The sequence below is a fragment of the Psychrobacter sp. HII-4 genome (assembly GCF_904846595.1).
GTDB classification, from domain to species: Bacteria; Pseudomonadota; Gammaproteobacteria; order Pseudomonadales; family Moraxellaceae; genus Psychrobacter; species Psychrobacter celer.
In genome coordinates, this window is record NZ_CAJHBJ010000005.1 from 1 (window position 1) to 57671 (window position 57671).

A 57671-nucleotide genomic window follows, 5' to 3' on the forward strand; every position below is an offset into this window, starting at 1 on the left:
CTATGTCTGCTTCTGCCAATTTGCTGTGACGACCTCGACGATGACGATCGTAGAGACTTTCAAGTCCTCGTTCATAATATCGCTTCAATGTCCGTCTGGCAGTTTCAGGATGTATGCAGAGGTCTTTAGCAATATCGTTAGTGGCTTTGCCCATACTATATTGGTATAAGATGAGCAGGCGTAGTCGGGCTCTGGGATTGCGCTCAGTCTTTGAGTGTTTGCCAAAGTCATGGTCTTCTAGGTTATGTATTGGTATAGTCATAAGTGGATTATACTATATATTTTGGGTTTGGTATAATATAAAGATAAAAAGTAAAATTTCCTTCATACGGTTTTTTAGCCTTTAAGACTGTCAAATTTATATTATGTGATCAAACTACTCTAAATAATTGGAAAGAGGATAATAGCTATGAATAACCAACATGAATGGGGCGCTAAAGAAAAAAGTATCGCTCAAATTATTGAGGAATTAAATACTTTTGAAGATCAAGAATTGATGGTTATGGTCTCAAGCGACGGCGGAAAGACATTGAAACCTGTTAAGCTACTTGGCAAAGAATTTGATAAAGACAATAAAGCGTATTGCACCCTGTTTATTTAAGTGTGTTAACCCTCATTAAGCCAGTCCGTTATTAGATGCTCAATAAGCGGTAGAGACTCATGTTGATGCCTATAGTAAATATTCAGTACCTCAACACTGCCTGACTCTTCATCACCAAAACTGTTAAGCCAGTAATCTATGAGATCGTTCTTATTTGGATCATAAGACAATTTGATGGCTTTATCATTAGTTGGATTAATGAAGCTGACATTGTCATCAGTATCTAGCAATGTACCGTCCGCCCCATGTCTATTGAAATAGCTCTCCCAACTGTCGGTTCCGACTGTCTTTTTTATGGATTCCCACATTGCTAATGAATTAAACGCTTTCATGACCTGCTCCGATTTGAAGTGTTAATGATAATTTGCTGATTATAAAAAGATGAACGCGTTTAAAACAAATATTCTAGTAAGAAAGCATTGCGGAAACTACTGTTGAATATGCCGTACAGAAATACACAGGTTGAGAACAGCCACATAATCGACAGGTAGAGTTTGTTTTGATCTGAAGTCCAGCCCCAAGAGCCAAATCTCTTTGTAATGTCAGAGAAGATAAGCCATCTGAAGAGTAAGCAAAGAAAAATATAAAGCACAATCCATTTAAGCATTCTACTGTCACCAGAGTTAATATTAAAATATAGAGTGAGTTAATTAAGTACGTTTACACCGTCACAAATAAACACTACTTCCCAAAGCCTTACTTGTCTTCAGAGGTCTTATCTTCTACTGCTTCTACATTTTCGTCTAATTCATGATTAACGTTTCCCAGCTTATCAAGTTTTTCATAGAATATTTCCTTTTCATTCCCTTGGTTACTAAAGATCGTGAGAAAGCTGGAAATTTTATCGGCCGCATGGCTATTGAAAATATCACCGTCACTGCTACTAAATGACTTGGTCTCTTTCACGCTTACGATATCTAAAAATATCCAAACTGCGGAAACCATTACCGCTAGTATAACCAGCCATTTCAACACAATTTTTTTCATCAACGCCTCATACGCTTATTGCTGATTCATCTATTATCTCAAAATTTGTTAGCATATGTTTACTAAATAAGTTTACCTCCCTGTATATAATCAAAGCATCATTCAAATATCAAAAGTGTAAAAAACCATGAATAACAAAAACCCAATCAAAATTATGACGAACAAGCATATCGCCCGTAGTCTTGCTCTTAGTGGCTTATTGTTGGTCATTACTGGCTGTAATAATAGCTTGGTAAACACCAAAGCCGCCCAACCAGTCATCAATATACCTGCCTTGCCAGACAAGACTACAGGGCAAGCGGACTCTAAAGCCGATAGTAAAGATGACCATACTGCTGCAGACGACTCTGCTTCAACGTCTGAAGGTATAAGCGCAGTAGTTAACGCTAACAACCAATTCGCAGTGACCATGTATCAACAGCTAAATGGTCAATCAAAGCAAGTGGATGCTAACGTATTTTTCTCACCTTATAGTTTAACCAGTGCTATAGCCATGCTCTATGCCGCAGCGGAGGGGAACACCAAAGCGCAAATTCAAAAAACCTTTTACTATCCGTCTTTACCCATCCTGAATCCAAACAGTGCCGCCCTCTATAATCAATTTAACAAACCCAGCCCAAACTATAAATTGAACACCATTAATGACTTATGGCTGCAACAGGGCCGTACTCCCAACCAAGCCTATATCGATACGGTAAAACGCTACTATGGTGGGCAGGTCAATACGCTTGATTTTAAAAACAACACCGAAACGTCTCGTCAAATGATTAATGAGAAGATAGCCAAACATACCAATCAGATGATTCCTGAACTGCTATCAAAAGAGAGTACCCAGCCAAGTACCTCGGCGATATTGACCAATGCGGTTTATTTTAAAGCGGATTGGAGCAGTCGTTTCTGGGTAAGTGGTGATATGCCTTTTCATTATTTCAATGGCACAAGCAGTGATGTAGATATGATGTTCCAGAATACTGAATTTAGGTATAGCGAAGATGAGCAAGTACAAGTCGTTGAGCTGCCTTATAAGGGAATTGAATTATCGATGCTAGTGGTTTTACCAAAGTCAAAGGAGCCGTTAGCCATGCAGACGCTCATCAAGAATTTATCGACGACACAAATCACCGATTGGACTAAACGTCTAAAGCAGCAAGATATTCTTCTGAATCTACCAAAGTTTAAGATAGATGAAGGCTACCCGATGAAGGCAGTGCTGACGGATATGGGCATGCCAAGCGCGTTTGGGAATCAAGCTAAGTTTAACGTGTTTGCAGATAGCTCACCCATCGCCATTGACGATATTCATCATCAAGCAGTGATCGATGTTAATGAAATAGGAACAGAGGCGGCAGCAGCGACAGGCGTCGTTGCCGTAGACATATCTGGTTCTATGCATCCACCAGTCGCGTTTAAAGCCGATCACCCGTTTATGTTTATGATTAAAGACAATAAAACCGATGCGATATTGTTTTTGGGTCAGGTGAATAAGCCTTAAGAGAGCGAATAATGAAACCAAAATTTAAATGGTATATGGTGCCGATATTGTTGATATCCGTTATAGCCTGCGATCCTGTCATTGAAATGACGAATACTAATCATAATGCCCAAACTATTAAAGTGGAAGATGAGAGTGCTGCCAACAAACCTACTGAAAACGAAGCACCCACGCGCAAGCAGCAAACGGTGTATGTGACTGCCCTTGATGTTGATTCGGATATGGGTGATGCCGCTGCGGCTCATGGGGTATTGAACACAAAGAATGGCTGTTTATATATGGATGACCTCTTACTCGTTGTAAGTAGCCCACATATTACCTGGACTCAAGACCCTTTTACGATATCCGATATCAATGAATTTATTTTTGAAATTGGTGATACTGTTTTAGTAGGTGGCTCACAAGCTGACTATAAAAATATGGCTTCATTTGCCAGTGATTGGAAAAACCCACCTTTAGCGACTTGTAAAGCTGAAAAAATCTGGTTAATGAATGGTATTAACATACCTCGGGAAGATCTACTATGACAAAGCATAAAATGAATAAAACACTAGCTACGCTACTTATTACTAGTAGCTTGCTTAGTGGTTGTACATCGACAGAAGACAGCAGTATTGATATTGTCTCTAAAATTCCCAAGGAGGATAAAACGATAGAAGTTATTCCTATTTCTACCGTTGCTCAGGACAGCAAAGAGACCCAAGTTGCCCCTATGAGTAAAGCTCAAGCATTAGCCATAGATGCAAAGCATTATGCACGAGCATATGAGGTTAGCCATGTTGAAGCAATGCGCCGTATGCTTGTCATGAATGATGCCCAAGAGCAGATTGATGCTATCAAAAAAGAATTTTCTGATAGGTTGGACGATGCTGGATTCACTAATGAGCCAGAGTTTGTGCTCATCGTAAGCCTATTTGGTGATGGTGCGCCACCTGATCGCATCATATATCGTGACGCTGATAAATTAGAAGGTAAACCCATTATATTGTCAGAAGCGGATAAAAAAATAAGTGCAGAAGGCTTTATGATTACGCAGACGGATATCGACAATGCCGTATCTCTTATCGAAAAGCCAACTGCCATTAAAGTTAAATTTATCGATAATTCTAAATCCAAGCCACTCACTCAAGAACAAAAAGACAACTATGCAGCGCGATATGAAGAATTACGTAAACGTATTCCAATGCTAGTAGGTATGGGTTATAAGGAAGATGAAGGGCTATTTGTTATAGACGTGCATGAGGATGATTCAAAAAAAGCAGGGTTCACACCAGAACAACTTAAAAAAATCGGTCAAGAAGTTATGAAATCACCAGTACGTATAAAATTTTACGATGGTTATGCTACTGAGGATGTAGCCCCTATAGAATAAAAAGGTAATGCTGTTATCATTTTTAAGGTATACCTAATAAGACTATCCAATAATGTATTTGAGATCATCACGATAGGCATGTAAATGATAAATTGTAGTGTTATCTGGATTAACGAACAGGACGAACAGCTATGAAAAAAAGGCTAGCAACATTTTTACTGACTGGCATTCTGCTGACAGGGTGTCATAAAGCCATTGTTACTCAAATAAGTAGTTCTCAAAACGTAGTTTCAGCCGTAAAATCAGCTATTGAAAAAGAATTTGAAGACATTGCAGTACAAGCTAATCAAGGCGATGCTGAGGCTCAATATAGCCTTGCAGTAATGTATGACGAGGGCGAAGGTACACGCGAGGATAACGCTAAAGCCATTGAGTGGTATACAAAATCTGCCAACCAAGGATATGATCTTGCTCAATATAACCTTGCAATCATGTACGACGATGGCGAAGGGGTAGATGAGGATCACTCTAAAGCTATTGAATGGTTCACGAAATCTGCTAACCAAGGCTATGCTAAGGCCCAATACGAACTTGCTTGGGCTTACTACAATTACGATGGCACAGGTACAAGTGAAGACTACGATAAACATAAAGAGTGGAGCATAAAAGCTGTTAACCAAGGAATTGGACCAAGGAAATTCATTAATGGCGTACCGCATCGAAAGAGCGAACGTGTGCGTCAAAATGATGCCAAAGTCGTTGAGGCGTGGCAGAAATTAGCTAACCAAGGCGATGTTGAGGCTCAATTCAACATTGGTAACGCTTACTACGAGGGTAAAGGGGTACGTCAGGATTATCCTAAAGCTATCGAGTGGTATACAAAAGCCGCTGACCAAGGATATGTTTCTGCCCAATACCAACTTGGAACAATCTATAGCTATGGCGAAGGTGCTCCTCAGGATTATGCTAAAGCCGGTAAGTGGTATCTAAAAGCCGCCAATCAAGGAGATGCTAGATCTCAATATAACCTTGGTATGATGTACCTCAATGGCATAGGCGTACGTCAAAATACAGTTATAGCGAAAAAGTACTTTTCTAAGGCTTGTGACAATGGGTATCAATTGGGCTGTAAAAACTTGGGTATAAGGACAGAGGATGAGTAGAGACTAGGTTATTGAGACTTTCCCAAACTTTGTGTAACTGCTTATACCCTGTTAGCAAATAGCAGTTACACAAAGTTTGGGAAAAGCTCAATTTGGTATAAAAACTTCTAGACCAAAACATTCATCAAGATTATGTTCTTTCTTAAATGTAGAAATATCATTGACAACGCCTCCTCCACTTACTTGGATGTAATCCCCTTCAGTGTATTTTTTGCCTTTGTACATTAAGCTATTTTTAGTAACGTCAGATATAACTTTATTTCCCAGTATTGCTAACTGAATACCTTTTTCTCCTTTAGGTCTTACTATTATGCAATTTTCATTAAAGTTAAGGTTTCCGCTATATAAAGCTGTCTCAAAAATTTTGCCATTCATAGGCTCTTCGTCTAATATCTGCTCCTGTTTTGAATCAGAATTAAACTGAGAGCAAGAAGACATTATCAGGAATGATAAGATCATAGGTGCTTTAAAATTAAGGAACAATGATACTTACTCCAAGTTTATTAAAATAATCTACACTAGTGTACGTAGCGTATATCCTTCTAGTTAGGTTCGCTAACGATAAGATCAGAGAGCTTTTTGACACGAGAGTAATATAAGTATTAATTCCTCTACTTATAGAAGATTATGCGCCGCCCATAGAATTCATGACATACCCATTTTGCCACTCAATCCTAACTGGCATTCTCATCACTTCTTCACCAATTTTCTTGAGTTTTTCTTCATTGAGCCCAGCAGACTTAGCATCATTCTCATGAACATAAATCACGTATACACCCTCATCACTACGATAACTTGTACCTGTAATCATAGTGATACGTTTATTCAGCTCTTTTGAGCGTTCATACATAAGCTGGTTTTCAGCTTCGGTTAGGTTTTTGGCTGCTGGATTAACCTCAAACCTAACGATAAAACGTGTTGGTGATTCGATGAGCTCCATTGCCTTATCAACTTCAGCTTGAGTCAGTGTAATACCCTCTGGTGTCATCGTTTTATAGGCTTGAGCGACAGTCTCACGCTCACTAAGGGTATCGGCTGGACGATATACGATACGATCAGGCGGTGGCTTACCAGTCCCTGTTAACGTCACCAAAATACCATACTCAGGCTCAGTAATAAAGCCCATGCTTGCTATCCTATCGCCAAATTCTTTTCGTAGTGCCTCATTCTGCTCTTCATTATCATGCTGGATTAACATCTGACGCATGGCTTCGGTATGATTGACACCGTATGCCATTGCATAATGCTTGGAATCAATAGCTAAAGCCTGAGCAGAACCAATTAATACCGCCTCTGGAATATCTTTAGGGTCTCGGTTGTCCTTCACTAATTCCACGCCATTGAGGTCGCCATAAGCAGACGTTGCTTTAGAGTCCTTAATTTGACTGTCAATCGCTTGTGCAGGTTCAATTGGCGTGATAGTGGCACTAGTATTTTGTGATGAGCAGCCACCTAACCATAAAGCGCTGGGTAGATAAAGTATCAATGAGATTTTTGCAGTTATCGTAGCCATGAGACATTTACCTTTGCTAAGTTTGTTAATGATTTCTTATATTTTTAACGCTCGATAATTAGTTTCCTATACAGGTATCTACTATTAAGCTGTCTGCTATTAAAGCTACTAATTCGCCTTGGAAATATAGTGCGCTTACCAAACTAGTCTAAACGATTGTATAGAGATGATACTAGAATAGCATCATCTTAATTTTGAATAAGTAGTGAGTAAGCTATGCAAAATAGCCAGTTAGTGAGTGTATTGGCAATCAGCAGCCTGTTATTGATTGTTAGTGGCTGCAACAATACTATGAAAAATAATAAAGCCAGTGCGGTTACAGATATGGTGACTCCTAATCAGCCAGCCATTAGTAACCAAGTGCCTCCGGTTGAGGTAAAGACTTTGACCTCAACCGCAGAGGGTATTGCTGAAGTCGTCAAAGCCAACAACCAATTTGCCATTGATATGTATCAGCAGATAAATGGGCAGAGTAAGCAAGCAGAAAAAAACGTATTTTTCTCACCGTATAGCTTATCTACTGCGATGGCAATGCTCTATGTCGCAGCGGAAGGGGAAACAAAAGCGCAAATACAGAGGGCTTTTTACTATCCCTCACTGAACGTTCTAAATCCGAACAGTGCGGCATTACATGAGCAGTTCAACAAACCCAATCCTAATTATCAACTGGCTACAGCCAACGATTTGTGGATACAGCAAGGGTTGCGTCCCAACCAAAACTACTTGGACACCGTACAACGTTATTACGGTGGTAAAGTCACCCCTCTTGATTTTAAGAACAGTCCTGAACCTTCTCGTCAGACCATTAATAAAACTATTGCTAATTATACTCAGCAGATGATTCCTGAAGTGCTGCCAGCAAGTAGTATCGATACCAATACCGTCACGGTATTGACCAATGCCGTTTACTTTAAAGGGGATTGGAAAACGTCTTTTGCCCCTAGTAAAAAACGCCCTTTCAATACATTTGATGGTTCTAGCATCGATGTCGATATGATGCATGAGCAAGCCCCTTATGCCTACACAGAAGATGCGCAGGTGCAAGTGGTGCAACTGCCTTACAAAGGTGACGAGCTGTCTATGATGGTCGTATTACCAAAAGCAAAAGATAAGATTGCTATGCAAAGAGTGGTAAACACGCTAAATGCCAAGCAGATTAGCCAGTGGAATAATAATTTAGTCAAGCATGAGGTCATACTTGATCTGCCAAAATTTAAGTTAGAAGAAAGCTATACAATGGATAGTCTATTAGCAACGATGGGTATGGCAAAGGCTTTTAGTAGTGAGGCGAACTTTAGCTTATTCAGTCAAAATATCCCGTTGTCTGTCGATGCTATTGTTCATAAAGCCGTGGTGGAAGTCGATGAAAAAGGCACTAAAGCGGCAGCAAGTACAGGTATTACAATTTCGCCTATATCACGGGGATACTATGTGAATACCAGCACATTTACAGCCGATCATCCGTTTATTTTTATGATTATAGACAATAAAACCGATGCGATATTATTCTTAGGGCAAGTGAATGAGCCTTAATTTCAGGTAGTCCAATTGTGATACGGGTAGATTCATACACCAGTTAAGCGTTCACTCCGACATCTTGCTTACACGTGCATGTGCGTATAGCCAGAGAAAAGTAATGTCGATACATAGCGCACTGCTGATGTTAATTTTTCGTAGCCTCTGTCTGCGCAGGCTCAGCAAGCGAGAAAAATTGATATCAGCAGTACCGTGGTGCTTTTAAGATACTTTAACTATACAGTCTTAAGAGTTTAGGAGTACCATTTCCAGATCATCCCCTTTTACTCACCGCACTCTTAGCCCTCCTATTACTTTCAGGGCGCGCTACTCAGAGCTTAGAGAATCTTCAAGTTGTTCATACAAATACCAGTCGTTATAGAAGTTAAGCAGCCGTTGCAAATTGCCACTTAGTTTCCCACAAAATATGATGGCCGATTCACGGCTATGGGTTCTAGATATTTGGCAGTTATTAATAACTCTCTTGCTATATCTAGAGATAATGAGGTGACGACCAAAAATAATACTTGTTTACTGGTGCTAGCGGTCACTTCTTTTTCTTAGGATGCGGATACTGATACTCTTACCTTTGAAGAAAAATCTTATAAATTGGAAATGAGCTTTATCTTGGCAATACTGTATTTTTTTATCCTAACGCGAATATTACCGATCAGATAATTAGATAAAAGGTGGCTTGGTAGCTGAACTGGATAGACCATTACTTAAACTTTAAAAGCTGATTTTCCAGATAGCTTTAATAAATAAATAATTTAAAAACGGTAATATAAATAATACACGTAAAAACGTAAGTATAATTATTCGACATTTAACGAATATAAATATTGAATAATTACACATTTTTAGTGACCAAAATAAGGTATGTGACTCATATAAAATATCTTAAATTGTGCTAAACGTCATAGCTATCTATTGATTATATTCCTTGATATATATAGTACTACAGGTTAATATACTTTAAGATTCTTTTAAATAGTTTAGTGGTTCTAGCCTGTCACGCCGGGGGTCGCGGGTTCGAGTCCCGTCCGCTGCGCCATATTTAAAACAAATTCAGATATTAAGTCTGAGCAAGTTTCGCCTCAAACATTAGCTTGTTTGAGGTTTTTTTGTGTCTGCGTTTTTTGTCTATGTTCCTTCTAATATAATTACCTCTCGATAAGCATCTATTTTGTATTTGCAATAGTTATAATCATCCAACGGGCGTGCAGGTATTTTAGTACTATGGACGCTGGCTCATGCGACTCACACTAGCAATCAACGCCACCATCACTACTCCCATGATAATCAAAATACCAGACATCATGTGCGCCGCCTCATAGTTGAGCGCTTCTACTTGCTCGTATATCGCAATCGACACTACCTTAGTCTCACCTGAGATACTCCCCCCTATCATGAGCACCACGCCAAACTCACCAATGGTATGAGCAAAACTGATCAAACTACCCAAAATAATACCCACGCGCGCTTGCGGTAAGGCTACCTTGACGAAGCGGCGCAGACGACTAGGTTCTAACAGATGCGCGACTTCCGTGACACTTTGGGGAATACGCAAAAACTGTGCATACACTGGCTGTATATAAAAAGGCAGTGAGTAAATAATAGACCCAACCACTAGACCTTCAAAGGTAAAAATAAGCGGACTAATATTGTGCTCAATCAGCCATTTACCGATACCCATATTTGGACTTAGCAGTAATAATAAATAAAAGCCAATAACCGTAGGCGGGAGCACCAGAGGCATGGCAATGATGCCCATGAGCAGAATTTTAAGACGCCCAACTGCCTTCTTTCGACTTGGTTTGGCAAGCCAATAAGCAACAGGGGTCGCAAACAACAGTAAGCACAAGGTCGTGACAAAAGCGAGCTTAATACTCACCCAAAATGGACTGAGCATATCTGACATAAGAGACTGATCGATCATATAATGTCACGGCTCGTTTTATAGATAGAGAGTTTAGTCTAACGGATTACTGAATAGGCAGGTAGCCTGCTTGCGCGAAGTGCTGTTGTCCTGCATCCGAGCGCAAGTAATCAGTAAACGCCGCTGCTGGGACTGTATTATTAATAATAATACCATCTTGCAAAATAGCCGGATAAGACTCAGGCGCTAAGGTAATAAATTGCTCAGGTTTCGCATTGATAGCGCTAATTTGTGATTGCGCGACAAAGCCATAATCCACGCTGCCTGTATGCGCGTATTGAAAGGCTTGCCCGATGTTTTCTGCTTGTATTATGCGTTTTTGCTGCACTAAAGGGTCATATAACTTTTGCGCCTGCAAGTAAGACTGTGCCGACGCGCCATAAGGTGCAAGCTCAGGACTGGCGATAGCAATCTTGCTACTGCTGTCGCTTATCAACATATCACTCAGCGCTTTTGGACTAAATTCATCCAAAGGTTTGTTGACGCTATATAGCGCCAGCTGACCTTGCGTATAGGTAAAAGGTTGATGCGTCGTACTATCTTTGGGAATCTTATCAGCAAGCTTTTGAGGGAATGCTTGATTGGCAGACAAATACAAATCATAGGGCGCGCCTGCCTTTATCTGAGCATAGAGCTTACCAGATGACGCGTAAGTAACGTCAATATCTAAGTCGCTTTTGTCAGAGGTACTATCAGAAACCCTATGATCCACCTGATAACTGTCAATAATGCTGGGTAAGACATCAGATAAGTTGGCTGCCGCAGCGATACGTAAGGTTTGGTGCTCAGCACTTGTCGCAGTCGCCGATTCTGCATTCGTACTGTTATCTGCTGTACAAGCACTTAAGGCCAATAGCGCCCCACATAAAACGGCTACTTTAACCATTGTTGCTCAGCCATTTAGAGGGCGCATCCTCGTAATACTCTTGCTTCCACACAGGAATATCGGCCTTAATGGCATCGAGTATCCAGCGGCAGGCATCAAACGCTGGATAGCGATGGGCAGAGACCACCCCTACCCATACCGCCACATCGCCAATCTCTAATGCGCCGATGCGGTGTATCGCTATGGCATGAGTGATCTCAAAACGCTTTTTGGCTTCTTCTATAATGGCGCGGCCTTGGTTTAGCGCCAAATCCTCATAGCCGTAGTAGCTCAAGCGCTCAACGCTGGTGGCATTATTATGATTACGCACTCGCCCTTCAAAGCAAACAAACGCACCGCAGCTGTCATCGTCCAACGTGCGTTTCAATCTATCCTCGTCTATGGCGATATCTAACAATGCAAAGCCATCACGCTGTGCAATGGCATAGACCTCATCAACGCTGCGTTTGATGGTCATAGAATGGCTGTGGACGTTGTCTATCATATGTTATCTCTACTCATGGTTTCTACTTACTATCTCTACCCCCTTACCTAGCCGCCTGCGACTGGGGTGATAAATACCACGCTATAGAGTGCTTAGCGAGTGGCAGGCGCGCTCAAAGTCAGTGGGCGTATTAAAGTTGGTCAAATACTGCCAATTGTTTGGAAAGGATACCGCTTGTAAATAAGGTGTGATAAAGGGCATAACTCGCCGCGCACCATTATCGATATAGGCCTTTAAATCAGGCTCAAGGCTTAATGGATAAAGCCCTAACAGCGGATATAAATGACTGTCATCAGCTAAGCAAATCACCTTTTTATCAGCTGCTTGGTTTTTGGTTATTTGAGTCGCTATCGGCTGCAACTTTTGCCATAAGTCGGTGGCTGGTATCAAGCTGTCACAGCTAATCACCAATAACCATAATGACTGGTTTTCTGTTAACGCATTTAATGATTGAGACTTTATTACCGTTTGCAAAGCCGACTCGATAGCGACCAATGCCCCGCCCGTCTTGATCTTATCATCAATCTTTTTATTAATCTTCTCATTTTGGTTTTTATCTTGACTATCAGCACTAGTATAATCAGCAATGTGCATGATAGCGGCTTGCGGGTTGCTATTCTTTAAAGCTGAATCAATGTCAAACCCGCGACCATTATCAGCAATCATAATAGGGATGCTTTTATTGTTACCAGTATCAAACGTAGCCAAATTCAGCGTGTGTCTGACGTGATAATCCAGCAGACGCTCACCTGTCGGCAATCTAAGCTGGGCTTTTGCCGCGCCCATCCGTGTGGACGCGCCGCCTGCCAAAATGACCACGCCTGCCAAATGAGCTGAGTCTTTTATAAAGTCAGTCATGTGAATTATGAGTCGGGTTTTGTGCCATAAAATGCGGTACAAAGTTGCACGGACGCGTACGGCTATCGAGCTGCTCTTTTAAGATACTCTTCCACCCTGTACGGCACGCGCCCGATGAGCCTGGCAAACAAAAAATACCGGTATGATTTGCCATGCCTGCAACGGCGCGCGACTGCACGGTTGACATGCCAATCTCCTCTTTTGAGATCAGGCGGAACATCTCACCAAAACCATCGATCGATTTATCAAATAAGACCTTCACCGCCTCTGGCATGCTATCTCTGATAAAAAACCCCGTACCGCCTGTGGTAATCACCGCATGCACGTTTGGATCGGCAATCCAGCCGCTAATCACTGCTCGTATCTGATAAATATCATCGCTAATGAGCTTGCGATCAGCCAAGTTATGACCTGCCTCGGTCAGGCTGTCTGCTAAGTACTGACCCGAAGTATCTTCTGCCAGCGTACGACTGTCAGAAGCCGTTAAAATAGCAATATTAAGCGGTATAAAGTGGGCGGCAGGCTTACTCATAAAAACTTCTTCACATACAGATTTAAATAATCAAAAAAGTGACAACTGACCTACCCACCGATAATCGATAATACTATCCGAATGCGCATGCTGGGCAAAAAACAGATCGCTGTTGTCGCTTGTCTGCATAAATTCTATAAAGCGATAAGTAACGGGTCGGTCCTTGATATAGTCGGTTGAGCACGGCCGATGCTAAGCTTGTCATCATTCATAATTTACTGCCAATTGCGATTTATACGTCTCATCTATCCACCTGATGGAGCCAAGGAAAAGGTTGCACCGTAACTCTACTACCTGCTACGACATCACCACTGTCTTTATCCAACACGACAAAGCAGTTGGAGAGGCTAAGCTGTTTGATTCTATGCGACTGCTGCCTGGCAAAACACTCCACTTCATACTCGCCTGCAGCGTTTTGCGTCAATACGCCGCGCTGAAAATCTTTGCGACCGACTGATTTTTTGATGTCGTTTGTTAGTTTAGCCTTGATATGCATTTGCATCGGCTGCTCAGATACGCGCGCGCCTGATAGTTGCCATAGTGCCGGTAGCACAAACTGTAGCGTACCAACGACTGTCGATAAGGGGTTACCAGGTAAGCCAAAGTACAGTACTGGTTTATCCAAATCTTTAGCAAGCTCCCCAAACACAAAAGGCTTACCAGGCTTCATTGCCACTTTGTAATGGTTAATTTGCCCGAGCTGCTCGATGACGGTAGTCAAAAAATCATAATCACCCACCGACACGCCAGCGGTCGAGATTAGCACATCACAGTCTTGCATAGCCTCATTAATAGCAGTCGTGGTCTTATCCAAATCATCAGGGATAATGCCGTAGTCGCAAATGATAATCGGCAAACCAGCCAGCAAAGTCTTTAACGTTGGGGTGTTGGAGTTGTATATTTGCGCTAGACTTGTCAGCTCATCACCGACAGCCACCAGCTCATCGCCCGTTGCCAGTAGCCCGACGATAAGCGGTGCAAAAACGCTGACTTGGCTGATACCTAAGCTTGCAAGTAGGCTAATATCAGCAGGGTTTATGCGCTTACCGACTGTCAATACCGCTTCACCTGCCTCTATCTCTTCGCCTTGCCGGCGAATATTGCTATCCACTTTGGCCGCTTGGGTCAGTGTTACCCGATAAGGCTTTGCTTTGTCGATTGTGCCTTTTATTTTTGCAAAGTTGGTGTTTTCTTGCATGATGACAGTATCGCAGCTATCAGGCACCACCGCCCCTGTAAAAATCCGTACGCCTTGCCCTGCTACAAGCCGATCTGTATAAGCGCTGCCCGCTTGTGACTCACCGATGATCTCGATAGTGCTATCTGCCGATAGTTCGCTGCCTTGCGCGATAGCATAACCATCCATCGACGATAGGTTTTGTCTGGGTATATCAAAAGCCGAGGCGATATCTTGCGCCAGTATTTGATTGCCGCTGTCTTGCAAAGCGCACGTCCTAACATCTCTTTGCCTTAGAGAAAAATCATTATTATTGTAATCTTCTACGCGCGCTTTTATCGCTAATTGCAAGGCTTCCATGTTAATCATAAAAGGGTACTCTTTTTTTTGACGGCTATTAAATCGCTCAATGAGCAGCTATTTTTCTCGCGTATCAGATTGACTATAGCTGATATAGCAATCCTAGATTAGCGCAAAAAAAGCACCTAATAAGGTGCTTTTTGTTGTAGTTGTTAACGGCTTACTGTAGAGCCTAGCAAGAACGTGAGCAAAATGCCTTCTTTAACAGCTTAATATTAATAGCCAACCAGATGACACAGCCAGTTTAACAGCCTAGCTCACCATGAGGCTAGGCTTGCAGCACTGCGCTGAGTAATAAAGCCATCTGGCATCTGGCCATTATCTGCTTGCCAACGCTGAAACGCCCTACGCGTATTGGTGCCTACGATACCGTCAGCACCTTTGGTATCGTAACCCATGCTGGTCAGGCGCTGCTGGAGATTGCGTACTTGCACAGTCGATAATGGGCGCTCATAACGTGGCCATGATTTATATAGACCGCCTTGCCCTGCCAGCGCTTTGCCCAACAAGCTGACCCCTAGGGCATAGCTTGATGAATTATTATAGACTTTGATCACATCAAAATTGGGACTGAGCAGCAGTGCAGGACCATCTTTGCCAGCCGGTAGCCACAACTCCATCTGGGTATTGGCATCCAAAGACACATCATCGATGGTATCGATACCAAGCGCCGCCCATCTGGCCGCCGACTGTTTGCTGCCAACAACGGCATAATCAAAAGATGCAGGAATCCTCACCTCATAAAAAGGCGCTAAGCCGCGTACCCAGCCTGAGTTACTCAGATAATTGGCAGTAGACGCCAATGCATCTCCCGTTGCCCAAGGGTTGCGGTGACCATCACCATCGCCATCTACCCCTTGTTTGAGCCAAGTATCAGGGATGAATTGGGTTTGCCCCATGCCGCCCGCCCAAGAACCATCAAGCTGTGACCATGACACATCGCCGCGCTGCAATAACGAAGCAAGCGACAACAACTGAGTTTCGGCAAACTCTTGGCGACGACCGTCATAGGCAAGGCTGGCAAGCGAGCTTGGAATGCTACTGTTGCCCGTCACCGCGCCATAAGAAGACTCCATCCCCCATATTGCCGCGATGATTTCGGCATTGACGCCATACTGCGACTGTAACTGGGACAAAAACGCCCGCTGCTCTGCAAACTTACGCTTACCTGTGCTGACTCTGCCGTCTGATACCGCCGAATCCACATACTCCCACGGCATTTTAGAAAACTCAGGCTGCCCTGAGTCTAAAGAGATGACTTGCTGATTGAGATAAGCCAAATCTAGCAGGCGGCGGATGGTCTGTGCATCATGACCTGACGCCATGGCGCGCATAGAAAAATCCGACTTCCAGTCAGAAAAACTGCCATAGCTTGGTTTTGCGACTGGCTGGGGTTTGACAGCAGGCTTGGGGGTCGGCTTGACCTGAATGGTCTGAGTTTGAGTAATCTGCACGTTAGCCTGACGCACAGGTTTGCTAGGTTTTTGCATCGCTTGCTGGCTGGTACAGCCCACCATGACTAGCGCTGGGAAAAGAGCAATATAGTGTTTTTTTAAAATCATAAGAAGTCTCAGGTGTGAATAAGTACTATCGGTAAGCCATACCGTTACCAAAAATCAGAGTAATAAGCATAGAGTAACTATATACCACTCATCAACATATCGCTCATCAGTCGCTTATCATCTTTTTAGGGCTTGGGATAACTTAGCAAATAAAAACCAGCAGCGGTAGAGCAGCAATGCTAGGCCGTGCTGCACAATCAATCATGGCACTGACAAAGACTAACGTCCCAATACTGCCCGTGGATCAATAGGGTTGCCATTTAAGCGTACTTGAAACTCCAGGCCCACTTGATTGGTTTGGCCACTACTCCCCATATTGGCAATACGTTGGCCTCGCTGCACCGCGTCCCCTTCTTTAACCAAAAGCTGGCTATTGTGAGCGTAGGCGGTGATATAGTTGTCACTATGACGAATCATGATCAGATTGCCATATTCAGGCAGACCGTTACCTGCATATAGCACTGTCCCTGATTGGCTCGCCAGTACAGGGTCGCCGATATTGCCAGCAAACCACATGCCCATTGTGCCAGCCGCCGCATCAAAGTTACGTGTCACTTGGTTGCGGCTCGGGTACTCATAGCCTGACGTGGCGTTTGCCGTGACTTCATAGACAGGGCTGGTGTTAGTAGGTGTGCTGGTGACAGGCGGGTTGTAAGTAGGCTGTGGCCGTGTCTGAGCAGGCGCGTTATAGCGATTGTTATTGGCAGCATTTGGCTGTCCTTGCCAGAGCTTTAGCCATTGGCCACTATAGATGGTGTATTTGCTATCTAAGCCATTGATCGCGCCAATTTGACGATAATTTAGGCGATAACGGGCGGCGATTTGGCTGACGGTATCACCGCGCTGGACCAAATGGTAGTTAGGAACCCCTTGTGCGTTGGTGATGATCTTGGGCGCAGCTTGGTTTGCTGTCTGATAAGTAGGTTTGGTGGCACAGCCTACCATCGTTAGCGCAGCGGCGGCCATGCTACCAATCAACACCGACGTTGCAAGGTGCGATCCTGTGTTAAGCTTTTTCATACAAGGTTCCTATTCTTTCTCTCACTCATCAGTTTTTGTCTCATTGAGTGGTTTGTGTGCCACTCATACGTATTATGCTTTTTGGGTTATCTACCCTATGGCCACAGACCTCAGCTGTCTATGATTTGTGCTATTACTCTTGCCTTTATCGCCTCAATTATCTTCATAAGGCCAAACTCGACAACGTCTCTAACGCAGCTTTTGGCGCATGGTGCAATCGCACAGGCGATAGGCTGATATAGTTTTCGGCCACGGCTTTATCATCGTTCATCACACCTGCCACCTCATAGGTTTGCTGGTATAAGGGGTTAAGCGCCTGACGATCTAGTAATCGGGTCGTTTCGTCACCCTCCTCGTCATGTAGCACTGATGCGGCGTGGGCGTTTTTGCGTTTGCGTAACGACAGCCAATACGCATCTCGCCCGCGCGGATCTACCATGTGATGGACGGGGCGCGCAATCTGAGCATGGCCAAGCGTGGTGATTTTTCGGCCTTTTATCTCAGCACTACTGTGCACATCAGGAATATTAACGTTTAATACGTGATAGGGCAAACTTTTACACATCGACAAAATAGCGGTCTCACGAATGAGCTTGGCAATCTCCTCAGCAGCCACTTTATAGTGACTGGCATCCTCTTGCCCTCGTCGTTTGCCTGCCTTTTTTCCTTTGACACCGCCGCCTACCAAAGAAGTGGCAATCGCGGGTATACCAAAAATCTGAGCGGTCAATGCCGCGCCAAAGGTACCAGAAAACAAGACATCTTGTCCCAAATTGGCGCCTGAATTGATGCCGGTAACGATACAATCAAAGTCCGTATCACGGTACAGCTCGTGCAATGCCAGATAAATACAGTCGGCAGGAGAGCCATTGACAGCGACAAAACCTGACGGCAACTGATGAGCATACAGCGGCTTTGAGACACTAAGCGAGCTTGCGCAGCCACTTTGCTCTTCGCTTGGGGCGACGACGACTACCTCACCGATGGTCGATAGTGCCTGAGCCAATGCCAATAGTCCTGGCGCGTGTACGCCATCATCATTGCTAAGTAAAAATCTCATATTTGCTCGTTGTTTTTGTCTTTGACCGTTTGTCTGCTTTTCAGCCTTTTTGTCATAATATTGCTATACTCGGCGCAGCATTGCTTAGATGATAGGCCATTATGAAAACGGTTGATTGGTAAAATTTATCGCCCAAGGATACCTTCTTCCTTATGCCTATAAATTGTGCTAACTCACTACCCCTGGTAAAGATCATCAGCGCGCCCTGCTGGTATCGTAAGTAAAAGCGCAAAAAAGCAAAAGGGCAAAAATAAATGGCGATTATACCCCAATCATACACTGCCGCACACATAGCAGACCAAACCATAGATGCAATAGATACAAATATGAAGGCTCACAGCCTACAGTATTCAAGACTTTACAGCTTTAGCAGAATTATCCTGAACTATTTATGGCAGAGCGTCGTACCGACAGTACAGATTAAATGATAAGCAAAAACTTGCCATTAGGTTACAATAGGCAACAACGCACTACAATACAAACTTATACTTTTAGGCGGACGTAACTTAGCTGACGATGCTGCTGATATGTTGCTGCAAAATGGCTTTGGCTCACAATATATCTACACATAAATCAATATTTTATGTGACTTTTGTTTTTTTACCCATTAACATATGACCATTAAATAAAGATAAGCGAGTGTAATACAGAATGAAAAATCAATCGATATTATCTATAGCTTCTGTGCTAGCGAAGACCGCATCCAAGGTAGGTCTTGCAGGACTGATAACGTCTGTTGCCATACTGTCTCAAGCCTCCTATGCGGCAAACAATGCTGCGACGACCATTCCTCTAGACATGTCTGGCATCAACATCACCAAACATGAAATCGCTGTGATGCAAGTGCTTTCAGAGATTTGTCCGCCAATGCTAAACGGTAAGCAAAAACAGCGTTTTTATAAGTCTTATAACGTGCAGTTGCACGAGCTGATGCCGTCACTAGAAGACCCCAAAGCGGCGATTCAATACCTATCAACGCAGCAAGACTATCGCCAAATTCTCCAAGGCATCCGTAGCTGGACGATGGGGTTTTCTAAGCAAGACAACCGAGCGCTGTGCGAAGATTTGGCCAATGCTGAATACTAGTACCCCCTCATCACCACTTATGATAAGCATGATAAGACAGACGATTTAAAAAAATAAACAAAAACGTGCCACTGTGCTTTTGACGCCAAAATAACATTGATCATCAACGACAATAAAAAACGACACAAGCGGGCGTCTAGAGCGAGACAAAGCGTCAAGATTTTTAATGTCTTTAATATTTTTCTGACGAGTGATAGATGACATAAAAGCTTGCTGTATTGCCAGAAGATGGGCCATGCAGCAGGCTTTTTTGCAACCGAAGATCACGCTGGGTTTGTTTTTTAAGATACCTTATAGATAGGTGAAGACAGCCTGAGTTACGTGATAAACGCAATAAGCGAACATAGATACAAGCAGGGCTTTTTATTTTTGGTGGTGCCTTATTTTTTGCAGTTATCGATTCCCCATCGGTTATCATTTTGCTAAGATAAGGCGTTAATTTTATGTCTGTCGCACCATCGTCACTGCCATCATTAATCCCTTGTTTTTGAATATAATATTTAAGACATACGAAAAAAATGACCGAGGTTTGGGGCGAGTCGCAAGCGGCAGATACCTTTGGTTTTATGATGCGGTGTAACGATATATGACAGTAAAGCGTGTAAAAAATCAGCTGGTACAGCTGGTCGTTGGTGTAAGTGTTTCTATGAGTGCGATGATGGCAAATGCCGCCATTCAGCCACCCGAGATGGACAATACCGCCTATGTATTAATGGACTACAACACTGGTGAAATCTTGGCACAAAAAAACGCCAATGAAGCGCTACCACCAGCATCTTTGACAAAAATGATGACCAGCTACATCATCGAGCAGCGCCTCGCCTCAGGCGACCTAAAAGAAGACGATCAAGTGCTGATGAGCCCAAATGCGTGGTGCCGCGGCAGTAGCAGTCAGTCTTGTATGTACGTCCCTGTCAATAAAACCGCCAGTGTCCTCGACATGCTGCGCGGCATCATCATTCAATCTGGTAATGATGCTTCAAAAGCCATGGCAGAGCATATCGCTGGTAGCGAAGCCTCGTTTGCCATCTTGATGAATGAGCAAGCAGAAAAGCTGGGCATGGAAAACACCCATTTTGTCAACTCGACAGGTATGCCTGACGAAGGCCATAGAGCTTCAGCGCTGGACTTGGCCAAGCTATCGCGCGCCATCATCAAAAACAGCGGCGACTACTATGGCTTGTATGCCGAAAAAGAGTTTACCTACAATGGCATCACACAAGGCAACCGCAACGCCCTACTAGCGACTGACCCCACGGTCGACGGTCTAAAAACCGGGCATACAGATGCTGCAGGCTACTGCTTGGCCGCCTCGAGCAAACGTGATGGCATGCGTCTGATTTCTGTGATCATGGGCACCGAAAGCCCGCAAGCCCGTGCCGACCAGTCGCGCGAGCTGCTTAACTGGGGTTTTGGGCACTTTACCACCGTCACCAAAGCACCTGCTGGGCAGTTTGTCAGTAAGGTACCAGTCTGGTTTGGCGAGACCGACGAAATTGAACTGGTCACAGGTGATAACCTGCAAATACTGACCAGTAAGACGCAAAAAAACAAAATCACCACCGTGGTCGACATCCCCGAAAGTTTAGAAGCCCCCATTAAAAAAGGACAAAACATCGGTAAAATGATGGCGGTCATCGACGGCAAAGCAGTAGCATCCGTGCCTGTTATTGCCACCAGTGACATCGAACAATCAGGATTTTTGAGCCGCACTTGGCAGCGTGTGGTTCGCTGGGTACAAAGCTTTTTTTAAGCACTTGGCATAACTTATATACAAAAAAAGACGCTCATCTACCGGAGCGTCTTTTTTTGTTTGCATAAAATCAAGGCTTGTAGTATCACACTCATCTCGCCATGTCTGTAATTAATCCCACCATATCATGTCCAAACGAGCCAGCGTTTTATCAAATCGCTCAACCCTTTGTCACTATATGTCACCATGTGGCAATAGTCGACACCAGCGGCTTTTAGCCCATGCTCAAAGCTCTCTAAGCTGCGCACGTGGTGTTTTGGATACCAGTATATCAATAGCGCCCGATGGGTGATATCAGCGTTTTCTATCTGACGAATACGAGTGGCCAATGCCTCTGCCCTCGCAGGATACACGTCTTCTGCAAACATCACTATGTCGATTTTTTTGTGGCGCATCTCATCTAGCGCCAGCTGCTCATGCTGATGGCAGATCACCTGCGCGCCTAACCGCTCAAGCTCTTCCACCAAAAATCCCGCTTCGTGATAATAATAGTAAATAATACTCAGCCCCGCCAGCACTTGCTGCTGATGGACTTGCTGTTGGTTGGGCAGAGGAATGGTCAAGACAAACTCTGTACCAACGCCCAGCTCACTATGGACATCGATACTCGCTCCCATCAGCTGGGCCATTTGTTTGACGACGGGTAAGCCTATCCCTGAGCCTTCGTATTGCCGCGTTTGTGACGAATCCACCTGAAAAAACGGATTAAAAATATCGTCGATGTGATTATTATCGATGCCGATGCCCGTGTCTTTTACGCTAATCTGCCAGCGATTACTTTTATCAAAATGCGTGAGCTGCGAGGTAATGGTAACCTGCCCCGCTGAGGTAAACTTAATGGCATTACTTAGCAAAATCGAGAGTATTTGCTGTATCTTTTTTACATCACCTTGTAGGCCATAATCTATATGATGCACTTGGCTAGTCAGCTCTAACCCCTTACGTTTAGCGACAGGCTCAAACTCTGCCAACAGATCAGCGATCAGCTGTAGTGGGTTAAACTCACTAAGATGAATGGTCATCTGACCTTTTTGTATCTGATTCAACTGAATGATATGCTCAAGCGAAGATACCAGCTTGTCACTGCCACTACTGATGATATCGACCGCGTCTTTTTGCTCTCGGCTCAGCGTTTCATAATCTAGCAGTTGTAAGCCGCCGACAATGGCATTTAATGAGGTTTTTAGCTCGTGGGTTATCATGCTCTGAAAATTATGCAGCTGCACATCGAGCGATACATCCTTGCTGTGCAGCTGCTGCTCAAAGATCGCCACCGCTTCATAGTCTTGTTTGATGTCTTGCAAGCGTTTAAACAGTACAATCAAAGCCTGCTTGATTTGCGCCAGCTCCTGAAAATTAAAATGCTGAGCGATAACGGGCAGTTTTTCAAGCTCAGGCGTCCTAATGATGATGTCGCATACTTCAGTGAGCGCGTCCAAATCTCTAACCGGCCAGTTGAGCTTGCGTAAGATATACAGCGCCCAGACCACAGCCAGCAAAATCGTAACCAGCCACCATAAAGCATTGCTTTGAAACCAGCTTGCGCGCAGTTTATTGACATCTAAGGTGATATTAATATAACCGACCAGCGTACTATTGGCATTTTTTGTGGTGCTTGAGGACGCCGCTACGTCTGATGACTGGCGCGGTAAACCATCAGCATCAGAGAATGTAGCGGCAATAGTGAGACTGTCTGGTTGCAAGTCATTGCTAACGACTGGGTAATTAAAGCTGACCGTATCGGCAAACAGGGCGTTTTTCCAATCGCCTCTAGATTGACTGGTATCACTGATAGGCTGAGGGGTTGAGTAAAATAAAATACTCTGAATACTTGGCTCATTTTCTAATAAAAAGGCAACTTGCTCCGCTACGATATCTGCCCCTTCTGCTGTCGAGGCGCTGGCGGTCAATACCGCGGCAAGCTGATCTATATGCCGATGCGTTTCTTTGTAATGATAAGTCAGACCATAGACAAAAGACAATATAAACCCTGCCAACACAGCCAGCGTAATGGCCTGTACGACAGAGCGCCAGATAAGCATAGGAATGGTGCGAGATCGAGGGCTGTTCATATCACTCAACGAAGCCAAGACAACTTTTTATTCATACTACAGGTATTTTGCAGAAGTGATAAGAAAAACATGCAGATATTTTTGGGCAAGTACCGTCCTATAGTCGATACACTCTAAAAATGTCATAGCGCTACTGGGATGCTATTTTTAAACGTAGGTTGCGCAGCCTCTGGGAACGCAGCACGCAAGTAAAATTTATACCAGTAGCGCGTTTAAATCCATAACAGTTTTACATTCAGCTAACTATACTGGCATCAGATGTGCCAATTTCATATTGGATTGACTAGGGCGTGTCCTCATTTTAAAAATGGCGATAAAAATGAGATAAATCGCCGTCAAACAAGGAAAATAGCGCAGATAATATTGAGATATTAGTCAGCTATTTGACACCGTTTGGCCAGATTTAGCCATTTTTAGCCCATTTAGATGGCTATCGATTGAATTGAGGACACGCCCTATACACAAACAGGTGAGAATAAAAACAGCGGCGCAGGACTATGCCGCCTTATCGTGACAACGATACAGGCGACATCATAAAGCGACTGGTTCGCACACTCGCCACTGACAAGTTAGCCATTAGCAAGTTAGCGAGGTTTTTTGTCTTTGGTGGTGAATTTTTTTGCCCGATTGCGCTCACGTTGGCGTAACTGCTGCGCTTTTGCTTTCGTCGGTGTGTCGCTTTTATTGGCGTAGGGGTTGTCATTTTGTCGAAAGATGACATTCAGCGGTGTGCCTTCAAGCTTAAAGACTTGACGAAATTGGTTTTCGAGGTAACGCTGATAGCTCTTCGGTAGCGCACTGGTTTGGTTACCGTGAATGACGATGACCGGTGGGTTGTGACCACCGATATGCGCATAACGCAGCTTGATACGGCGACCTGCGACGGTCGGTGGTGGGTTGGCTGTCACAGCGTCTTGCAATATCTGCGTCAAGCGATTGGTCGATACCTCAAACATAGATGACTGATAAGCACGCAAAATCGACGGGTATAAGTTGCCCACGCCGGTACCATGTAGCGCTGAGATCAGGTGCACTTTCACAAAAGGAATAAAACTAAAGCGGCGATCCATCTCAAGCTTGATATAGTCTTTTTGGTCTTGGCTGAGACCATCCCATTTGTTTATCGCGACCACCAGCGCCCGACCTGCATCGAGCGCATAGCCTATCATATGCAAGTCTTGATCGACGATGCCTTCTTGCGCATCGATGACAATCACTGTCACATTGGAGTCTTCGATGGCTTGTAGGGTTTTGATAACGGAGAATTTTTCTACTTTTTCATCAATTTTGCCGCGGCGGCGCACGCCTGCGGTGTCGATGAGGACATAATCCTTACCATCCCGTTTATAAGGAATATAAATACTGTCGCGCGTGGTGCCTGGCATATCAAACACCACCACCCTATCTTCGCCAAGCAAACGGTTGACTAAGGTAGATTTTCCGACATTTGGACGACCGATAATGGCAAGTCTTAAGCCATTTGGTTCGACGACGTTTTCTTGCTCAGGCATATCAGCGGTCAGCACTTCTAGCAAGTTAGCGACACCGCGGCCGTGGCTGGCGGCCATCGGATAAGGCTCGCCCAAACCAAGCGCATAAAACTCCGCAGGCGCGGCATCATGGACGCCATCTACTTTGTTGGCGACCACATAGACAGGCTTGCCCAATGTATGCAAAAACTTACCAATCTCAGCATCAGCGCCAATCATCCCAGACCGCGCATCCACCACAAACACGATGATATCTGCCTCATGAATCGCTGTGTGCGATTGCTCAGACATATAATCATCGATATTGCCACTGCCATCATCTGCCTCACCAATACCGCCCGTATCGACAACGATAAACGATTTGTTTTCGTAGGTAGCATCGCCGTACTGACGGTCACGCGTCAGCCCCGACATATCAGCAACCAATGCCTGCCGACTTTTTGTAAACTGGTTAAATAAGGTGGATTTACCGACGTTTGGACGACCAATTAAGGCGACCACAGGCTTGATACTCATGGGTTACTCTCAGTGAAAGGCACAATGGCAGATCGTACAGCGACTAAAATCATAGTCGCAAATATTGTTGTACGTGACTGCAAATTAATATAAATGATAAAACGACAGCAGATACAATCATCGACCCTATGACATAAACTCTATAGTAAGCAAGCCTACAGTGATGATTGTATCTTTCAGACACCATTTTATCGGATCTATCAAATGATGTCGTCTATATGGCAGACCTACCGCATATCGGTCGCATAGAGTACGCGAAAGCCTGCGTTTAAACAAGCAGTTTACAACCAAGCACAAAACGCTGACCTAGCAGCGTGAATGATAATAGTAGTGATCGTGATATCAATCCGCAAGTCTAATGGCTGGCTGATAACAATATCACGACTCATCAGCTGCCGCGTGACACAGTCTATGATGCTTAACGTATCAGCTGCCAGATAGCCACTTGACCTGAGGTGCTCTGCGTTAGCAAACGACTTCCTTGTACTTGCAAGTTGGTCAACGCCCCCTTGGTCTGTACACGGCTGATGATTTGACCATTGGCAGGGTTGAACAAATGCACCACTCCTTCTAAATCACCAACCGCGATATAATCACCAATCATCACAGGGTTGGTCAAGTGACGATACGCCAGCTCATCGCTCTCCCAGAGTATCTCGCCATTGCTGCGATCATACGCAACCACTTTACCATCTAGGCTAGTGGCGATGACTTGCTGATTATTGACAGTAAGGGATTTGAGACTGGCAAGCTCATTGACAAATAAAACCTGACGCGAGGCCAAATCAATACCCAATAACTGACCACTATAGCTGATTGCAAACAGCTGGTTTTGATCAACAGTAGGCGTGCCATCGACATCGCTCATACGCTCAACTTCGCTACTACCCGTACCGACACCGACGCGTCTCGACCACTGCGGCAGACCACTATCAACCGTCACCGCATGCAAACGGCCATCTGCGGTGGCCAGCAGCGCAGTCTTGCTGTCTAGTAGGGTTGGTGCGGCGCTACCACGTACACTGATGGCAGGCACTTGAGTGGCAAACTGCCATACGGACTGGCCGGTTTGTAGAGATAAGCCGTGCAAAAACCCATCATTCGCTGACAAAATCACGCGATTATTACTGACCAAAGCTGGCGTCAATACCGACCCTGATAGCTGCTGCTGCCAGCGTTTGGCACCCGTTGTACTATCAAACGCCATCACCTGACCGCTACGTGTGCTAATGATTGCTGTTTGGCTTAAGGCATCTACTGTCACGCCGCCGGTGATTTGATCACCGACATTGACTGACCACAGACGCTCACCTGCATTATCAAACCCTATCAAGTCGCCACCGCGTGAGGCTGTGACCATTTGACCATTGGCATAGCCAACTTGCAGCGCCAAAGGATCTTTTTTACTGGCTTTTTTATTGCCAACATCTGCGCTAAAGACAGGCTGTAGCACAGTGACCGGCTCTGCGATTTGTACCAAATCGACAGGATCATTGACGACAGGCTTAATACCGCGATTACACCCAATCACTGCAGTGCTCATTACTGCCAGTACGGCCACATGCATGACTGTCTTTTTGATAATATTGGCTGTTGACACGTTGCTCGAGCGAATGGATTGAGTCATCATAGGTTCTCACTACAAAAATTATTATGGATTAGTGGATTGGGCGGTCAGTCTGTGGCTCATCCATCAATGATCTGCTCACAGTGTTGCCTGGTTTTAATTATCTTGGTGACGGTTATAAATTCTTTTAAATAGATAACAGCCACTTATCAACTCTGCTCTCACGATCAGCCCACTGGCCGCCAATCTAGCATATAGAATTCTGTTGGTACTGCCTAGGGTGCTGATAAAACATCAGCGCTATTATTCGTTAATAGCGCCTAATACAATACTACTACTGTGTAACTTCGGCCGATGCGCCCTCTACCACTGCTGGCGGCTCAGATATCGCAGACCCTAGTACAGCAGGCTCTTGAATCAGACTGGCTTGCGCCTTGATGGGCTCAGGCATTACCCCCAAGCTCTCCATCTTCAGTGCCAATACTGCACGCATTTCTTGACGCTCACGTAACAGCTCCCACGCATTATTGTAAGCGTTGATGGCCAAATCTTTATCGTTTTGTGCCAGATAGATATCGCCTAGCAACTCTTGCTGACTGGCTTCAAATGAGCTTGGCATGTCTTGTTTGGCTTCTGCCAATGCGCCCTCAGTATCACCTGCTGCCAGTAGCGTGTTGGCATAACGTAGACGGGTGATGGCGCTTAGGCCAGCGTCGCCCAAGTCAATTGCCAATGCCTGCTTCAGGGTGTTTGCCGCGGCGGTAAAATCATCATTATCCACTTGGTGACGGGCTTTTATCATCAGTGCTTGCCACGCATAGACTGAATCGCCGTGGGCGGCAACCAATGCATCGATATCTTTATCCAGTTGTGTGCGGCTTTGTGCCAGCGCTTCTTGCGCCTCAGCTTCCAAATCTGGGTTTTGCGCCGCCAGACTGACTTCTTCATTAAGCCGCTGGATATCCGCGTAGTGATCTGCTGCGACTGTATCAACGCGCGCATGGTTATTTTGCCAGTATGTCCAACCAAAATAAGCGGCCAACGCCAACAAAATCGCAGTGACGATATAACTGCCATACTGCTTTAACGCGTCCATGGAATTGTCTGGATTTGGCGAATTGGGTGTCAAAGCCATAAAGGGTTACCTAATAAAAGTGTTATAAAAATGCTGAGGCGAAAGCCGATATCAACTGATTAACCTATTAATCGATCGACCCATTCATCACTGGCGCGAAAAATTGTCTGCATTCGATAGCCAGTCTTGCGAGACACTACGCTGCTCGCCTGTCTGCATATCTTTGATACTCACCAAATTGTCATCGAGCTCTTGCTGAGCAATAATCACCGTGAGCGCAGCCCCTGATTTATCCGCCTTTTTCATTTGCGCTTTTAGACTGGTGGCACTTGCCATCTTGACTCGGATATCTGGACGCTCATAACGTAGGTTTTGGGCATACTTGATACCTGCGCTATAGACTTCTGGATGAGCGACCACAAAGACATCGCAGGCCGAAACGTCTGCCATCGGCGCGACCGCCTCTAGTAACAATAATAAACGCTCAAGCCCCATGGCAAATCCAACGGCAGGCTCAGATTTGGCAGGTTTACTGCCGTCGGCACCTACAGACTTTAGCTGGCCAATCAAACCATCATAACGACCACCTGCACAGACGGTGGCTTGGCTACCTAGCTTGTCTGTCACCCATTCAAAGACGGTCTTATTGTAATAATCCAGACCGCGTACCAGATGCGGATTGATCTCAAAATCGATACCAAGCGCGGTCAAGTATGTCTGCACTTGCTCAAAGTGCGCCATACTCTCCGTACCCAAAAACTCAGCCAGCTTTGGCGCATCATTCAATAACGCCTGCGTACTCGCCTCTTTGCTGTCTAAGATACGTAGCGGGTTGGTCGTCAGACGGCGCTTGCTATCCTCGTCAAGCTGATCTTGTTTGTCGGTTAGATAAGCGACTAAGGCCTCACGATAAGCATGGCGCTCGTCGATTTCACCCAAGCTGTTTAGTTGCAAGCGCATCTCGTCTTTGAGACCCAGCGCTTGCCACATCAGATGCGTCATCGCGATCAGCTCAGCATCGGCATCGGGCAGCGCACTACCGAAGCTTTCGACTCCTAATTGATGAAACTGACGATAGCGGCCTTTTTGCGGGCGCTCATAGCGAAACATGGGGCCGATGTACCATAGTTTGGGCGTATCACCGCGCAGTAGATTGTGCTCGATTACAGCCCTTACCGCGCCTGCGGTGCCCTCTGGGCGCAAGGTCAAAGGAGTGGGCGGCTCAGATTTATCGGCAAAGCTATACATCTCTTTTTCGACGATGTCGGTGGCCCCGCCAATAGCACGGGCAAACAAATCAGTCTGCTCGACGATAGGCAGGCGAATATGCTCATAACCGTACCTACCCAGCACATCCGCCAATATCGCCTCTAATTGTAGCCATTTTGCCGATTGGGTAGGCAAAATATCATTAAACCCTTTGATAGCTTTGATCATGGTACGGTCATATCCTTACAATTATCACAAGTTCTTTTTTATATAGTTAACCTAAAAACAGCGACAGCACTACTGGTATCCGTTAGCGCTACTGGTATTTATTTAACGCGAATAATCTCATTTTCGCGCTTTTTTGCCAAGTCTTCAGCATGGGCGCGCACCATACTTTCAATCTCATCGACTAGATTTTCGGTATTGATCAAATGGCTTTTTTCGCCCATACGGTAGACCAATGACTTTGGCGCAGCACCGACGATACCGATATCGGCTTCTTTGGCCTCCCCTGGGCCATTTACTTTACAGCCAATCACTGACAGATCCATCGGCTCACGAATATCCTCGAGACGCGACTCTAACATTGTCATCACTTTGATCACATCAAACTCTTGGCGCGAGCAGCTAGGACAAGCGATAAAATTGACACCGTTTGAGCGGATATTTAGCGATTTTAAAATATCAAAGCCGATTTTGATTTCTTCTTCAGGCTCTGCCGCAAGGGAGATACGAATGGTATCGCCGATGCCGTCTAGAAGCAGCCCCCCTAATGCAATGGCAGATTTGACTGCGCCGGTGCGATAGACACCAGCTTCGGTCACGCCCAGATGTAGCGGGTTGTCAATTTGGGCTGAGAGCAGACGATATGCCTCTAATGTCAAAAACACGTTACTGGCTTTGACTGAGACTTTGTACTGATCAAAGTTGAGACGCTCCAAAATATCGATATGGCGCATCGCGGACTCTAGCATCGCCTCGCCCGTCGGCTCTTTATACTTTCGCTGGATGTCTTTTTCTAGCGAGCCTGCGTTGACACCGATACGAATCGGGATATTGTGATGCTTGGCGCAGGCAACCACCTCACGTACTTTGGCATCACTACCGATATTACCTGGGTTGATACGCAAACAATCAGCGCCTGCTTCGGCCACTGCCAAAGCAATCTTATGATCAAAATGCACATCGGCGATGAGCGGCACGCTGACCTGTTTACGGATTTCGGCAAAGGCGTTGACCGTATCCATCGTCGGGGTCGAGACGCGCATCAGATCAGCGCCTGCTTCTACGCAGCGCTCGATTTGTGCGACTGTCGCGGCCACATCACAAGTCTCGGTATTGGTCATGCTTTGCACACTAATCGGTGCATCACCCCCAATCGCGACATCACCGACATATATTTTTTTGGTAAAACGACGGTTAATAGGCGCTGACGTTGACATAGACAAACCCTTTGGTTAAAACAAAAAAATAAAAACAAACCCTGACAATGATACCTAACGATGCGGCATTATGCTTTTGCCCACTTATGGCGCAAGCTCAAAACTGGCTTGCTTATCAGTGGCATATGCCTCTAATGCCACCGCCTCTTGGTTGAGCATTAAGCTGACATTATCGACATTATCGATCTGTACATTAAATGGCGGTATGCCAGATAGCTTATAGCTACCCGTGCTTTGAGCGCCGTTCATCAGATTGCTCCCTGACGCATCAGTAATCACCACCACCGCCTCGTCGCTCAACATCACCTCTAACGTCGCGGTGCTGTTCGCCGCGCCTATGTTAAGCGCAGAGCCTGCGGCACCCACGCCTGTCTCGCTATCGATAGCAGCGCCTTGAGCCTGCTCGAGTGCCGAGATGTCTTCGACAGCGTTGGTCGGTGCTTGGGTATTTTCTTTGCTGGCATTACTGACCATGCGGAATAAAAAAATCGCTAAGATAATAACGCCAATGACCGCGATAATCAGTAACGGATTGAAACGAATGCGGTTATGAGTGTCTCGCTGCAAGGTGCCCATCGGGCGCAGCGGTGTATCAATGTTGTTGACTGAATATGGTTTTAGCTCATTGGGATAGGCGGCATCAAAGCTACTGGCGATCTTTACAGGGTCTAACCCCAAAAACTTGGCATAGTTGATAGCAAAACCACGAGCAAACGCGGCTTGCGGCAAATCTGCAAAATTCTCATCTTCTAAGGCTTTTAGGTGACGCTTTAAGATAAATAGCTCGGCGGCGGCCTCTTCTAGACTGACTTGCTTTGTTTTGCGGGCTTGCTGCAACATGGCACCAAATGATCCCTGAGTATTTGATTGAGTGTTTGATGATGGGGTGGTCATTTCCATGGTGCCTCTGGATTGTTAAGCCAAGTCTTCAGTTGTTTTGCTTCATCACTTAGTGGATAAGCGGATAAAAGCTGCTGTGCCAATTGCTGGCGTGTGGTTATGTTGTTTTGAGCCGCCGCAAGTTTGATGCCTTGTAATAGCAAACGCGGGCTAATACCTTGCCCTTGTACCAAGATCAGTGTCTCGTCATAAAGTTTTTGTGCTTGGGCCACCCGCTGCTGCTCAAGCAATAAATCTACCAATTCGATATGGGCGATGATGCTATTGCGGTTGCCATCTAGCGCGCGCAAAAACGCTTTGGCCGCAGCAGCACGGTCGCCCATCTGTAGGTAGGTTCGGCCTAGGTTTTCCAGCGCGCCGATACGACCTTCGTAGCCAAGCGCTGCCCCTGCAATCTCAAACTGCTCAGCCGCCTCTTTATAGCGTTTCATCTGCGACAAATACACGCCATAGTTATTGTGAGCTTGCTCAAAGTCTTTATCAAGCGCGATGGCTTTTTTAAAGTACTGATCGGCTTTTTGCAGATTGATACGGCTGCCCTCTTGCTGCAGCAAAACGCCCATCATATCATAGGCTGGCGCGTAACGGCTATCGGCAGCGAAGGCTTTTTCAAGCTGGCGTTGGGCGGTATCAAGCTCGTTTTTGCGGATATATTGCGCGGCAAGCGAGGTGCGTACGCGCGCAATTTCTTGTTGATCCAAGTTGCGATCATTGCTCGGCCGCGTCGATGTCTGATAAGGGGTATCCCCCAATAAATCATCGGTTGGCGTGCTTTGACACCCCGTCAAAAACAGCCCCACCATTGCCATACCAAGCAGTAGCCGTTTGGACGTCACTGCCGTCTGCGCCACTACTGGCAACGTGGCTATCATCCATGGTTTGTCAGTCAAAAAACACACGCTTTGATACTTATTTTGACAAGAATTTTTAGAAGTCATCATAGCCGCCATCATAAAACTGGATTCAATGCGTTCGATAATCGAAGCATCAGTTTAATAGATTTAGCCCCCATAAGTACAATTTAGTTGTGATTAATTGTATGATGAATCACAACTCAGCGTTTTCACGCGCTTTGATGCTTTGCTGCCATGCCGCTGAACGACGAGTGCGGTCGGCGACTTGCCCGACCAGCTGGCCGCAAGCCGCATCGATATCGTCGCCGCGCGTTTGACGAATGGTACACACAAACCCAGCTTCACTTAAGATATTGCTAAACGCATGGATGCGGTTGTTGCTTGATTTGTCATATGGTGCATGCGGAAACGGATTAAACGGTATCAAATTAATCTTACTTGGTAGACCATCCAACAACGCCACCAACTGCCGCGCATGCTCATCGCTGTCATTGACGCCATCAAGCATGACATACTCAATGGTGACGTGTTTTTTGTGGCGTGGATTGACATCATACACGTAGTTTTTTGCCGCGGCGATCAGCTCACTTAACGGGTATTTCTTATTGATAGGCACCAGCTCATCACGCAGCTCATCATTGGGCGCGTGCAAGGATATCGCCAAAGCCACATCGAGATCTTGTGCCAGCTGATACATCTTGGGTACCACGCCTGAGGTCGACAATGTCACACGGCGCTTTGAGAGGCCATAAGCATGGTCGCTGAGCATAATCTCCATCGAGCCGATTACAGGCTTGTAGTTTAATAAAGGCTCACCCATACCCATCATCACCACGTTGGTGACATGGTTTTCCCAAGCGCTATGATCGACAGCCTCTAAGCTGTCATTATCATCGCTCATGTAGGAAGCATTGGCCACCCACAGCTGCCCGATGATCTCAGCTGCCGTCAGATCGCGCTCAAAACCCTGCTTACCAGTACTACAAAAACTACAGTCGAGCGCGCAGCCGACTTGCGAAGAGATACACAAAGTTTTGCGGCCATTTGATTTATTATCATCCGCCGGAATCAATACCGTCTCCACCAGCGAGCCGCCCGTCACTTCAAACACCCATTTACGCGTACCATCATCACTGTACTGACGATGAATAACCTTAGGCGGAGTCACGCAGGCATTCAGCGACAATTTATCGCGCAGTGACTTGCTCAGATTGGTCATCTGCTCAAAATCTGTCACCCCGTGCTGATATATCCATTTCATCACCTGCGTCGCGCGAAATGGCTTTTCGCCGAGGCTTTTAAAATAGTCAGCCAATTGTGCTTGGGTCATCCCCAAAAGATTGGTCTTGGCCTGCGCTTCATCGACCAGCTTGATGCTGGCTTTGGAGGTGGCAGGGACATGCTGGATTGGGGATTGAACAGTGGACATAATAGGTAACCTTTTTGCATCAGCTAAATTAAGCGTGGCAATTGTTGATATAAGCGATGAGTGTTGCTCTCCATACGCCTTATGGCAAATATGGCCATTAGCAATCCATTATGAGCGCAGCGTCTCTTGTACTTATGCCAATTATACATAGCGACAAGCACAAAAAATGAGCAGCTATACTGATAAAGGATTGATAATGCTAGATAAAGACAATAATGAGGCAAATAATAAAAAATTTCAATAACGCAAAGACGGCGAAAAAACAGACAAACCAAAATAGCTAAAACGGCTTATACCCATCAGATATAAGCCGTCTTGCGACACAAATTATTCATAACCAACCTCTCGGCTGCTATCAATAACTGGCTGCTCTTAGCGCGTACGTGCACATACTTCATCATCATTAAAGAAGTAGCTGATTTCACGTGCTGCTGACTCAGCTGAATCGGAACCATGAACCGCGTTTTCATCGATGCTGCTAGCAAAGTCAGCACGGATAGTGCCTTCGGCAGCGTCGGCTGGGTTGGTTGCGCCCATGATTTCACGGTGTTTAGCAATGGCGTTTTCGCCTTCTAATACAGAAACAACGACAGGGCCTGAAGTCATGAATGAGACCAAAGCATTATAAAATGGACGCTCGGCATGCTCAGCGTAAAAACCGCCTGCTTTTTTGTCATCAAGATGCAACATTTTTGCAGCAACGATTTTTAAACCCGCTTCTTCAAAACGGCTATAAATAGCGCCGATGTTGTTGCCAGCGACGGCATCAGGCTTGATGATAGATAAAGTACGTTCGTTAGCCATAAAAAAACTCCTAATAGGGGGGTCAGTTTGGTAAAAGTAAAGGGGTAAATGCTTTGTTTTAACGTTGGCCGCCATGTCGACGAAGCGGATAACTCATGATTTATCGATAGCAAAACACGAGCGTCAACATAGGATTGTTGCCTATTATAATGATTGAGGCTATAAATGATAGGATTAATTTATGACCGCACCTTGCATAAAAGTAAATTTATGATCCGCTAATTGTTAATACGGTCATCATATTGACCAAAAAGAACCCCAATGCTCAGCACTGGGGTTCTTTTAATTGATACTACTTGATTCATACTACAAGCCAGTTAGTGCTTATAACACCAAGACTTATAGTACGCACTAAGCATCATACGGGTCACGAAGTACGATGGTCTCTTCGCGGTCAGGGCCCGTTGAGATGATATCTACTGGGCAACCGATCAAATCTTCGATACGCTTGATGTATTTTTTGGCGTTTTCTGGTAGGTCGTCATAGTTGGTAATACCAACGGTAGACTCGCTCCAACCTTCCATCGTTTCGTACTTCGGTGTGACAGACTCATAGAACTCTGCGTCGTGCGCGCCAGCACATTCTGTCTCAGGGAGGTTGTAACCCACACCGATTAGCAATTCTTCAAGACCGTCTAAGACGTCTAGCTTGGTCAAGCAGATACCTGACATAGAGTTCAATACCACCGCACGGCGTAGTGCCTCGGCATCAAACCAGCCGCAGCGACGCGCGCGGCCAGTAGTCGCGCCAAACTCATGGCCGACTTTGGCTAAGTGGGCACCCACATCATCAAACAATTCTGTTGGGAATGGGCCACTACCGACACGCGTGGTGTAGGCTTTGGTGATACCAAGTACATAATCTAGGTACAATGGGCCGATACCCGTACCAGTCGATACGCCGCCTGCTGTGACGCTTGAGCTGGTGACAAACGGATAGGTACCGTGGTCAATATCAAGTAGCGTGCCTTGTGCACCCTCAAACATTAAGTTTTTGCCAGCAAGACGCAATTGGTTGAGGTCTTCGGTCACATCAGTAACCATGCCTGTGATCTCTTCGCGCCACTCTTGGCACAGCTTAAAGGTCTCATCAAAATCGATGGCATCGACTTTATAATACTGTGTCAGTTGGAAGTTGTGATATTCGATTAGGTTACGTAGTTTTTCTTCTAAATCATCACGGAACAAGTCAGCAAGCTTGATGGCACGGCGCGCCACTTTGTCCTCATATGCAGGACCGATGCCGCGACCTGTGGTACCGATTTTGCCTGTACCGCGTTTGGCTTCGCGTGCTTGGTCAAGTGCCACGTGATATGGCATGATGAGTGGGCAGTTTGGCGAGATACGTAGACGCTCGCGTACTGGTACGTTGTTGGCTTCTAGATCTTTTATCTCTTTTAGTAGGGCGTCTGGCGCTAGTACCACACCGTTACCGATGAAGCAGGTGACGCCTTCGCGCAAGATACCAGATGGGATCAAATGTAGGACGGTGGTTTTGCCATCGACAACCAGTGTGTGCCCAGCGTTGTGACCGCCTTGAAAACGAGCAACGGCTGAGGCTTTTTCGGTAAGTAAATCAACGATTTTACCCTTACCTTCATCGCCCCATTGGCTACCCAAAACTACGACATTCTTACCCATGATCAATCCTTACCTTTATGTATTGAGGTGTGTGCAATAACGGTTGCAAAACTAACGTGATGTTAGCAGTGTTTGATGCTTGTGCTCAGTGCGCTTATCATTGCCGCGCCAAACCAAGTATGTTTTATCTTAAAGCCTTTATCCAAGCGGCGATGCCACTATAACTATACCTATAAGTCAGCCAAACTGAATCTAGTTAAGCTAGATAGTTTGTAGTTGCCATTGATTGTCAGCAAAACCCAAACGATGTGTCACGCCATCAGGACGGTCGTCCGCGTTTAGTGGCATGGTGACACGGTAGCCCTGCTCGCGTAAGCTGGTGGCCTGCTGGAGCAAGGTTTGTCGCTGCTCAGGGCTTGCTTGAGTGGCGGCTTGATAGTCGATCAGCACGATACTTGGCGCTTCAAGCTGCGTGTGCGCCAGCAAACGGCTGACATCCATACTAAAGCCTGTGGCTTCACGTGGCTGGCTGGCGGACAGATGGCCACTGCTTTGCATACCATCAAAACGCCCGCCGCGTACCAGCGGCTGAGTCTCGCTATTGATATAGCCATTAAAGACAATGCCAGTATGATAGTGATAGCCTGATAGCTCAGTCACATCGACACTCACCGGACACTGCCACTGCGTTTTTAGGTGCGTTTTTAGGCGCTGTAGCTCATCGATAGCCGTAGATATCTGTTCATCTTGCTGCGCGGCAGTAGAGAGCTTGGTCAGCAAATTATCGATATCGTGACCAAAACGCGCTAAGGCATAAAAGTCATCGCCCATCGGCAATGCTTGGCAAACGCGTTTGAGCTCTGGTAGGTTTTTATTGGCATATAAATGCATCAATTGCTCAGCGTCGCTGTCAGATAGCGCCGCCATCTCAGCCAAACGCTTAAATATCGCCACATGACCCAAGTCAATATGCAGCGCCGCGCTCATATCTAGTGTATTGACCATCCCAAACAAGACATCAATCAGCTCGATATCGGCTGCCAAATCGGCGCAGCCAAATATCTCAGCGCCTAACTGCAAGGGCGTACGTGAACCAAACAGTCCTGACGGCAAGGTGTGAATCACATCGCCTGCATAGCAATAACGCGCAATACCTGTACCGCCGTGATGCGCATCAATACGCAAAATCTGCGGGGTAATATCGGCACGCAAGCCCATCAAACGACCCGTCAGCTGATCGATGATCTTAAACGTCTGACGTTTCAAATCTTCTGAGGCGTCACTTAACAGTGACTCAGTAAACTCAATCATCGGCGGATTGACCAACTGATAGCCATGAGTGATCAGCTGCTGCGTCAATTGGTACCTAAGCACCTCTTGCTTATGCGCGTCTTCAAACAACACATCCACCACGCCATCAGGCAACAGCCAACTGTTGGCTACATCGCTGGCAAAATGGTTTAGGTAGGGCATGCTATTGGGTTTAGCAACGCTATCGGCAGGCTGAGTGGCCGCATTTTTTGTTGCATTTAACTGGGCAGGTTTTGCAGAATCAGAACTGACAGACACAATAAATCCTTGTTTGGCGTATCGCTTACCAAAAAACGCGGTACTGATGCGGTACTAAAAGGTTGTATTTATAAGGGCATTGACATCGTATCGTTGTGTTTTTAACACACAACATCATTGACCCAATTATTTATAAACAAACTAGGTAACCGCAACAGGGTGAGTAATAAGTATAATTTAGGATGATAAGACGAGTATCTTTATGCGCTAATAAACAGAGATAAATAATCAAGGCACTTTATGCTTTAGTTTAGCATAGCAGTCAAGGTTCGCCTAGTGACAATTGGGCACAATTACTATCTAATTATCGTCCATGGCATCATGAGCATCAGTAGCTACGGCGACGGCTATCTGCTCGTATTGAACAAATAGCGCCCGTGAAATAACCGCTATGCGCTTGCATTACTTGATAAAACGTGCGCGAACTACCCCAGCAAGAACAGCGCCATGCAGACAGACTCATGTTACACTAACACATATTTTTATCTTGGAAGCCTTATGTCATCTGATTACCACCCAAACCCAGCCATCAACCAAACCAACGTCTTAGGGACGGCGCTTGCTAGCTGCTGTTTTGACCCGATTACCGGCTATTATCGCAATGGTTTTTGTCATACTGGCAGTCATGATGTCGGCCAGCATACCGTCTGCGCCAAGATGACCAGCGAGTTTTTGAATTTTTCTGCCAGTCGCGGCAATGACTTGATCACGCCTCTGCCTGAGTATGGTTTTGCTGGATTAAAACCTGGCGACTACTGGTGCATCTGTGCGTTGCGCTGGGTCGAGGCCTTGGACTTCGATATCGCCCCGCCAATCAAGCTCGAAGCCTGTCACGAAAGCCTGCTGAGCTTGGTCGATATTGAGACTTTAAAAAGCCACGCGCTTTAATGACGGCGCCGCATTTTATTTGTGAGACGTTTTTTACTTTATCACGGGAGGGGGTATGGACCACAATAACGATCAATTGCTCAAAAAAACCGCACGTATTGAACCTAACTCCGACATCAACCGTCTTTATGCGGATATGAATGATGAGCATTTGTATCTCGATAATGATGATAGCTATATCTACGGCGATGCCGATGCCACCAGAGAAGATACCATCGAGACCATGACGGTCTATGACCCTGATTCTGAGCGCTATGAAGATATCGATCTATCCAGTGAAGATGAGGTCGTCAATTGCTACGCCTACTCTCGTAAGACCGGCGAAAACCTCGATAAAGTGGCGCTAAATGATGTCAGTCGGGCGCTGAGTAACAATGGCCAGTTTATCTGGCTGGGTTTGTATGATCCCAGCCTCCAGACCATGGTCAAAGTCAAAGAAGCCTTTGGTCTGCACGAGCTTGCCATCGAGGATGCCTTTGCCGACCATCAGCGCGCCAAAGTCGAAAATTATGACAACGACATGGTATTTGTGGTCTTACGTACCGCTAAGCTTGAAGACAACGTCATTCGCTACGGCACCACTGCGATATTTATGGGCAAAAACTACTTAATCACCATTCGCAATGGTCCATCCAACTCCTACGCACCTGTCCGCGAGCACTGCCACCGCCGCCCAGAAAAGCTCAGAATGGGGCCGATATTTGTCTTGCACGCTATTCTCGATTTTATCGTGGATAACTATATGCCGATTACCGATCGTTTGGGGCGTTATCTGCGTGAGCAAGAGCGTTACGTATTTACCTATGAGTTTGATAAAGGCACGCTCAAAAACCTCTACGAGCTCAAGTCACAGCTGGTACACATGCGGGCGATTATTTTACCGGTGCAAGACATCTGTAGCTTTTTTATCAATCATAAAAAAAGCGAGCTGGTCTCTGGGTTTTCGCAAGCGGCCAAGCCCTACTTTCGTGACGTCAATGACCACTTGCTGCACTCGTTAGACGCCATCAACGGCCTCAATGAGATGCTAAGCGTGGTGATGAACACCTATATGGCCATGGTCAATATGGGACAGAACGAAGTCGTTCGTAAACTTGCCGCCTGGGCAGGGATTTTAGCGGTACCAACGGCCATCGCTGGTATTTATGGTATGAACTTTGACTTTATGCCTGAGCTGCATTGGAAATACGCTTACTTCGTTATTATGATTATCATCATCGCGTTGTGTAGCTTCTTGTATTACAACTTTAAGAAACTCAAATGGTTGTGATAACTCATTCATACATAAAAAAGGGCTACCAGTGGTAGCCCTTTTTTGTGCTGATTGTGCCTCATTACTCACGGCGGTGCTTGGTATGGCTGTCTGGTGCTTGCGCATTATCAGGCAGCATAGCCTTGACTGTCAAATTTGCATACTGTCTATCAAGATTGTCCTCTGGACGACCAAAGGTTTTTGCCGTCCAAGTCAATACAACAATAGCACCACTCAATAGCATGATTGCCACAGAGATCGTTGCCAATAGCCATAGATGAAAATAATCTGACACTGCCTGCACATCAACGACCAGATGTCGCGACAATGCGGTGATGGCGATAAATATCAAAAACTGTACGGGCAATCGATGGGTTTTAAAATAAATCCCTATCATAGCGAGTAGCTCAAGATAAATGAACAGCATCAAAATATCTTTTAGATCCGCTGAGCCTTTTTGGACAATATAAATGAACTCTTTACCTGCCGTCCAGACCACCACCACACTGATTAAAAATAAAATAACGTAATGACAGACATCGACAAACTCTCTACCAATACCTTGTAGTCGCTCATGAATACCTACGTCTTTTTTAGCCATTTTTAGATCCTATCAACGAAGAGATGGTTGATTTGCCTGACTCTATCAATCAGGCCCCTTTATCTATCGGCAATCAGCACTCACATGGCTATTTTTTAGCTAATATCCAAGCCTGCTGATTTTTCAGCGGCTTCTACCGTCTGGCGAATGAGAGTATTAATCGTCATCGGGCCTACGCCGCCTGGCACAGGCGTATAAGCACTAGCAATGCTCTCAACGCCTGTCAGCTCGATATCGCCAACACCGCCATTGTCGGTGGGATGAAAACCTGCATCGACTACCACAGCACCTTTTTTGATCCACTCAGCTTTAATCAACTCAGGCACACCCACTGCCCCGACCACGATATCAGCACGCTTGATATGAGCGGCCAAATCTTGTGTTTTTGAGTGACACATCGTCACTGTGCAGTTGGCATTTAATAACATCATCGCCATCGGCTTACCCAAGATAGCACTACGGCCAACGACCACGGCTTCTTTACCTGATAACTCGATATCATGACGCGCCAATAAGTGCATGATGCCCTGCGGCGTGCAAGATCCATAAGCTGGCTGCTGCATCGCCATACGACCAAAGCCAAGACACGTCACGCCATCGACATCTTTTGCCAAGTCAATTTGCTCAAAGCATGCACGCTCATCGATATGCGCAGGGACGGGGTGCTGTAGCAAGATACCATGGACATCAGGGTCGTTATTGAGCTCATCAATCTTTGCCATCAGCTCTTTGGTAGTGGTAGCACTTGGCATCTCGACCCGAATAGAGTCCATGCCGACACGCTTACAGGCATTGCCTTTCATACGTACATAGGTCGCAGAGGCTGGATCATCACCAACCAATATCGTTGCAAGGCTTGGGGTACGCCCAGTCTTATCCTTGATCGTATCCACGCGCGCGCGTAGATCCTGTTCTATTTGTTTGGCAAGTGCTTTGCCGTCCAAAACGGTAGCAGGCTCTTGGGCAATAGACATAGTAACTCCAATAGAGGGTACGATATAAAAAAATAAAGACAGCGCGCGCAAGTACTTTGCATGCCTGTCTTTTGCTTCGTCAACCTTTGACTAGTCATAATATTGTACCTGTGTCCGCGGCAAAATCCTAGCGCAAGATAAAGCCAAAATATTGATACGCTTTTTAATAAGTGACTGGCAAGAGAAGAGGTATTTGTAGATAGCTCTCCTGCCGTCTTTTAAAAAACAACATGGCTGTCGTTACCCTTTTTAGAACGCTCTTTCTTAAAATAGATAACCCAAACGCGAATTTTCTAATAAATATTGGTTTGAGTCATCATCGACAGTAAGCAGTTGTTTACGTGCTAATTTTGTTAAAATAGCGTAGAATAGGCACTGCATTTTTTACATTGAGAAATGTAAACCCACCGACTCAAGGACATGATTATGAAAGATGAGAAATTACAAAAAGCCCTCGCCCGTATGGGGCTGGGTTCACGCCGTCAGATGGAAGAAGTCATCAGATCAGGCCGCGTGTCTGTCAATAATGCGCCTGCAACCATTGGTGATCGCGTGCAGCAAGGCGATGAGATACGGGTAGATGGTCGTCAGATCAAATACAACGCCGAAAACGAAAAGCGCCGCCGCGTCTTGGCATACTACAAGCCTGAAGGGGAAGTGTGCTCGGCAAAAGACCCTGAAGGTCGCCCGACTGTGTTTGAGCGCCTACCAAAGCTGACCCACGATCGCTGGGTGATGGTTGGCCGTTTGGACATCAACTCAACCGGACTGTTATTGTTTACCAACGATGGCGAGATGGCCCATCGCTTGATGCACCCCTCAAGTGAAGTCACGCGTGAATATGCGGTACGTGTCTTGGGTGAAGTCACCCCTGATATCGCTCGCAACTTGACCGCTGGTGTCATGCTAGAGGACGGCATGGCGCAGTTTGACGACATTAAAGAAGGCGGCGGTGAAGGCGTCAACAAGTGGTATCATGTCAAACTAAAAGAAGGCCGCAACCGCGAAGTGCGCCGTTTGTTTGAGTCGCAAGGCCTCAAGGTCAGCCGCCTATTGCGCACCCGCTATGGTACGATCTCACTGCCCAAAGAGCTGCGTACAGGCCGCTTTTTGGAGCTGGACAAAAAAGAGATCAACACCCTAACCGACTTAGTCAGCTTGCGCCCGCGTTATGGTACAGGTCTGCACGGCGCGGCCAAAGAAAAGCAAGAACGTATCAAAAACAAACCGCTCAAAGCGCGCCGTGCCGATAGTCGTAGCGATAAGTCGCACAGTAGCAAACCGAAAAGCAGCGGCAGCCCTGCCAGTCGCGGCACTCGGCACACTCGTGGCCGCGGCGATAAGCGTTAGTTTTATTAGGGCGTGTCCTCATTTTAAAAATGGTGATAAAAATGAGATAAATCGCCGTCAAACAAGGAAAATAGCGCAAGTAATATCGAGGTATTAGTCAGCTATTTGACACCGTTTGGCCAGATTTGGCCATTTTTAGCCCATTTAGATGGCTATCGATTGAATTGAGGACACGCCCTAGGTGTAGTTTTGCCCTACCCTTTAACGATCGTGGCTCTCAACATAGTTTTTCATCACGCGTAACGCTTGTAGATGCTGCGTCTGCGCTTGGTCCAATAACGCATCTAGACGCTGCTCGATATGGTCTAATACCTGCTGCAACAGCTCACTGGCTTCTGCTTTTTTTTCTGTTTGTGATAGGTCGGCGCTATCAATACTGACCAGATAATCATAACTGGCTAGTGTGTCAGGCAAGCGCGTGTACAGCAGCTTTTCTAACACAAACTGCGACTCGGTCACCGTCGGCGTCTTATCATCAGCCTGTTGTGTTTTTTGATAAGACTGATAGCGACTCACCTTATCGTCGATACGCTGCAGCTGGCGCAGCTGATCGTTTGGTAAGCGCCGTAGATGTTTTTTGTGTAAACGCAGATGCCGCCATGTGACCGCAGACAAGGACAAAGGCGCTTGATCATCTTGATATGTAAGCACGCCTGGGGTGATGCCGACGGCTTTATGCAGCGCTTGCCAGCCTTTTTTACCCAAATAAATGGTCGTGATGGTCGTCACGATACCGACACCAATGAGCACACTCATATATCTTACTCTTTTACCGTTATTGCGCTTAGCTTTTAATCTTTACCGTTTGATATCATCAGCGCGCGCCTTTTTGGCCGCAGCGCCAGCTGGGGTTTCAAGCGTTTGGATACCTGCCTCATCATCAGCACCGTCATCGAGGTTTTGTCCTTCATGACTGAAAACAGGCGTTTTAAAGCGTTTTTGTAGATAGCGATTGGTCGCGAGTAGCTTTTGCCCGTCTTTATGATAGGAGGCATTGAGCAAATCATCAAACTGCGCGTCAATGGTGGTGAGCACCTCAAGCAGCGCTTCTTTGCCTGTCACATTGGAGTGCTTGATTTTGGTGGTATCAGCGCGCGCACTATCGCCCATATCTAAGTCATGCAAGCGCCGATAGTCCGCCACCGCCAGCGGCACATGTCTGTCCATGAGATTTTGAATCATGATATAGGTCTCATTGACAGTGTCTTTGTCATCAATCTTACCGTCATTATTGGTATCACCATAAATGACGCGCAGCTTTTCGCCTTTTTCGTTGATCTGCGCCAGCATCGTCTTGATATCAGCCGGTAGGCTTTTTTCGGGGATATAGCCCAGCTGCGGCATCGCTTTATACTCCAGCATTTTGGGCGCGGTTATTTTTTTGATACCACGATATCCCAAGTACAACCCAGCCGCTGGTAGCACACCATACAATACAAACATGATAAACATCGCAGTCATTTGGGTCATTGGCTGATCCTTATTTTATGGCAAGTTTTTTGGCAGTTTTTTTTGGCAAAATGATTGGCAAGCACCGCGGTATCAATGAGAGCAAGTTCGCAGTCACAACCGCCGCCCTTAGCTTAGCTTTGCGTGCGGCTTTTGACATAGCGATGCGTGGAAGCAAGGCGGCTCATCACAGTGTTGTGCAATTCATCGAGCAGCTCATCAAGCTCGTAGTCAATCTCTAAAAACAAATCCGTCAGCATATCACCTGCGCTCATCTTGCCTTGTGCTGTATGGTTTTTGGTACGGTGCGGGCTAAATCGTTGCAGCTGCTCATAATGATGCAGCGCCTCAGGGATACTCTCAGAAACCAGCTTGTCGATGACGAACTGCCGCTCGTTATGCTGTTGCTGCTGCTCATCGTTGAGCTCTTGGCTCCACTCACGGTAGCGCTTTAGCTTACCATTTATTCTATCGAGTATTGCCACCGCCTCGATAGGCATGGCGTTTAAGGTGGCTTCATCGACCACATCTACAAGCTCAGTCATAATCGGACAGCGTCCATGTTTGAGATACCATAAGGTATCAGGGTCAAAAGGGGGTCTGTTGGCTGGGCGCATTTGTGCATGATTGGCCAGATAGCGGTCGGTGAGCGGTGTGGCCGCTTGCGCTGGCAGATCGTCTTGGGCTTGCCCAAATGATTGTAGCATTCTTGTCAAACTTACCACCATGACCGATCTTACCTCTCTGTTATACACGCCTCTTGTTACATACCCATTTTACAGTAAGGGGCTTTGCTTTATTGCATCGGTGCAATCAATAGCGTATCTTAACAGCTTTTTGTGATGCTGCCAGTACGCAAAATGTCAGCGCCGCTGGCACTATCCGCCCCGCTCCACACCGATTAAGCACTTAATTATGTATGCCCCTGACTTTCTTTCTGGCTTCTTACTTGGGCTATCGCTCATCATTGCGATAGGCTCGCAAAACGCCTTTGTACTCAAACAAGGGCTAAAGCGCGAGCACATCTTTTTTGTCTGTTTGTTTTGTGCCCTTAGCGATGCCATCTTGATATCAGCAGGCGTCGGCGGCTTTGGCGCCGTGACAGCACGCTATCCACACATCGTCGATGTCGCAAAATTCGCCGGTGTGGTGTTTTTGCTCGGTTATGGCTTACAAAGCCTATATGCCAGTGTGCGCCTATCACAGGCACTGACCGTCGAGGGTCAAGTGGTCAGCAGCCTAAAAAAAGCGCTGCTCCTGTGTTTTGGCTTTACATGGCTCAACCCGCACGTCTATTTAGATACATTGGTGCTCGTCGGCATGGTTTCAACAGGCGCTAGTAGCAAAGTGGTGTTTGCCGCTGGTGCCGTCAGCGCGTCTTTCTTTTTCTTTTTTGCGCTGGGCTATGGCGCGCGCTTACTCAAGCCGCTGTTTGCCAAACCAAAAGCTTGGAATGTTTTGGACGCTCTCGTCGGTATCTTGATGCTCTATCTGGCATGGCATTTGTATCAAAGCTAGTCACCAAAGATGGATGGCTCATCCTAAACAAAAAAAACCAAACCCTCACTTGAAGGTTTGGTTTTTTACAATAAACACTTATAGATAAAAACTGCTTATGAGGCTTTTTTGTGCTTTTTGGGCTGGACAAATGCCAAGTTTAAAAAGTGTTCAAGCGAGTCATCTAACACATCCAGCCACGGCTCTGGCAACTCAGGCGCTAGCGTGCCCGTCAGCGTCGAGCGGTAGGCCTTTTCTCTAAAGGTCATGATGTTCTCTGCTTTGTCCTTTTGCCACTGCTTTAGAATATCGCCTTGTTTTTCGACCGCAAACTCAGGATAGTCCGTCGCATCGGTCAAGTCACGAATGTAAGCAGCTTGAAAGTCGATGGAGTCGTCGACCGTGACGCATTTGGCATAGGTTTCCAGCCATTTTTGCTCGTCAGCCTCACGCGTTGCCAAATCCGGCAGCGCCATCTCACCCATGATGACATCACGCGCATACCAAGCTTGGGCGTCAAACATATTAAAGGTAAAGTACTGATCTTGCATGCCTAAATAGATAAGCTTGGGATTGGGCTGCCAAAAAATACCTTTATAAAGGTTGGCAGGGTACAAGCAGTTATGCGTTTGCAAACGCAGCTCATCCGGCAAGAACGGGAAATGGAACAAGTAACCGGTACACATAATGATGGCGTCAAAGCTTTGGCTGGTGCCATCAGCAAAATGCGCCACATCTCCTTCAAAATGCGTCACCAGCGGCACTTCTTTGATGCCCTCAGGCCACTCATAGCCAAGTGGCTGGCTGCGATAACTGATGGTTACTGATTTGGTGCCATACTTATAGCACTGCGTACCGATGTCTTCGGCGGAGTAACTGCTACCGACAAGTAAAATATCTTCGTTTTTAAACTCTAGGGCATCACGGAAGTCGTGAGCATGCAAGATACGGCCAGGGAAGGCTTCGAGACCTTCAAAGTACGGCATATTTGGCGTCGAAAAGTGCCCTGTCGCAACCACAACATAGTCAAACTCTTCGACTTCTTGCTCGTCGGTTTTATGGTTCATCACCGTGACGGTGAATTTTTGCGTATCATCATCGAAAGCTACCCAGCGTACTGGGCATTCAAAGCGAATATATTTTTGAATGTCTTGTTTGTCGATACGGCCCATGATGTAGTCTTTTAGGACTTCACGCGGAGGGTATGAAGGGATAGGCTCACCAAAATGCTCATCAAACGAGTAGTCTGCAAACTCCAAGCATTCTTTTGGGCCATTTGACCATAGATAGCGGTACATACTGCCGTGGACGGGCTCACCATTTCTGTCTAGACCTGTGCGCCAGCTATAGTTCCACATACCGCCAATGGCGTTTTGTTTCTCATAACAAACTATCTCAGGTAAGTCTTTTACACCTGCCAAGCGCGCTGCTTCAAAGGCACGCAACTGCGCCAAACCACTTGGACCTGCTCCTAAAATAGCAATTCTTTTCTTACTCAAGATCAACTCCTGTTAAAAATAGTGAATCACTACTATAACATACTTTCATTAATGGCGTTTTTTGCCAGCGTCTTTGGTGATTAGTCAAACAAGCGCACATACCTTTAAGCGTCAGATAAGCGGTTATACCAAGGCAGGAAACAAGGTACGCAAGCCATTGACGATGATTTCGATAGACACTGCAGCCAAGAGCATGCCCATGATGCGGCTCATGATGTTTAGTCCAGTATCGCCCAGCAGCCGGCTGATACGACCTGCCGCCATTAAGGCCAAATAGCAAAACAAGCTGATAAACAATCCAGCGATAAGAATGGCTGAGACTTGCAAAATCCCAGAGACTTGCGAAGAGTAAATGATGACGGTGGAGATACCGCCAGGACCGATCATCATCGGAATAGCGAGCGGCACAACAGCAGAGGCGGTACTTGGCGCGGCGTATTTGTCATACTCGACATCGAAGTTTTCTTGATCGGGTTTGACGGGGTTACCTTCCCCGTTCATCATGTTGAGCGCAATCAAAAACACCAAGATACCACCCGCCAACTGAAACGAGCCGATAGAAATACCCAGCAGCTTAAGCAAGGTCTCCCCTGCCACAGTAAAAAAGCTGATGGTAATAAAAATGGTCAAGCAAGCAATACGCGCCACTTTGCGCCGATTATTCATCGAATAACCGCGGGTCAAATCCAAAAACAACGTCAATGCGCTAAATGGATTGATCAGCACCAAAAAGGCTAAGATTATCTTGATTATTTCAGTGTTCACTCAGTCTCGCTTATCTGTTGCAGCAATGATGCTAAAGTCAGGTCATCACGGCACACAGCGATGACCTGTTAGGCGGCTAACCACCGCATAAGCGCCATTGTAACATAGGCAGATAAGCCAATAAAATCATTAACTTTGCTTAATTTCCCGTATTATCACTGACCATAAAATCCAGACCGATATCGAGCGCGGTGGTACTGTGCGTCAGATAACCCATTGCAATGAAATCCACCCCTGCCTGGGCGACCGCTTGCACCGTCTCAGGGGTAATACCTCCTGAGGCTTCTGTCTTGGCGCGGCCTTGGCACATAGCCACCGCTTGCGCCAAAACATCAGGCGTCATATTGTCCAGTAATACCAAGCTTGCACCTGCATCGAGTGCCTGCGCTAACTGCGCTAAGGTGTCGACTTCTACCTCAATTGGAATCAGATGACCGGCAAAGTCTTGCGCTTGCTTGATGGCAGTTGCGATATCGCCTGCAATCGCAATATGATTGTCTTTGATCAAAATCGCATCGTCCAGCCCCAAGCGATGGTTGCGCCCGCCGCCGCAGCGTACAGCGTATTTTTGTACTGTCCGTAGGCCAGGAATGGTCTTACGCGTACAGGTGATTTGCGCAGGGTATGCAGCCACACTATCGACGATCTGCCGTGTCGCGGTCGCAATACCGCTCAGGTGCGTCATAAAATTGAGCGCGGTACGCTCAGCAGTGAGCAAATGACGCGCATTACCGCGCACGGTCGCCAGCACTGTCCCCGCCTCAACCCTCTCACCATCCGCGATCTGAGCGTCAAAACCAATCTGCGTATCGACCATATCAAAGGCCAATCGCGCCAAATCCATACCGCAGATAACGCCAGCCTGGCGCGCTTTGATCTGTAGCTGCGCTTGCATATCGGCTGGGATGGTTGCTTGTGAGGTGACATCGCCGCGCCTGCCTAAATCTTCTGTGAGAGCGGTCTCTACTAATGGGCGTAGCAACACCTCATTTAATGCTGGTTCTTGTTTGCCTGTCATCGGTTATCCTTATCGTTGCGCATTTGCTTGATAAATGTGCCATCGCCAGTGATAACACCACAAATGGTAATCATATCACTGGCATCACGGTCATTTATTAGACTCAAAATGAGCATAAATATAGCGTAAAGCACCCCGCCCTGCAATAAAATAATGTCATTTAATTATTTGCGTTTGGGCAGCTTGCTATCCATGAGCAGGCTTTGTAACTCGATATCGTGCCGAAAACGATACAGCTTGGCGGGCCGGCCGCGCTGAGCGCTACTGCTCTCTCCTGTTTCCATCACTAGGTTTTGTGCCTCCAGCAAGCGGCGAAAGTTCTGCTTATGCAGGCGCACACCTGATAACGCCTCTACGCTCTGCTGTAACTGCGATAAAGTAAACACCTCGGGCATCAAACCAAAAATCAGCGGCCGATACTCTATTTTGGCTCGTAATCGAGAGATGGCGGTGGCAATCACGCGGCGATGATCGTAATACATCGGCTCGCCTATCAGCTGCGACCAGTGTTTGGGCAGCTCGGTGGACACATTGGCTAAGTAGCTTGGCGGATAGCTTGGCGCTTCAGGTATCAACCCTGCTTCATAAAGCATCTCATAGCGCAGCAGTACATGCTCGGCGACCCATTCTTTATTTTCTGGCAGCTGCTCCCGGCTGGCCGCGCTGACACCCAAGCTTGGCGGCTGTTGGCTTAGCACATGCGCTTCACCGACGCCCCAACACAGCTCAATACGCTGACGTCGCCGCTGCTGGGTGATACCGTCATCTGCCTCCTGTGCCCATGCCAATAACGCTGGCACGATAAACGAGGTAATAATAATTGGCGCGCCATCTAAGTGGTTTTCCCACGGAAAGTAATCATACCAATCTCGCCATAGCGCTTGGCTTGGTAGCTTTGGCGTCTGCGTCTCCTGCACCAGCCCTAGATAGCTGACATACACTAAAGCATGACCATCAACGTTGCGTCTATTGGTATCGACAAAGGTATAAAGCTGCTCTAAATACCCAAGTGGCTGCTGCGTCTGCTCCTCCACCCACTGGCGCACCCCTGCTTGCAACGAGCGATGCAGCGGCATCAGTGGCCCATTGGGCAATAGCTTACCTTGATCGACCGTTAGGACACGGGCGGTATGCTCGGTAATCGCAACGAGTACGGCAACCACCTCGGTGGTACCACTGCCTTGCTGATGCGCATGTGAATAAGACAACGTCATAAGTGTATTTATCATCCTCGGTAGAAAATCAAACGTAGTACACAAACAAGCTGAGTACAAAAACAAACTCAGTATACAATCAAAACAGCCGTGCTACAGCAGTCGTTAGCACCGTTTACCTACAAACAGTAACACTTCCTAGTATAGCTCGAATCTAAGACGATCACAGTCTGTCGCTGTAACACCAGTCAAGCCGCACGCCTTAATATGGTTAATTTACTTTAAAACAGGTACAGCGCTACTGGTATTTATTTTCCTTGCGTGCTGTGCCTACGCCGACAGAGGCTGCGCAAAATAAGTATCAGTAGCACGTGGCACCCAGTAGCACGTGAACATAATATCTAGCATGTCAGTTTTATTTAGGATTGACTATAGGTAGAAAAATCATAAAAAACCCTTGTTTTTATGCTCAAAATGAGCATAATTAAGACAATTTATGATTTTGCTTTAGCGAGTCATTCCAATATTACGACATATGATGTGTCACTATCGCACCAAAGGAAAGGTTGCAGCTATGAAAACTTATCCGTACGACGCCCCTATCATGAGTACCGACCAGCGCATCGCCACTCAGATGACCATCGAATACGCCAGAGCAAAGATACCTACCGAGCTGCCACGCTCTGAGCGGCTGGCAGTTGAAGAAAACATCAAGCACTTGCTAAAAGCGCATAATGCTGTACTCGTCGCTCATTATTATGTCGATCCTTTTATTCAGGATTTGGCGTTGGCGACTGGCGGCTGTGTCGGTGACTCGCTTGAGATGGCGCGCTTTGGACAAGCCCATGAGGCACAGACATTGGTAGTGGCAGGCGTGCGCTTTATGGGCGAGTCAGCAAAAATTCTAAGTATGGAAAAGACTGTCCTGATGCCTGACTTGGAGGCGGAATGCTCGCTTGATTTGGGCTGTCCTGCAGATGAGTTTGCCGCATTTTGCGACGCCCATCCTGAGCGTACCGTGGTGGTTTATGCCAATACCAGCGCCGCGGTCAAAGCGCGTGCCGACTGGGTGGTGACTTCCTCTGTCGGTATCGATATCGTCCGTCATTTACACGCGCAAGGTGAGCCTATCATTTGGGGGCCTGACCGTCATTTGGGCAAATATATCGCTCGTGAGACTGGCGCAGACATGCTGCTCTGGCAAGGTTCTTGTCTGGTGCACAATGAGTTTAAAGCGACCGAGCTGCTGCAATTAAAAGAGGAGCACCCTGACGCCAAAGTGCTGGTACATCCAGAGTCGCCTGATAGCGTGGTCGCGCTCGCTGATGTCGTCGGCTCGACCAGTAAGCTGCTCAGCTCGACCTATGAGATGGATGCCGAGACCTTTATCGTAGCGACCGATTTGGGTATCTTGCACGAGATGCAAAAACGCTCACCACACAAGCGTTTTTTGGCCGCACCGACCGCTGGTGAAAGCGCCAGCTGTAAGAGCTGCGCGTTTTGCCCGTGGATGGCGATGAATGGCCTAACAGGCATCGAGCAGTGTTTGACACAGCGAAGCGGTGAAGTCATGTTGACGCCTGAGCTGGCAGCCGCCGCCAAAAAACCTTTACAACGTATGCTGGATTTTGCCGAAGCGCAAAAGCGGCGCGTCACTGCAAGCGGTGACATTATCAAAGATCGCGCGCTCTTTGCCAATGTGGGAGCTGCCTAATATGAGTAAGGCGCATACAGCCGCTAATACAAGCACCCCTGCTAATGATACCCATGGCGTCAGACACACAGATGTGTTGATCATTGGCGCAGGTCTTGCTGGATTGAGCACGGCGCTGGCCTTACCGCAAACACTTCACGTGACGATACTAAGTAAAGCGGCGCTAGACGTTTGCTCCAGTCATTATGCCCAAGGCGGTATCGCGGCAAGTTTAGATGCCAAAGACTGCACCGCTGATCATATCGCTGATACGCTCATCGCAGGCGCAGGGCTGTGCGAGGCAAAAAACACCACAGAGATCCTAAGCTCAGGCGAGCAAGCGGTGCAATGGCTGTGCGAGCAAGGCGTACCCTTTACTCGCCTCCCAAAACAACACGCGCCAGCAGAAAAAACAGCGACATTAGACAATTTTCAATACCCCCATGAGGAAGACCTTGAGACAGCCGCCTTACAAACCAGCGACTTACACTTGACCAAAGAAGGCGGCCATGGTTGCCGGCGCGTCGCTCATGCTGATGATGCCACTGGCCGACATATTATGGAAGCCTTAGTTAAAAAAGCGCAAGCGGCGTCTAATATCACCATCCTGCCCTATCATGAAGCGTTTCATCTATTAAAAAATACTGACAATCATTGCCAAGGTGCACTTGTTTTTGATCACGTTCATCAACGACAGCTAACCTTGCATAGTCGCGCGGTGGTGCTGGCCAGTGGCGGTTTAGGGCAGTTGTTTAAACGTGCCAGCGCGCCCAATGTCTGTGTCGGTGATGGCGTGATGATGGCTTGGCAAGCAGGCTGCCGCTTGGCAAATCTGGAGTTTATCCAGTTTCATCCGACAGGTTTGGCGCTTGGTGACAGTAGTTTTTTAATCTCTGAAGCCCTACGCGGTGAAGGCGGACGGCTGTACTGCCCGCAGACAGGTAAACGCTTTATGCTAGAGGTTGATACACGCGCAGAGCTGGCACCAAGAGACATCGTCGCTCGTGCTATCGCCGAGCAAATTAGCATCAATGGACTTGGCTACGTTCATCTCGATGTCAGTCACTTACCAGCGGCATTTCTCCGAGCACACTTTCCGCAGATTTATCAGACACTATTAGACCTTGGCGTCGACATCACCACCGACCCGATCCCAGTAGCCCCCACCGCGCATTATAGCTGCGGCGGCGTGGTCACTTCTGCTAATGGCTTGACCGATGTGATAGGGCTTTATGCGGCAGGAGAAGTTGCTTATACAGGCTTGCACGGCGCTAATCGCTTGGCCAGTAACTCGCTACTTGAGTGCGTGGTGGTCGGGCGCCATATCGCCGCCGATATCCCGCGCTATCTACACGCAACTAAAAAACCAGACGCCACGTCCATTTATATTAACTCAGAGCAATCCATCTATGATATTTGGACCTCGCCGATGCTGGCAGACTATCAGCGTATTACCTTGCCATCGCCCATTGAGTACCAACGCCATACTAATGACCATCACAACGTCAGCACCAGTACAAATACTGAGATTGCTGGCATAACCACCCAATTAAAAGCGTTAATGACCTCGCATCTGGGCATCACTCGTAACGCCGAGCAGCTTGAGCAAGCGCTGGGGCAAATCTGCCAGTGGCAACAGCAGCTCGGTGGTAGAAGCTTTGATCATATAGATACTAAAAGCCAAGACCACGTTATCTATTACTATACGCTGCCCTACGTTCAATTAACTAGGCAGTTGCAGTTAGCGGCTTTGATTATGCAGTCGGCTTATCAGCGTCATGAGAGTCGCGGCGGTCATTATAGACAAGACTATCCAAACTTAGCGAGCAAACCTTTGACCAGTGTCATTGAGCCGCCCTCGCTGACCGCATTTGCTACTATTGACGATATAGACATGACAGCCCATATAACAACAGCGGATGTGCAAAAAATAACTGTACCACCTCTAGCCATGCGGGAGTCCGGTTAATATCATTCAATACCATATAGTTTATCAACTATAGTTAGGATTAAAGAAGCATTTACGCTATCATAACAATTCGGCTGTAAGCGTTGCGACATAATCCGCGACATAAAATGGTGGCATTTGGATCTTAAAGGTATGGCTTCTGATATCGTCTTTGTGATCGCGCTAATGGGGGTGGTTAGCGCGGTATGGGGAGCGCTGGCCATACCGCGCCTGCGCAGACGCCTACCGAAGATTTATCTGATCGCACGCTCATGGTGGTTTATGCTGGCGGCGCTCTTTGGCTGCTATGCAATCGCAAAGATAGCAGATCGCCATGCCGAGCTTTTGACATCCAGATACCCCTATCAATGGCTGCTTATTGGTTTTTTTGTGCTGATCGGTCTGCGCGGTGGCTACGAAATCAAACGGATATGGTGCCTACCGAGTAGAGCACGACTGATCCATAAGCTACAAAGCCGCGGCCTGCAGCCAAGCGTCACTCCCACCTCTTCTGCTGACCACACCGCTAGCCCGACCACTCCACACTACACGCATCCAACGGGTTTAGATGGGTTATTGAGCATGGCATTTGTCGCCTTGATTGTCAGCTTGATTACCCTCCAGCAGCTGACGTGGCAACGCGAGCAGTATGGTGTCTTATTGTTTGTATTATTTGCCAGTCAATTTAACGATATCGCACAGTATCTATGCGGTCGCCTACTTGGTCATCGTCTGTTTTCACGTGGCCTAGCGCCACGCATCAGCCCCAACAAAAGCATTGAAGGCGCTATCTTTGGCAGTATGTGTGCCGCGCTACTGGCATCGCTACTGGGGGTCTGGCTGACGGAGTTTGAATGGTGGCTTTGCTTGCTAGCCGCGTATGGATTGGCAGTGAGCGGTATCGCAGGCGATCTGCTAGAGTCTGCGTTTAAACGTCAGCACGGTATCAAAGACACAGGTACCATGCTAGCAGGGCACGGCGGCGTATTGGACCGTATCGATAGCTTGCTGATTGGCGTGCCTATTTTTACCGTCCTTTATTGGCTACTGGGTTAAATAAAGCCTATTGCAAAGACAGTTTTTTTACTCATTTTTCATTACTTATTGTTTTTATCAAGCTGGCTGCGTAATACCCAGTCTAATAACGGCTTGGGCACACTGTTTAAGGTATAAACAATATAACGCATCGCTCGTGGAAATATGGCAAGCTCGGTATCATCAGCGATCGCTTGCATGACATGCTGGACGGCGGTCTGTGTACTGATGATAAATGGCTTATGACTGGCGTCACCGTCATTTAGATCACGCAGCGCTTGGGTATCGATATAGCCTGAGGCGATGCCGTTTACTTGAATATCATACGGGCGCAGTGCCAAGCGATAGGCGCTGGCCGTGGCTATCATCGCGCGTTTGCTTTTGGCATAGAGGCTGGCATAGGGATAGTCCAATGCCCCAGCGATGGAGGCAATACAGATGAGACTTGGCTTGCCATATTGCCTCATGTCAAACGATGTCGGCTGCTGTTTTAGTCGCTCACTTGCCCACCAAAACACCTGCTCAAATGCTTGTAAGTTAATCGCTAGCATGCGCGTGCTGTCTGCCGCATTGAGCGTCCGCACCCGCTCGTTGGTATAACTGCCCGCACTATAAACCAGCCGATAAAACGTGATGGCAGATAAGCGCTGCAAAAACTCATGCGTTTGGGCGCGGTCAGTCAGATCACAGCGATAGGTGATGATGTGCGGGTACTGACGATTGATCTGCGCTATTTTTTGGCGATCGTGACCCACCACACTCACATGCCAGCCCAGTTGCTGGTGATGATGTGCCAATGCCAACCCCAAACCACTGGTGCCACCGACGATGATGACGTGCGGTGCATCAGCTGTGGTAGACTTCAAGGCGTTTGATTTAAGATCTGTCATATCATCGGTTCGGCATAAATCGCGGTATTCGTATATCGTCAGTTCAAAACACCATCGTTATAAGTCTAAGCGCGCTACTGGGATAAATGTGGCGTAGCCGCTGGCGGTATAGGCATAAGCAAAGGTATAAACACAGTACACCTGTAAAACGGTAGCGCTAAAGTAGGTCAACTATAGCGCATGCTGCCGAATATAGCTGCTCGTTCGCTGATAGCCATATTGCCACTGCGCCTGCATTTGCTGCACAAAACCATCATAATCACGATGAATCAACGTTACGGTCATTTGCTTTATACTAAAGCGCTTTTGCACGCTTTGGCCTGCGAGCTGCTCGGCATTGTCAGCAAACGGCAACCAATGCAGCGGCTTGGTATGGCGATGGCTTGCCTCTCTATGATAGCCATGCACCTGTGCCAAACGAGCATTGGGATCAAAACCAAAGACACGCTTAATCGCTGGGGCAGCAAGCCAGGTATCATACCCCGCTTTGCTCTCGGCAAATACCGTTTGCCCCAGCTGACAGGCCAGCTCAACGGGCGTGAGGTTGATAACACCGCCTAAACACCAACCGAGCGCTGAAATATGGGTAGGTGGCAGATAGTACATATCGGCCATAGACGCACGTATCGCGTCTGCAAACCTCCACTGGCTCACTATCTGTACATGCGGCGGTATGCGCCCATCAGCAAACGCATGCGCAGGTGATCGTATCTTATTGTCAGCTTCGCCTTGCATGCCGGCGGCAAGCGACATCATAGTCGCCACACGCGGCGAGGCAAATAACAACTCTTGCAATACTGCTGCTGGACCCGCCGCCGTATATGAGGCAGGTGGCCACGCGCTGTCAACCCCAGAGGCTTTTTGCAGACGGCTGGCGATGATGGCAACCTCAGGTATGGCTTGCTTGGTGCTTTGAATACGCTTATGACCACAGGCACTCTTATCTCTACGCTCATTGGCCACACCAGATAGCGCATCGAGCCAATACCGCTCATCATCGATACGAAACATGGCCAATTGCTGCAGCTCTGCGAGTAGCTGCTCATAGCTGGCTGGCGATGAGCGTTGCGGTTTAGTGCTTTGCTTGCTTGCTAAGCGCCAACGCTGTATGGCCTGCGTTATATAGCGCATTTTTGATCGTCTATTTGCTTCATTTGGCCTGACATGCCTGATTGCACAAATGGCGGTATACAGCTCATGGCTATACAGCAGTGCTTGCAAGTCTTTTGGCTCAGGCGCAAGATGTACCAAATACGCCGAGAGGCTACCGCCGCAAGTACCTATGATCATATCTGGCCTCAAATCATGGGCGACCAGCGCGGCATAACTGCCCAAATAATAGGCAAAGCGCGAGCCGCCTCCCGAAAACAGCTGCACACGCTCATATGTTGTGTGCTTATTTGTCATCGAGCGGGGCGACCTTTACCGCCAGCGACACTGTAAAGATACCAAAACGATCGATACGCATGCTGATTTTTTGAAAGCCTGCCTGCCTGACCAGCTGGTCCATCTCCGCTTGTGAGCGGCAACGCATCACCCAGTCACGGCCGCGATGGTTGTTTAAGGTTTTACTGATAAACTCTTGCTCAGGGTGCCATGGTTGATTGGTATAAATCAGGTAGCCATTTGTGTTTAAGTTATCATAAATACCTGCTAATGCAGTCTCGGGTAAGCGGTTGTCAGAAAACAGCTCAAACAATCCAGAGACGATAGCGATATCAAACCCTGCATCAGATTTTGCGTTATTTGATGATGCCATGTGTAGTGATGATGCGGTGACACTATCCTCCTGCACGGCCTGCGTATAACTGGCAGGGTCAAAAGCGTCCTGCTGCCTGACCACCACTCGA

At 46.7% G+C, this 57671-nt stretch carries 53 protein-coding genes and 1 pseudogene (1 of these 54 running past the window's edge); 15 read left to right on the top strand and 39 right to left on the bottom strand.

All coding sequences use genetic code 11. The features are described from left to right. Positions 1-262, bottom strand: a 262-nt coding sequence (locus JMX98_RS04375; RefSeq protein WP_201584919.1) for a helix-turn-helix domain-containing protein, incomplete at its 3' end; no start/stop codon positions are given. 147 nt (positions 263-409) lie between these two features. On the opposite strand from JMX98_RS04375, the gene JMX98_RS04380 reads away from it, so the two are divergent. Next, positions 410-601, top strand: coding sequence for a hypothetical protein (locus JMX98_RS04380; protein ID WP_201584920.1), 192 nt, complete (start codon positions 410-412; stop codon positions 599-601). A gap of 5 nt (positions 602-606) precedes the next feature. On the opposite strand, the gene JMX98_RS04385 is transcribed toward JMX98_RS04380, so the two are convergent. Continuing rightward, positions 607-933 (bottom strand): hypothetical protein, encoded by a 327-nt coding sequence (locus JMX98_RS04385; RefSeq protein ID WP_201584921.1) that lies wholly within the window; start codon positions 931-933, stop codon positions 607-609. 364 nt (positions 934-1297) lie between these two features. Further along, entirely contained in the window at positions 1298-1588 is a 291-nt protein-coding gene (locus JMX98_RS04390) for a hypothetical protein (RefSeq protein WP_201584922.1), read from the bottom strand. Between the two features lie 127 nt (positions 1589-1715). On the opposite strand from JMX98_RS04390, the gene JMX98_RS04395 reads away from it, so the two are divergent. From JMX98_RS04395 to JMX98_RS04410, 4 genes are all read left to right on the top strand, one after another. Further along, complete coding sequence (locus JMX98_RS04395) at positions 1716-3080, top strand: serpin family protein (protein ID WP_201584923.1); 1365 nt, start codon at positions 1716-1718, stop codon at positions 3078-3080. 11 nt (positions 3081-3091) lie between these two features. Further along, positions 3092-3607, top strand: coding sequence for a hypothetical protein (locus JMX98_RS04400; protein ID WP_068405430.1), 516 nt, complete (start codon positions 3092-3094; stop codon positions 3605-3607). Further along, positions 3604-4452, top strand: a complete 849-nt coding sequence (locus JMX98_RS04405) for a hypothetical protein (protein WP_201584924.1) — start codon at positions 3604-3606, stop codon at positions 4450-4452. Before JMX98_RS04400 ends, JMX98_RS04405 begins: the two co-directional genes overlap by 4 nt. 131 nt (positions 4453-4583) lie before the next feature. Beyond that, positions 4584-5555, top strand: coding sequence for a tetratricopeptide repeat protein (locus JMX98_RS04410; RefSeq protein WP_201584926.1), 972 nt, complete (start codon positions 4584-4586; stop codon positions 5553-5555). Between the two features lie 87 nt (positions 5556-5642). On the opposite strand, the gene JMX98_RS04415 is transcribed toward JMX98_RS04410, so the two are convergent. Both JMX98_RS04415 and JMX98_RS04420 read right to left on the bottom strand, forming a co-directional pair. After that, positions 5643-5930 carry a hypothetical protein gene (locus JMX98_RS04415; protein ID WP_144296579.1) on the bottom strand — a complete coding sequence of 96 codons (288 nt, stop codon included), beginning with the start codon at positions 5928-5930 and terminating at the stop codon, positions 5643-5645. A 250-nt stretch (positions 5931-6180) separates the two neighbouring features. Further along, positions 6181-7068 carry a hypothetical protein gene (locus tag JMX98_RS04420; protein WP_201584927.1) on the bottom strand — a complete coding sequence of 296 codons (888 nt, stop codon included), beginning with the start codon at positions 7066-7068 and terminating at the stop codon, positions 6181-6183. Positions 7069-7284: 216 nt separating this feature from the next. Here JMX98_RS04420 and JMX98_RS04425 point away from each other — a divergent pair, with 216 nt between their 5' ends. Then, entirely contained in the window at positions 7285-8601 is a 1317-nt protein-coding gene (locus JMX98_RS04425; RefSeq protein ID WP_201584928.1) for a serpin family protein, read from the top strand. Between the two features lie 1219 nt (positions 8602-9820). Here the strand turns inward: JMX98_RS04425 and modB are convergent. The 10 genes and pseudogenes from modB to surE all read right to left on the bottom strand — a co-directional run bounded on the left by modB (position 9821) and on the right by surE (position 18461). Continuing rightward, positions 9821-10522, bottom strand: coding sequence for a molybdate ABC transporter permease subunit (gene modB, locus JMX98_RS04430; RefSeq protein ID WP_201584929.1), 702 nt, complete (start codon positions 10520-10522; stop codon positions 9821-9823). Between the two features lie 46 nt (positions 10523-10568). Next, the gene (gene modA / locus JMX98_RS04435) at positions 10569-11408 is read right to left on the bottom strand and encodes a molybdate ABC transporter substrate-binding protein (RefSeq protein ID WP_201584930.1); all 840 of its coding nucleotides are present in this window, start codon (positions 11406-11408) and stop codon (positions 10569-10571) included. After that, positions 11401-11865, bottom strand: a complete 465-nt coding sequence (locus JMX98_RS04440) for a molybdenum cofactor biosynthesis protein MoaE (protein ID WP_413786513.1) — start codon at positions 11863-11865, stop codon at positions 11401-11403. The genes modA and JMX98_RS04440 overlap by 8 nt, the downstream gene beginning before the upstream one ends. A 108-nt stretch (positions 11866-11973) precedes the next feature. Continuing rightward, complete coding sequence (locus JMX98_RS04445) at positions 11974-12750, bottom strand: molybdenum cofactor guanylyltransferase (protein WP_201584932.1); 777 nt, start codon at positions 12748-12750, stop codon at positions 11974-11976. After that, positions 12743-13282 (bottom strand): molybdenum cofactor biosynthesis protein B, encoded by a 540-nt coding sequence (gene moaB / locus JMX98_RS04450; RefSeq protein ID WP_201584934.1) that lies wholly within the window; start codon positions 13280-13282, stop codon positions 12743-12745. Before moaB ends, JMX98_RS04445 begins: the two co-directional genes overlap by 8 nt. A gap of 60 nt (positions 13283-13342) precedes the next feature. Continuing rightward, positions 13343-13456 (bottom strand): annotated as a pseudogene (locus tag JMX98_RS14285) (GTP 3',8-cyclase MoaA); the annotation flags it as partial. 67 nt (positions 13457-13523) lie between these two features. Further along, complete coding sequence (gene glp / locus JMX98_RS04455; RefSeq protein WP_201584936.1) at positions 13524-14828, bottom strand: gephyrin-like molybdotransferase Glp; 1305 nt, start codon at positions 14826-14828, stop codon at positions 13524-13526. A 248-nt stretch (positions 14829-15076) separates the two neighbouring features. Then, entirely contained in the window at positions 15077-16381 is a 1305-nt protein-coding gene (locus JMX98_RS04460; protein ID WP_201584937.1) for a lytic murein transglycosylase, read from the bottom strand. 219 nt (positions 16382-16600) lie between these two features. Next, positions 16601-17401, bottom strand: a complete 801-nt coding sequence (locus JMX98_RS04465) for a M23 family metallopeptidase (protein WP_100749137.1) — start codon at positions 17399-17401, stop codon at positions 16601-16603. Positions 17402-17564: 163 nt separating this feature from the next. After that, entirely contained in the window at positions 17565-18461 is an 897-nt protein-coding gene (surE, locus tag JMX98_RS04470; RefSeq protein ID WP_201584938.1) for a 5'/3'-nucleotidase SurE, read from the bottom strand. A gap of 651 nt (positions 18462-19112) precedes the next feature. Here surE and JMX98_RS04475 point away from each other — a divergent pair. Together JMX98_RS04475 and JMX98_RS04480 are read left to right on the top strand one after the other, a co-directional pair. After that, positions 19113-19547, top strand: coding sequence for an MCR_0457 family protein (locus JMX98_RS04475; RefSeq protein WP_201584939.1), 435 nt, complete (start codon positions 19113-19115; stop codon positions 19545-19547). 586 nt (positions 19548-20133) lie between these two features. Continuing rightward, entirely contained in the window at positions 20134-21300 is a 1167-nt protein-coding gene (locus JMX98_RS04480) for a D-alanyl-D-alanine carboxypeptidase family protein (RefSeq protein WP_192994755.1), read from the top strand. Between the two features lie 125 nt (positions 21301-21425). Here JMX98_RS04480 and JMX98_RS04485 read toward each other — a convergent pair whose 3' ends face one another. The 12 genes from JMX98_RS04485 to JMX98_RS04540 form a co-directional block, all read right to left on the bottom strand. Continuing rightward, a complete protein-coding gene (locus JMX98_RS04485; protein WP_201584940.1) occupies positions 21426-23372 on the bottom strand; it encodes a sensor histidine kinase in 1947 nt (648 codons plus the stop codon). A 584-nt stretch (positions 23373-23956) separates the two neighbouring features. Then, on the bottom strand, positions 23957-25378 hold the full coding sequence (der, locus tag JMX98_RS04490) for a ribosome biogenesis GTPase Der (RefSeq protein ID WP_201584941.1): 1422 nt from the start codon (positions 25376-25378) through the stop codon (positions 23957-23959). A 418-nt stretch (positions 25379-25796) separates the two neighbouring features. Continuing rightward, positions 25797-27005 carry an outer membrane protein assembly factor BamB gene (gene bamB, locus JMX98_RS04495; protein WP_201585023.1) on the bottom strand — a complete coding sequence of 403 codons (1209 nt, stop codon included), beginning with the start codon at positions 27003-27005 and terminating at the stop codon, positions 25797-25799. A gap of 274 nt (positions 27006-27279) precedes the next feature. Continuing rightward, the gene (locus JMX98_RS04500; RefSeq protein WP_201584942.1) at positions 27280-28080 is read right to left on the bottom strand and encodes a YfgM family protein; all 801 of its coding nucleotides are present in this window, start codon (positions 28078-28080) and stop codon (positions 27280-27282) included. 87 nt (positions 28081-28167) lie between these two features. Further along, positions 28168-29457 (bottom strand): histidine--tRNA ligase, encoded by a 1290-nt coding sequence (hisS, locus tag JMX98_RS04505; protein WP_201584944.1) that lies wholly within the window; start codon positions 29455-29457, stop codon positions 28168-28170. Positions 29458-29555: 98 nt separating this feature from the next. Continuing rightward, positions 29556-30671: a flavodoxin-dependent (E)-4-hydroxy-3-methylbut-2-enyl-diphosphate synthase gene (gene ispG, locus JMX98_RS04510; protein ID WP_105245022.1), complete on the bottom strand. Its 1116-nt coding sequence runs from the start codon at positions 30669-30671 to the stop codon at positions 29556-29558. Positions 30672-30755: 84 nt separating this feature from the next. Next, on the bottom strand, positions 30756-31565 hold the full coding sequence (locus JMX98_RS04515) for a helix-turn-helix domain-containing protein (RefSeq protein WP_201584946.1): 810 nt from the start codon (positions 31563-31565) through the stop codon (positions 30756-30758). Next, positions 31562-32461, bottom strand: a complete 900-nt coding sequence (gene pilW / locus JMX98_RS04520; protein ID WP_413786512.1) for a type IV pilus biogenesis/stability protein PilW — start codon at positions 32459-32461, stop codon at positions 31562-31564. Before pilW ends, JMX98_RS04515 begins: the two co-directional genes overlap by 4 nt. A 157-nt stretch (positions 32462-32618) precedes the next feature. Then, positions 32619-33854, bottom strand: coding sequence for a 23S rRNA (adenine(2503)-C(2))-methyltransferase RlmN (gene rlmN / locus JMX98_RS04525; protein WP_201584950.1), 1236 nt, complete (start codon positions 33852-33854; stop codon positions 32619-32621). Between the two features lie 372 nt (positions 33855-34226). Then, complete coding sequence (ndk, locus tag JMX98_RS04530; protein ID WP_100749128.1) at positions 34227-34658, bottom strand: nucleoside-diphosphate kinase; 432 nt, start codon at positions 34656-34658, stop codon at positions 34227-34229. Between the two features lie 351 nt (positions 34659-35009). Then, a complete protein-coding gene (locus JMX98_RS04535) occupies positions 35010-36299 on the bottom strand; it encodes an adenylosuccinate synthase (RefSeq protein ID WP_201584951.1) in 1290 nt (429 codons plus the stop codon). Between the two features lie 201 nt (positions 36300-36500). Further along, positions 36501-37808, bottom strand: coding sequence for an ATP phosphoribosyltransferase regulatory subunit (locus tag JMX98_RS04540; protein ID WP_201584952.1), 1308 nt, complete (start codon positions 37806-37808; stop codon positions 36501-36503). A gap of 498 nt (positions 37809-38306) precedes the next feature. On the opposite strand from JMX98_RS04540, the gene JMX98_RS04545 reads away from it, so the two are divergent. Both JMX98_RS04545 and corA read left to right on the top strand, forming a co-directional pair. Then, the gene (locus tag JMX98_RS04545; RefSeq protein ID WP_105245018.1) at positions 38307-38696 is read left to right on the top strand and encodes a DUF2237 family protein; all 390 of its coding nucleotides are present in this window, start codon (positions 38307-38309) and stop codon (positions 38694-38696) included. Between the two features lie 55 nt (positions 38697-38751). After that, the gene (gene corA, locus JMX98_RS04550) at positions 38752-39966 is read left to right on the top strand and encodes a magnesium/cobalt transporter CorA (protein WP_198335892.1); all 1215 of its coding nucleotides are present in this window, start codon (positions 38752-38754) and stop codon (positions 39964-39966) included. 64 nt (positions 39967-40030) lie between these two features. On the opposite strand, the gene JMX98_RS04555 is transcribed toward corA, so the two are convergent. Beyond that, a complete protein-coding gene (locus tag JMX98_RS04555; protein ID WP_201584953.1) occupies positions 40031-40549 on the bottom strand; it encodes a phosphate-starvation-inducible protein PsiE in 519 nt (172 codons plus the stop codon). 95 nt (positions 40550-40644) lie between these two features. Then, complete coding sequence (gene folD, locus JMX98_RS04560) at positions 40645-41523, bottom strand: bifunctional methylenetetrahydrofolate dehydrogenase/methenyltetrahydrofolate cyclohydrolase FolD (protein WP_201584954.1); 879 nt, start codon at positions 41521-41523, stop codon at positions 40645-40647. 426 nt (positions 41524-41949) lie between these two features. On the opposite strand from folD, the gene rluB reads away from it, so the two are divergent. Then, positions 41950-42873 carry a 23S rRNA pseudouridine(2605) synthase RluB gene (rluB, locus tag JMX98_RS04565; RefSeq protein ID WP_201584955.1) on the top strand — a complete coding sequence of 308 codons (924 nt, stop codon included), beginning with the start codon at positions 41950-41952 and terminating at the stop codon, positions 42871-42873. A gap of 201 nt (positions 42874-43074) precedes the next feature. Here rluB and JMX98_RS04570 read toward each other — a convergent pair whose 3' ends face one another. The 3 genes from JMX98_RS04570 to JMX98_RS04580 form a co-directional block, all read right to left on the bottom strand. Further along, entirely contained in the window at positions 43075-43629 is a 555-nt protein-coding gene (locus JMX98_RS04570; RefSeq protein WP_201584957.1) for a hypothetical protein, read from the bottom strand. 42 nt (positions 43630-43671) lie between these two features. Beyond that, positions 43672-44343, bottom strand: coding sequence for a hypothetical protein (locus JMX98_RS04575; RefSeq protein WP_227680034.1), 672 nt, complete (start codon positions 44341-44343; stop codon positions 43672-43674). Between the two features lie 113 nt (positions 44344-44456). Then, a complete protein-coding gene (locus tag JMX98_RS04580) occupies positions 44457-45029 on the bottom strand; it encodes a hypothetical protein (protein ID WP_201584959.1) in 573 nt (190 codons plus the stop codon). 208 nt (positions 45030-45237) lie between these two features. Between JMX98_RS04580 and JMX98_RS04585 the strand changes: the two genes are divergently transcribed. Then, complete coding sequence (locus JMX98_RS04585) at positions 45238-45840, top strand: LysE/ArgO family amino acid transporter (RefSeq protein ID WP_201584961.1); 603 nt, start codon at positions 45238-45240, stop codon at positions 45838-45840. 95 nt (positions 45841-45935) lie between these two features. Here the strand turns inward: JMX98_RS04585 and JMX98_RS04590 are convergent, their stop codons facing one another. From JMX98_RS04590 to JMX98_RS04605, 4 genes are all read right to left on the bottom strand, one after another. Beyond that, positions 45936-47318, bottom strand: coding sequence for an NAD(P)-binding domain-containing protein (locus JMX98_RS04590; protein WP_105244984.1), 1383 nt, complete (start codon positions 47316-47318; stop codon positions 45936-45938). A 123-nt stretch (positions 47319-47441) separates the two neighbouring features. After that, positions 47442-48083 (bottom strand): MarC family protein, encoded by a 642-nt coding sequence (locus JMX98_RS04595; RefSeq protein WP_201584963.1) that lies wholly within the window; start codon positions 48081-48083, stop codon positions 47442-47444. Between the two features lie 139 nt (positions 48084-48222). Beyond that, positions 48223-49101, bottom strand: coding sequence for a carboxylating nicotinate-nucleotide diphosphorylase (nadC, locus tag JMX98_RS04600; protein WP_201584964.1), 879 nt, complete (start codon positions 49099-49101; stop codon positions 48223-48225). Between the two features lie 164 nt (positions 49102-49265). Continuing rightward, positions 49266-50315: an NUDIX hydrolase gene (locus JMX98_RS04605; RefSeq protein ID WP_201584965.1), complete on the bottom strand. Its 1050-nt coding sequence runs from the start codon at positions 50313-50315 to the stop codon at positions 49266-49268. Positions 50316-50829: 514 nt separating this feature from the next. On the opposite strand from JMX98_RS04605, the gene nadA reads away from it, so the two are divergent. The 3 genes from nadA (at position 50830) to JMX98_RS04620 (ending at position 54952) form a co-directional block, all read left to right on the top strand. Continuing rightward, positions 50830-51969 carry a quinolinate synthase NadA gene (gene nadA, locus JMX98_RS04610; RefSeq protein WP_201584966.1) on the top strand — a complete coding sequence of 380 codons (1140 nt, stop codon included), beginning with the start codon at positions 50830-50832 and terminating at the stop codon, positions 51967-51969. A 1-nt stretch (position 51970) separates the two neighbouring features. Next, on the top strand, positions 51971-53917 hold the full coding sequence (nadB, locus tag JMX98_RS04615; protein ID WP_201584967.1) for an L-aspartate oxidase: 1947 nt from the start codon (positions 51971-51973) through the stop codon (positions 53915-53917). Positions 53918-54049: 132 nt separating this feature from the next. Then, positions 54050-54952 carry a phosphatidate cytidylyltransferase gene (locus JMX98_RS04620; RefSeq protein ID WP_201584968.1) on the top strand — a complete coding sequence of 301 codons (903 nt, stop codon included), beginning with the start codon at positions 54050-54052 and terminating at the stop codon, positions 54950-54952. A gap of 41 nt (positions 54953-54993) precedes the next feature. On the opposite strand, the gene JMX98_RS04625 is transcribed toward JMX98_RS04620, so the two are convergent. The 3 genes from JMX98_RS04625 to JMX98_RS04635 form a co-directional block, all read right to left on the bottom strand. Next, positions 54994-55821, bottom strand: coding sequence for an SDR family NAD(P)-dependent oxidoreductase (locus JMX98_RS04625; protein ID WP_201584969.1), 828 nt, complete (start codon positions 55819-55821; stop codon positions 54994-54996). Positions 55822-55992: 171 nt separating this feature from the next. After that, positions 55993-57228 (bottom strand): patatin-like phospholipase family protein, encoded by a 1236-nt coding sequence (locus JMX98_RS04630; RefSeq protein WP_201584971.1) that lies wholly within the window; start codon positions 57226-57228, stop codon positions 55993-55995. Beyond that, a protein-coding gene (locus tag JMX98_RS04635) for an alpha/beta fold hydrolase (RefSeq protein WP_201584973.1) crosses the window boundary here: on the bottom strand, positions 57218-57671 show its final stretch. It continues 2213 nt past the right edge of the window; 454 of the gene's 2667 nt are visible here — the last part of the coding sequence; the start codon falls outside the window, past its right edge; its stop codon occupies positions 57218-57220. The genes JMX98_RS04630 and JMX98_RS04635 overlap by 11 nt, the downstream gene beginning before the upstream one ends.

Excerpts from the sequence above, each read along its gene's own strand:
- JMX98_RS04380 (WP_201584920.1), top strand. The coding sequence starts at position 410 with ATGAATAACCAACATGAATGGGGCGCTAAAGAAAAAAGTATCGCTCAA.
- JMX98_RS04385 (WP_201584921.1), bottom strand. The coding sequence starts at position 933 with ATGAAAGCGTTTAATTCATTAGCAATGTGGGAATCCATAAAAAAGACA.
- JMX98_RS04390 (WP_201584922.1), bottom strand. The coding sequence starts at position 1,588 with ATGAAAAAAATTGTGTTGAAATGGCTGGTTATACTAGCGGTAATGGTT.
- JMX98_RS04395 (WP_201584923.1), top strand. The coding sequence starts at position 1,716 with ATGAATAACAAAAACCCAATCAAAATTATGACGAACAAGCATATCGCC.
- JMX98_RS04400 (WP_068405430.1), top strand. The coding sequence starts at position 3,092 with ATGAAACCAAAATTTAAATGGTATATGGTGCCGATATTGTTGATATCC.
- JMX98_RS04405 (WP_201584924.1), top strand. The coding sequence starts at position 3,604 with ATGACAAAGCATAAAATGAATAAAACACTAGCTACGCTACTTATTACT.
- JMX98_RS04410 (WP_201584926.1), top strand. The coding sequence starts at position 4,584 with ATGAAAAAAAGGCTAGCAACATTTTTACTGACTGGCATTCTGCTGACA.
- JMX98_RS04415 (WP_144296579.1), bottom strand. The coding sequence starts at position 5,930 with ATGAATGGCAAAATTTTTGAGACAGCTTTATATAGCGGAAACCTTAAC.
- JMX98_RS04420 (WP_201584927.1), bottom strand. The coding sequence starts at position 7,068 with ATGGCTACGATAACTGCAAAAATCTCATTGATACTTTATCTACCCAGC.
- JMX98_RS04425 (WP_201584928.1), top strand. The coding sequence starts at position 7,285 with ATGCAAAATAGCCAGTTAGTGAGTGTATTGGCAATCAGCAGCCTGTTA.
- modB (WP_201584929.1), bottom strand. The coding sequence starts at position 10,522 with ATGATCGATCAGTCTCTTATGTCAGATATGCTCAGTCCATTTTGGGTG.
- modA (WP_201584930.1), bottom strand. The coding sequence starts at position 11,408 with ATGGTTAAAGTAGCCGTTTTATGTGGGGCGCTATTGGCCTTAAGTGCT.
- JMX98_RS04440 (WP_413786513.1), bottom strand. The coding sequence starts at position 11,865 with ATGACCATCAAACGCAGCGTTGATGAGGTCTATGCCATTGCACAGCGT.
- JMX98_RS04445 (WP_201584932.1), bottom strand. The coding sequence starts at position 12,750 with ATGACTGACTTTATAAAAGACTCAGCTCATTTGGCAGGCGTGGTCATT.
- moaB (WP_201584934.1), bottom strand. The coding sequence starts at position 13,282 with ATGAGTAAGCCTGCCGCCCACTTTATACCGCTTAATATTGCTATTTTA.
- glp (WP_201584936.1), bottom strand. The coding sequence starts at position 14,828 with ATGATTAACATGGAAGCCTTGCAATTAGCGATAAAAGCGCGCGTAGAA.
- JMX98_RS04460 (WP_201584937.1), bottom strand. The coding sequence starts at position 16,381 with ATGATTTTAAAAAAACACTATATTGCTCTTTTCCCAGCGCTAGTCATG.
- JMX98_RS04465 (WP_100749137.1), bottom strand. The coding sequence starts at position 17,401 with ATGAAAAAGCTTAACACAGGATCGCACCTTGCAACGTCGGTGTTGATT.
- surE (WP_201584938.1), bottom strand. The coding sequence starts at position 18,461 with ATGAGATTTTTACTTAGCAATGATGATGGCGTACACGCGCCAGGACTA.
- JMX98_RS04475 (WP_201584939.1), top strand. The coding sequence starts at position 19,113 with ATGAAAAATCAATCGATATTATCTATAGCTTCTGTGCTAGCGAAGACC.
- JMX98_RS04480 (WP_192994755.1), top strand. The coding sequence starts at position 20,134 with ATGACAGTAAAGCGTGTAAAAAATCAGCTGGTACAGCTGGTCGTTGGT.
- JMX98_RS04485 (WP_201584940.1), bottom strand. The coding sequence starts at position 23,372 with ATGAACAGCCCTCGATCTCGCACCATTCCTATGCTTATCTGGCGCTCT.
- der (WP_201584941.1), bottom strand. The coding sequence starts at position 25,378 with ATGAGTATCAAGCCTGTGGTCGCCTTAATTGGTCGTCCAAACGTCGGT.
- bamB (WP_201585023.1), bottom strand. The coding sequence starts at position 27,005 with ATGACTCAATCCATTCGCTCGAGCAACGTGTCAACAGCCAATATTATC.
- JMX98_RS04500 (WP_201584942.1), bottom strand. The coding sequence starts at position 28,080 with ATGGCTTTGACACCCAATTCGCCAAATCCAGACAATTCCATGGACGCG.
- hisS (WP_201584944.1), bottom strand. The coding sequence starts at position 29,457 with ATGATCAAAGCTATCAAAGGGTTTAATGATATTTTGCCTACCCAATCG.
- ispG (WP_105245022.1), bottom strand. The coding sequence starts at position 30,671 with ATGTCAACGTCAGCGCCTATTAACCGTCGTTTTACCAAAAAAATATAT.
- JMX98_RS04515 (WP_201584946.1), bottom strand. The coding sequence starts at position 31,565 with ATGACCACCCCATCATCAAACACTCAATCAAATACTCAGGGATCATTT.
- rlmN (WP_201584950.1), bottom strand. The coding sequence starts at position 33,854 with ATGTCCACTGTTCAATCCCCAATCCAGCATGTCCCTGCCACCTCCAAA.
- ndk (WP_100749128.1), bottom strand. The coding sequence starts at position 34,658 with ATGGCTAACGAACGTACTTTATCTATCATCAAGCCTGATGCCGTCGCT.
- JMX98_RS04535 (WP_201584951.1), bottom strand. The coding sequence starts at position 36,299 with ATGGGTAAGAATGTCGTAGTTTTGGGTAGCCAATGGGGCGATGAAGGT.
- JMX98_RS04545 (WP_105245018.1), top strand. The coding sequence starts at position 38,307 with ATGTCATCTGATTACCACCCAAACCCAGCCATCAACCAAACCAACGTC.
- corA (WP_198335892.1), top strand. The coding sequence starts at position 38,752 with ATGGACCACAATAACGATCAATTGCTCAAAAAAACCGCACGTATTGAA.
- JMX98_RS04555 (WP_201584953.1), bottom strand. The coding sequence starts at position 40,549 with ATGGCTAAAAAAGACGTAGGTATTCATGAGCGACTACAAGGTATTGGT.
- folD (WP_201584954.1), bottom strand. The coding sequence starts at position 41,523 with ATGTCTATTGCCCAAGAGCCTGCTACCGTTTTGGACGGCAAAGCACTT.
- rluB (WP_201584955.1), top strand. The coding sequence starts at position 41,950 with ATGAAAGATGAGAAATTACAAAAAGCCCTCGCCCGTATGGGGCTGGGT.
- JMX98_RS04570 (WP_201584957.1), bottom strand. The coding sequence starts at position 43,629 with ATGAGTGTGCTCATTGGTGTCGGTATCGTGACGACCATCACGACCATT.
- JMX98_RS04575 (WP_227680034.1), bottom strand. The coding sequence starts at position 44,343 with ATGACCCAAATGACTGCGATGTTTATCATGTTTGTATTGTATGGTGTG.
- JMX98_RS04580 (WP_201584959.1), bottom strand. The coding sequence starts at position 45,029 with ATGCTACAATCATTTGGGCAAGCCCAAGACGATCTGCCAGCGCAAGCG.
- JMX98_RS04585 (WP_201584961.1), top strand. The coding sequence starts at position 45,238 with ATGTATGCCCCTGACTTTCTTTCTGGCTTCTTACTTGGGCTATCGCTC.
- nadC (WP_201584964.1), bottom strand. The coding sequence starts at position 49,101 with ATGACAGGCAAACAAGAACCAGCATTAAATGAGGTGTTGCTACGCCCA.
- JMX98_RS04605 (WP_201584965.1), bottom strand. The coding sequence starts at position 50,315 with ATGACGTTGTCTTATTCACATGCGCATCAGCAAGGCAGTGGTACCACC.
- nadA (WP_201584966.1), top strand. The coding sequence starts at position 50,830 with ATGAAAACTTATCCGTACGACGCCCCTATCATGAGTACCGACCAGCGC.
- nadB (WP_201584967.1), top strand. The coding sequence starts at position 51,971 with ATGAGTAAGGCGCATACAGCCGCTAATACAAGCACCCCTGCTAATGAT.
- JMX98_RS04620 (WP_201584968.1), top strand. The coding sequence starts at position 54,050 with ATGGCTTCTGATATCGTCTTTGTGATCGCGCTAATGGGGGTGGTTAGC.
- JMX98_RS04625 (WP_201584969.1), bottom strand. The coding sequence starts at position 55,821 with ATGACAGATCTTAAATCAAACGCCTTGAAGTCTACCACAGCTGATGCA.
- JMX98_RS04630 (WP_201584971.1), bottom strand. The coding sequence starts at position 57,228 with ATGACAAATAAGCACACAACATATGAGCGTGTGCAGCTGTTTTCGGGA.